Genomic DNA, 53771 nt, shown 5'->3' with positions numbered 1-53771 from the left:
TCTAATTTTTTTCATATAACTTATGTTCAAAATAGAGGTATCGCTTTTGGTGTCTTTCAAGGAAAAATAAATGCTATTAGTATAGCCACTACAATAGCAATTATCGGGATTATTATATATTTCTTTAAAAATTTTAAAAAGATAGAAGTTATAGAGAGAATAGCTTATATGGTTATTATCTCTGGAGCTATCGGAAATATGATAGATAGAATTTTTAGAGGATATGTTGTAGATATGCTAGATTTTAGAGGAATTTGGCAATATGTTTTTAATTTAGCAGATGTATATATAAATATAGGAGTAGCACTTATATTCTTAGACATCTTATTAAAACTAAAAAATAAAGAATCTCAAAATTAAAATTTAAAATAAATTGGAGGAAGAAAAAATGACATTTCAAGAGATAATAACAACTCTTCAAAGATATTGGGGGTCTAAAGGGTGCGTTTTGGGAAATCCTTATGATATAGAAACAGGAGCAGGAACATTCAATCCAAACACATTCTTAATGGCATTAGGACCTGAACCTTGGAAAACTGCTTATGTAGAACCATCAAGAAGACCAAAAGATGGAAGATATGGAGAAAACCCAAATAGAGTTTACCAACATCACCAATTCCAAGTAATAATGAAACCATCTCCAGATAATATCCAAGAGTTATACTTAGAAAGTTTAAGACTTTTAGGAATTATACCAGAAGAACACGATATAAGATTCGTTGAAGACGACTGGGAATCACCAACATTAGGAGCTTGGGGACTTGGTTGGGAAGTATGGCTAGATGGAATGGAAATCACTCAATTTACATATTTCCAACAAGTTGGAGGATTAGAACTTGACATAGTTCCAGTAGAAATCACTTACGGACTTGAAAGAATCGCTCTATATATCCAAAATAAATCAAATGTTTATGATTTAGACTGGACAGACGAAGTTAAATACGGAGATATGAGATACCAATATGAATATGAAAACTCAAAATATTCATTTGAATTAGCTGACTTAGAATCTCACTTCAAATGGTTTGATGAATATGAAGCTGAAGCTAAAAAAATATTAGAAGCAGGACTTGTATTACCAGCATATGACTATGTTTTAAAATGTTCTCACACATTCAACGTCCTAGATTCAAGAGGGGCTATCTCTACAACTGAGAGAATGGCTTATATTTTAAGAGTTAGAGAATTAGCTAAAAAATGTGCTGAAATCTATGTAGAAAATAGAAAGAACTTAGGATATCCATTACTTAAAAAAAATATATAGTTTAAGATAAATATTTTTTAAGATGGAATTAAAAATTTGTGAAGAAGGAGATAGAAATATGAAGTTGTTATTTGAAATAGGAATGGAAGAAAACCCAGCAAGATTCCTAGTTAATGCTTTAAATGATTTAAAAAATAACCTAGCAAAAAAATTAAAAGATGAAAGAATAGATTATCAAGATATAAAAACTTTCGGAACTCCAAGAAGATTAGTTATCTTAGTTGAAGGATTAGCTGAAAGACAAAATGACCTTAATGAATTAAATATGGGACCAGCAAAAAAAGTTGCTTATGGACAAGATGGAATGCTTTCTAAAGCAGGACTTGGATTTGCTAAATCTCAAGGAGTAGAAGCTAAAGATTTAGAAATAGTTTCTACACCAAAAGGTGAATATATAGCTGTTAGAAAATTCTCTGAAGGGGTTGAAACAAAATCTTTACTTTCTGATATATTAAAAAATCTTGTATTAGAACTTGAATTCCCTAAATCAATGAAATGGGCTGACAGAAAATTCAGATTTGCAAGACCTATCCAATGGTTTTTAGCAATAGTTGACAATGAACTTGTAAAATTTGAAATTGAAGGAATTGAAAGTGGACTTGAGTCAAGAGGACACAGATTCTTCGGTGGAAGATTTACAGTTGCAAATGTTGATGAATATTTCACAAAAATAAGAGAAAATAATGTAATAATTGATATAGCTGAAAGAAAACAAATGATAAGAGATTTAATTGTTAAAAATTGTACTGGAGAAGATGAAGTAGTATTAATTCACGAAAATCTTTTAAACGAAGTTACAAACTTAGTTGAATATCCTTATCCAATCGTTGGAACATTCAATCAAGATTTCTTAGAAGTTCCACAAGAAGTATTAATTATATCTATGGAAGTTCACCAAAGATACTTCCCAATCTTAGATAAAAATGGAAAATTACTTCCAAAATTCGTAGTTGTAAGAAACGGTATCGAATATTCTGATAAAGTAAAAGCTGGAAATGAAAAAGTTTTATCAGCTAGACTTGCAGATGCTAGATTCTTCTATCAAGAAGACTTAAAACAACCATTAATCGAAAATGTTAAAAAATTAGAAACAGTAGTATTCCAAAAAGATTTAGGAACTATCGCTGCTAAAATGAGAAGAGTATCAAAAGTTGCCGATGCTTTAATCGATAAATTAGGATATGAAGATATAAGAGAAGATATCCAAAGAACAATTACTTTATGTAAAGCTGACCTTGTAACAAATATGATAAATGAAAAAGAATTTACTGAATTACAAGGACTTATGGGAGCAGATTATGCTTTAAAATCTGGAGAAAAAGAAACAGTATCTTTAGGAATCCAAGAACACTACTTCCCAAGATTTAAAGGGGATAAATTACCAACTACTAAAGAGGGAATCGTTGCAGGAATCTGTGACAGAATTGATACTTTAGTTGGTTGTTTAGGTGTTGGAATCCAAGTTACAGGTTCTAAAGACCCATTTGCATTAAGAAGAGCAGCACTTGGAATTGTAAACGTTATACTAAATTCTAACTTAAATGTTTCATTAGAAGCTTTAGTTGATAAAAGTATAGAAGTTTTAGAAGCTGACGGAGTATTAAAGAAAGATAAAGTTGCTTTAAAGAAAGAAGTATTAGAATTCTTAAAACAAAGAGTTATCAACGTATTTACAGATATGGGATACAGAAGAGATATAATCTCTGCTGTAGTTGAAAAATCTTGGGATAACGTTGTGGAAACTAGAACTATGATAGAAGTTTTAGGTGAAGCAGTTCAAGAAGAAAACTTCAAAAAATTAATAGGAATAGTAAAAAGAGTTGGAAACATTGTAAAAGCTCATAAAACACAAGATGTTAACCAAGAATTATTCAGAGAAGAAGCTGAAAAAACTTTATATTCTTATGTAGAAACTCTAGACAAAACAACTTGCGAACTTTTATCAGCAAAAGATTATAAAGGATATTTAGAAGCTATCGTTTCTGGAGAAGAAGTTATAAATAACTACTTTGATTCAGTAATGATAAATGATAAAGATGAAGCTATAAAAAATAATAGACTTTCTCAAATGAGAAGATTAAACTCTATCTATGAAAAAATGGCTGACTTAAACTTCATTGAAGGATAATAACTTTTAAATAAATTGCACCTAGAATCTTGAGAGATTGAGATTTTAGGTGTTTTTTTTATTTTTTGAAAAAATTTTTCAATATTTATATCTGTTTTGAATAAAATAATACCTCTTAAAATTATTTTATCCTTGACAATAAAGGAAAAAAAAGATATCATCTATATGTAGAGAGTGATTTTTACAAAAGAAAAAATTGAAAAAATACAAAAATATGTAAAAATATAATAAAAAAAAATTGTAAATTGCATATTTTAATCCAAAAAATAAAAAAGAGTTGCTTTATGGACTGAGTATAATTTTTTTATTGACAAAATTTTTAAAAAATATTATAATTAAACGTTAATGGAAAAATAGATTTGAAAAAAAACTTATGTTAAAGGAGATAAAATATGGGAAGATTAGTAGGAACTATTTCAAGAGGACTTCGTGCACCAATCATACACAGTGGTGACGATATAATTACTTTCACAGTAGATGCAGTTTTAGCAGCTACAAAAAGTGAAAATATAGCTTTAAGAGATAAAGATGTTGTTGCAATAACAGAATCAATCGTAGCTAGAGCACAAGGAAACTATGCTACTATAGACGATGTAGCTGCTGACGTAAAGGCTAAATATGGAGATAATACAATAGGAGTTATTTTCCCAATTCTAAGCCGTAATAGATTTTCTGTATGTTTAAAAGGAATCGCTAGAGGAGCTAAAAAAATAGTTTTAATGTTTAGCTATCCATCAGACGAAGTAGGAAATCACTTTATAGACTATGATTTACTAGATGAAAAAGGTGTAAATCCTTGGACAGATGTTTTAACAGAAAAAGAGTTTACTGAAAAATTTGGAAATCCTATCCACGTATTTACAGGAGTAAACTACATCGAATATTATTCAGAATTAATAAGAGAGCAAGGGGCAGAAGTAGAAGTAATATTTGCTAACAACCCAACTGCTATTTTAAAATATACAGACTGCGTATTAAACTGCGATATTCACACTCGTATGAGAACTAAAAAATTATTAAAAAATGCTGGAGCTAAAATAGTTTACGGAATGGATGAAATCTTAACTGCGTCAGTAAATGGAAGTGGATTTAATGAAGCTTACGGATTATTAGGATCTAACAAAGCTACTGAAGATTCAGTAAAATTATTCCCTCGTAACTGTAAAGAAATCGTTGTAAAAATCCAAGCTATGTTAAAAGAAGCTACTGGAAAAAATATCGAAGTTATGGTTTACGGAGACGGAGCTTTCAAAGACCCAGTTGGAAAAATTTGGGAACTTGCTGACCCAGTAGTATCTCCAGGATATACAGATGGATTAGAAGGAACACCAAACGAAATAAAATTAAAATACTTAGCAGACAATGATTTAGCTGGACTTAAAGGAGAAGAATTAAATAAAGCTGTTGCTGAAGCAATCAAAGGAAAAGATTCTGACCTTAAAGGACAAATGATAACTCAAGGAACTACTCCAAGAAGACTTACTGACCTTATTGGATCACTATGTGACTTAACTTCAGGAAGTGGAGATAAAGGAACACCAATTATCTTAATTCAAGGATATTTTGATAACTATATAGATGACTAATAAAAAATAGAGGATAGTTTTTAGGCTATCCTCTATAAATTTTATGTCTTTTATATTTTTCAATCAGCTTCGACGTCTAGTATTACACCTTTTATAAAAAGGCTAAGAAAGTTAGAGCTGATTTTTATATTTTTCAAATTTTTTAAATATTCAGGAATAAACACTTTTACTCCTTGGACTTCTTCAATGTTATATTTAAAATTTTTGCCTTCTATTTGAGAGTTATCTTTAACTAATTCACCCTGAATTACATCACGACAACCAGCTCAGCCAAAGCTTAAAGACTCTCTCTTTAAGACAATTCCGATTAGGTTATTTTTTTTGATATGTTCTTCAACTTTTTTACTAATCTTTATTACCATAAAAAACCTCCTTTCGTTTTTTTACATTATAACATATAATAAAAAATTATAGAAATATTATATTGTTTTAGCTATTGAATATTTTCTATCTTTAATATATAATTATACTAAAAGAAAAATTAGGAGGTAAGATGTACAAAGCAATAATAAGTGATTTAGATGGAACTTTGTTAAATTCACATCATATGATATCAGAATATACTAAAAATGTTATCAAAAAAATAATAAAAGAGAAAGATGTAAAATTTATAATCGCTACTGGAAGACATTATATTGATGCTTCTTGTTTTATGAAGCAGTTAGGGGCAAAATCTTATTTAATATCTTCTAACGGAGCTAATGCTCACACAAGTGATGGAGAACTTTTAATTGAGCATTTAATGGATAAAAAAGATGTTGAAAGAGTTTTAAATATTCAAGCTGATAAAGACGTAATAGTTAATACTTATACAAGTGATGGTTGGGACGTAGATAGAATGTTACCAGACTTTAATGCTTATCATAAAGAATCTGGATTTGCTCCAAATATTGTAGATTTTAAAAACTATGATAAAGAGAATATTTTAAAATTTTGCTATATAGGTGAAAAAGAAAAAATAGAGGAACTTGAAAATAAAATAAGAGAAAATAAAAAACTTGTGGAAGATATAACTTTGACAGCATCTTTGGATATTTGTTTAGAAATAATGAAAAAAGATGTGTCAAAGGGAAAAACTTTAAAAGAGATTTTAGATAGAGAGGGAATAAAACTTTCTGAAGCTATCGCTTTTGGAGATGGACTTAATGATGAAGAGATGTTAAGTATCGTAGGAAAAGGGCTTATTATGGGAAATGCCAGCGAAAAATTAAAGAAAGCTCAACCTAATTTAGAAGTGATAGGAACAAATGATGAAGATGCAGAGGCAAAATATTTAGAAAAAATTTTCTTGGAGGCATAATGATAGACCATATTGCTATTTGGGTAGAAGATTTAGAAAAGATGAGAGAGTTCTATTGTAAATATTTTGACGGAGTATCTAATCAAAAATATGAAAACAAAATAAAAGGATTTGAATCATATTTTATATCTTTTGATGGTGCTACAAGAATAGAACTTATGAAAAGAAAAGATATAGAAGAGAGAATATATAAAGAGATTTTAGGTTTGGCTCACCTAGCTTTTAAAGTGGGAAGTAAAGAAAAAGTAAATGAGCTAACAGAAATTTTTAGAAAAGATGGGTATAAAATAATAGGAGAACCAAGAACCACAGGAGATGGATATTACGAAAGTGTAATACTTGATCCTGAGGGAAATAGAATAGAACTAGTTGGATAAAAATTTTGATTTTGTAGTGGAAAGGGAGAGAAATTATGGAATTAAAAATTTTTTATGAGGAGACTGACGAGACTAAAAACATTTTAGGAAAACTTTTAGAAGATAAATTTATAAAAGAGGCAATTTTAGCTGATAGACATAATAGAAGGGTAGCTCTTTTAAAAATTGATGGAGAGGAATATGTATTAAAAAGAGAAAAAACTTTTAATTTCTTTGGGTTAAATAATAATATAAGATTGATGTACAATAATATAAAAGCACTTAATTCAAAGGGATTTTTTAATACATATAATGTAAAGTTTATCATTGAAAAAAAGATAGATTTTTTCCATTCAGAACTGATTTATATGACTAATTTTGTAAGAGGAGAAAGCCCAAAAACAAAAGAGGATTATGATGAGATGATGAAACTTTTAGTGAAACTACATTCATTAAAACATTATCATGGAGATTGTAAGCCAGAAAACTTTATAAAAACTTGTAAAGGAATGATTATGATAGACAGTAAGTTTAGAAGAGCTTTCTTTAATAAGTTGGGAATTTATAAAGATGTTTTAAGATTACAAAGATTTACAAAGGAATCTTTAGACTTAAATAAATATTTTAAAAATTATAAGAAACATTTCTTGTATTATGTGGCTATTTTACTTATTTATAGAAGAGATATCTTCAGAGGCAATAAAAGTTTTTGGAAAGAAGTTTTATAAAAAAATAAGAGTTACTATACTTTATTTAGTATAGTAGCTCTTTTTTCTTTTAGAGAATATTTTTGTAAATTTTAATTATTTTATTTTTAAATCCTTAAATCCTTTTCCAAGAACCTCTGCCACATCAGTGATATATACAAAAGCATCTTCATCAACTGAACGGATAATTCTTTTTATAGCAGTTACTTCATAACGATTCACAATACAAGAAAGCATATTTTTTTCTTTTCCCTCAAAGCCCCCTTGAGCTTTTATAATTGTAGTCCCTCTTTTAGCCTCTTTCATAATGATATCTTTTATAATAAGAGATTTATCAGAAATAATAGTTATAGCCTTAGAGCTATCAAATCCATCTTGAATCATATCTATAACTTTTGTACAAGAGAAAACTCCAACTAAAGTATACATAAATATTTCTTTACCAAAAAGAAATCCAGAGATACTAAGAACTGTAAAGTCCATAATAAAAAATGCTTTACCAACAGGTATTTCAAAATATTTATTTAAAATCTTTACTAAAATATCTGTACCACCACTAGATCCACCAGCAGCAAACATAGAACCAAGCCCAAGTCCTACCAAAATCCCACCGAATATACAAGCCATCAATTTATCTTGTAGAGGAGCTGTTGGAACTCTTGATAAAATTTCAAAGGCAACTGATGTCATAACTGTTCCGTAGAAAGTCTTTAAAATAAATTTGCCCCCTATTAATTTATATCCTATAATTATCAAAGGAATATTTAAAAGAGCATAGGTAGTCCCTATATCAAATTTAAATAGATAAAATAAAATAAGGCAAATCCCTGTTATTCCGCTACTTCCTAGAGAGTTGGCTCTATAAAAATAATGAATACCAAAAGCTATTAAAAATGCTCCAATAGTTATAAGAAGAATGTCCCTAAAAAGATATTTTTTCAATTGCCCCTCCTTAATCTAAGTTTTGACTAGTTACCATAAGAACAGGAACTACTTGTTTTTTTCTTGAGATTATTCCGTTTAACCAGACAATATTATTTTCTAATTTTACATCAAAGGCTTTTTCTAATAAGTTTTGTTTGTCTCCAATAGCCAAGAAATATGAACCAGATTTAATAATATCTGTGATTATTAAAATTGATAGTGAATAATCGTGGATTTCGTTGTTGATATTCATTATATCTTCAAAGTCTTTTTTCTTTTCAAGAACTCCTTGAATGTCAACAGTGTTGATTTGAGAGATAGAGATTTTAACTCCATTCATTGTAAACTCTTTCATATCTATAGAAAGTATCTCTTGAGAAGTCATATTTTTTAGTGATGTACCAGCAATAAGCATTTTCATTCCAAAAGATTCAAAATCCTCTTCACCACAAAGTTTTGAAAGTTCTCTTACAGCCTCAATGTCCTTTTCTGTACAAGTAGGAGATTTAAAAAGTAAAGTATCAGAAAGTATAGCACTCATCATAATACCAGCTATTTCCTTACTAGGCACAACTCTTGCAGCTTTGTAAAGGTCATAAATAATAGTTGATGTACAACCTACAATCTCAGCATTTATCTTAACAGGCTCATCAGTTATAAAATTACCAAATTTATGATGGTCAACAACTTGTAAAATCTTTGCATCTTGTAATCCGTCAACAGATTGTTCCTTTTCGTTATGGTCAACAAGGATAACTTTTTTTCTAGTAAAGTTAATCAGGTTTTTAGTTCTGATTGTACCATAAACTGTCCCATCTTTTTTAGTAACTGGGAAGTTTGTTTGTGTAGCCTCTTTCATAATATCTTTGATGTCGTGTAAAAATTCATCTATCTTAAATGAGTAAAATTTTTCTTTAGGAATTATAGATGAAACTGAAAGCGATTGGCTAATAAGACTTATTATTTTAAATAAGTTTGAGTGAACTCTCATTATAGCACATTCAGATGTTACACGAGGAGATATAAAATCCTCTTCTGAGCAAGAAACTATTATGACTTTTGCTCCAGCTTTTATAGAACGGTCGATACCGTCAGCAAGATAAGTTGTAACAACAATATCCCCTTTGCTAACCTCGTCAAGCTCTGATATAGATTTTAAATTTCCTGTTATTATTCCACTAGGATAAACTCCACTTACAATATCTCCCTTTAAAACATTCATAAGATTTTCAAAGGTAGTTGTATATTTTGTAAATAAATCACAGTGGTCAAGGTTTAAATAAGTGTTAGCAATGTCAGATACGTGTAACATTCCTTTTAATTGTCTATTTTCATCTATTACAGGAAGACTGGAGAAATTTTCCTCAGTCATAGTGTCCAAAGCTCCCTTTAATGAGTCGTTGACAGATAATACTTTTTTTTCAACACGAGTTAGGTCGGAAATCTGAGCACTAACAGTTTTTAAAAACTTAGGAGTATCAATTTTAAAATAATCTAAAACAAATCTTGTTTCGTTGTTAATCTCTCCAAGACGACAAGGGATTGCCTCTTCTCCAAGCTCTTTTTTTAAATTTGCCAAAGCAATAGAAGAACAGATAGAATCTGTGTCTGGGTGTCTGTGTCCAAAAATTAGAATAGGGTCCATAAATCCTCCTTAAAAAAAATAAATTCGTATATTATCATTATAGCTTATATTTTTTAAATGAGCAAATTATTTTATAAAAATAATAAAAATAAGAGTTTAAATTGAAGTAAAAAAATTTGTGATAATATTTAAAATATGTTATACTAAAGAATGGAAGGTGAAAAATGAAGGAGAATATAGCATTAATAGGCTTTATGGGTAGTGGTAAGACAACAGTTGGAAAAGCACTAGCAAGAGCCCTTGAGATGAAATTTGTAGATATAGACAAAGAGATTGTAAAGCTTGAAAAAAGAAGTGTGACAGAAATCTTTGAGCAAGATGGAGAGCAGTATTTTAGAGAGTTAGAAAGAAAAATAATAGACAAGGAATCAAAGGATAATAATATTGTAATCTCTACTGGTGGGGGAGTAATTATTGACAATGCCAATATAAAAAAACTTAAGGAATCATCTTTTGTGGTATATCTTAACTGTGATATAGATTGTATCTATGATAGAGTTAAGAATAAAAAGCACAGACCTCTTTTAAATGTAGATGAACCTTATAAAAAACTTGTGGAGCTTTATAACAAGAGAGAGATTTTGTATAAAATATCTTGTGATTACAGTGTGGATATAAATAGAGAAAGTTATTTGTACGACACTGTGGAAAAGATAAAAAATAAATATATCAATGGCTAGGAGGGATATTATGAACAGATTAAAAGGAAAAATAGTTTTGATAACAGGAGCTACTGCAGGGATAGGTAAAAGTTGTGCTATGCAATTTGCTGAAATGGGTTCTCGTCTAATACTTATGATAAGAAATGAGGAAAAAGGAAAAAAACTAATACAAGAAATCAATGAAAAATATCCTGATACTGAGATAACACTTCTTGTGGGAGATGTAAGAGATGGTAAGGATTGTGAAGAACTTATAAACTCTTTACCAGAAGATTTAAAAAGTATAGATGTTTTGGTAAATAATGCTGGTCTTGCTAAAGGACTTGATAAAGTTTATGAAGTTAGTATAGAAGATATAAATACAATGATAGATACTAATATAAAAGGACTTTTATTTGTTACAAGAGCTGTTGTGCCATTAATGTTAAAATACAATAAAGGGCATATAATAAATCTAGGTTCTGTGGCTGGAGCCTTATCTTATGCTAATGGTGGGGTTTATTGTGCTACAAAAGCAGCAGTTAGATTTATAACTGACGCTCTAAGAATAGAGCTTTTGGAAACTCCATTAAAAGTAACAAATATTCAACCAGGGCTTGTGGAAACTGATTTTAGTTTAACAAGATTTAGTGGAGATGTTGAAAGAGCTAAAAATGTTTACAAAGGTATTGAGGCATTAACTCCAGATGATATAGCTGATATTATAGTTTCAACAGCTAATCAACCAGATAGAGTACAAGTATCTGAAGTTACAATAGTAGCTCAAACTCAAGCTGACAGTAGAACAATTTATAAAAAATAATTATTAAAATAAAAGGAGCTATTATATTTTTATTTATAAAGTATAACAGCTCCATATTTTTTTATAATTTTATTCTAATATATTCTAATCTATTCTAACAAAATAGCAAATTAGAATAAGTTTATTTAGTTATTTTTTAAGATTTCTAAAGTTTCTGAGAAAACTTTGGAGAAGTTATCCCTTATAACAAGAGTGGCGATATGGTCTTGAGATGTAGGAGTTTCATTTATAATCACAAGATTTTTTCCTCTAAAGTAATTGATATAATAAGCAGCAGGATAAACTGTAAGGCTAGTACCGATAATAATTAAGGTATCAGCTTTTTTTATCTCAGATATAGCAGCATCAGTAACTTTTTCATCAAGCATTTCTCCATAAAGAGTAACACGAGGTCTAACAACTCCTCCACATTCACAATCAAATCTTCTGTTAGCTCTTTTACCACATTTTAGACAATACCAATCTTTTAAAGTACCGTGAAGTTCAAGGACTTTTTTACTTCCTCCCTCTTGATGAAGATTATCTATATTTTGAGTGATAACCGCTTTAACTTTTCCCATTTTTTCAAGCTCAGCTAAAGCTTTATGTCCAGGGTTTGGCTTGATATCGTTAATCATCATCTTTTCTTCAATATATTTATTAAAAATATCAGTGTGACTAAGGAAAAAGTCAATACTTAAAATCTCTTCAGGCTCATATCCCATATAGTTTTTTTCTTTATATAAACCATTTTTTCCTCTAAAATCTTTTATTCCAGAGTCAGTTGAAACTAATGCCTTTACCCTGTTTTTTGGGAAATAAAATAAGTTTATCAAAATAAACTTTAATTAAAAATGATATTTACTTTTAATGGCTTTTTGCTTACAACAGTTATTTCTTTTATTAATAACCTTAATAACTTTCTAGTTTCAACAACATCATCTTCTGAATAATTTTCAATTATATATTTTAATTTTTCAAAATTTTCAACATTATCTTTTGAAGATTCTTTTTTATCTTCTTCTTCATAGTGCTTTTGACTTTCTTTAAGTTTTTTCTTTCTAGCTGTTATATCATTGAATTTACTTTCAAGTTCATCTTCATTTATAAATTCTTTTTGGAATAGCTTTATAATTCTTTCTCTTTCTGTTTCCAAAGCTAGAAGTTCTTTCTCTATAAGTTTTAATTTATTTTTTATAGATTCATTTTCATTGTATTCGATGCCGTTTAATTCTAATAACTCTTTAGAATTTTTAATTTTTTCTATTATAGCATTATCTAATTTTCTAGCAGCAATAGAATGTTTTTTTCCTGTTAATTTATTTGTACAAAGATAAACATAATATGGATATTTTTCTCCAGCTTTATTTGTGTGATATCTTCTAGTCTGAAACATTTTTTTACCACAAGTACAAACAACTAAACCACTAAATAAAAGGATAGGTTTCCCTTTTTCTCTGCTTTCTCTTATCTTGATATTGAGTTTTCTAATTTCTTGACAAAGGTTAAAAAGTTCTAGAGGCACAATAGGCTCATGTAGTCCTTTGTACCATATTCTATTATTTTTGGTCTTGATTCTATGCTTTGAATCAACAGGATCTTTTACATATTTTTTATATACAACTTCTCCAATATAAATTCTATTATCAATTATTTCTGTTATATCACTTCTAGTTTTTCCAAAAATTCTACCTGTTTCACTAAGATTCCAATTCTCAGCAAAAGTTTCAAATATCTTTAAAATTAAAGGAGCTTTTTCAGGATCAGGAACAATCATTTTATTTTTTCCTCTTATATATCCAGTAGCAGGATTTCCGTGAACAAAATACCCTGCCTTTGTTTTTTCTAAAAGATTTGATTTGATTCTTAAAGACATTTGCTTTAAATCCTCAGTTCCCCAAGCTAAGAAAATAGATAAACTCATAAAATCTTTTAAATATGGTTGAGAAACACTTTCAAAGCTAACTCCATATTTTTCTAAATCTTCAAAGAATTTCATACCAGTAGATATTTTACGAGCAATTCTTGATACTTCCCAAAATATAACTTTTGTATATATTTTTTTGGGGATAGTATTTTGTAAATCATTAAACCCTTTTCTGTCGTCATTCCCACCAGATTCAACATCACTATAAACTTTTAATACTTCATATTTTTTTTCTTCACAATAATCTGTACATTTTTTTAATTGAATAGCAAGGGAACTATCTGTTCCCTTGTTTTTTGCTTGTTCTTTTTTAGATACCCTTATGTAAATCGCTACTCTTTCCATTATTATTTCCTTTATTTTTATTTTTTATAGAATTGTACAGATTATTTATAATATTCACAGCTTCTATTTTATTATCCATATTTTCCTCCTAATTTTAAAATATTTCTAAATTTTTCAAATTAATACCATAATCTTTTAACTTTTTTAAAATCTCATCGAAGGACCTTTTATCTAATCCCTCGATAAGAAATAAATCATTTACATTTGCTTTCTTTAACTTTTCTAATGTTGTATATCCAGCTTTCTTTAAACAAGAATATGATTTTGGAGAAAGGTTTAAATCTTTTATTTTCATCTTTGTTTCTCCTATGCTATTTCTTCAGTATATAACTCTTCAATATAACCTATAATTGTTCTTATAGGTTTTTCTATTCTTGTAAGAGAACTTTTTATCATAGTTCTCAATTTCTTATCTTCAGTTTCAAAGCCTTTATTTAAAGAATAGATAACATCAATATGTTCTCTAGCATATTTTATTCTTAGAAGAACCATATTAATAAAAGCAATTTCTCTATCTATTTCATCTTCCTCTCTTTGATATTCCCATAACTCCACATTAGAAATATAATTTTCTACTTCTCTTGAAAGAACAGGAATACTTTCTTCTTTTACTCTACCAACATAATACTTGAGTATTGTTTTTAAAGATGTCGTTAACCAACGAAGTCCATCACTAGCTTTATGATAAATCTCTTGATTAAAAATGGGTTCATATCCTAATATTTTTTCAATATCTCTGTAAGTTGATTGAAACTCTTCTCTATTTTCCACTACTTGTTCTAAATATTTTTTTTAATCCATTTTCAAGATTAAAATACAGACAGCACATATCGTAAAGCAAATAAAGATTTACATAGTATTTGTATTTTTCTTCTACTTTTAAAAGAAGATAAGTTTTATCAATTGTTTGTTTAGCTCTTTCTGTAATAAAATTTAATTTTTTAGTAGGAAGATTTTTAACTTTATCAGCTAATCTCTCATTTCCTAACCAGGACATATAGAATTCATCATCTACTGTATTTTTAACTTTTTTATAGTTTCTTAAATTTCCAGCTTTTCTCATAATCACTCCTTACATTTTTATCATTACTACTCTTTTAATTTTTCTTATTTTATTATCTTCGTTAAAATTATCTATAATTTGTTTTGCAGTATCAAAAGTATCTACTACTCTTATAACCTTTCTATTCATTCTATCTAGGATCCCATATCTATAATTCATAAGTACCTCCTAAAAATATTAATATAAAAAATCCCCAGTAAATAATACTGAGGATTTAATAATTTAATCTTTTTTTTCTATATTAGGAATTGAAATATCTACTGTTGGTATTTTTATATCTTCTATTTTGGGAATTTCAATTTCTACCTCTGGAATTTCAACTTTTATTAGAGGTATCTTTATTTTTTCCATATTATAAGATATCTAATTGAGTTATATTCTCAGCTTTTAATTTATAAGGCTCTAACCAATATAGAAGATAAGGCATAATAGATAAATAATCTTTACTCTTCAATTCTAATAAATCGTTAATACCGAATCTTGAGAAAACATCTTTTTTTATCTCTTTTTTCAATTTTAACTTAAAACTTCTATCAGAGATATTTAAAGTTTTCATTCTTCTAGTAGCAGTTTCATTTATTTGGTCTTTTACAAGTTCAAGTTGTACCCAAGACATAGGCACTTGCTCAAGTTCATTTTCTAACTTTTTAATTTTTGAAAGTAATTCTTTGTTAAGGGAAAATTCTTGTTGATAGATTATTTTTTCCATTTCATCAAACTTATTAATGTAGGCAACATTTAATTCAAAAGCTCTTTCTACTGCACTAGAGTAACCACCGACTAATTGAGCAATTCCTTTTTTAGTTATTAGATAATTTCTGTAAGTTCTGTTTCTGTTATCCTTATAATTACTTGGGATATAGAAATCTGCAGAAAGTTTTGCAGATTGAAATTTCTTAACATAATCATCAATTTTAGATACTAAACTTCTATGTTGTACCCCTAATTCTTCAGCTACTCTATTGCTAGTTGTTACTAATACTCCATTAATTTCATCAACCTTAACATTTATCATTTCCATTATTTGTTTCCTCCTAGTTTCCAAGCTATTTTCATAGCATCTGCCCAAGAAGAAGTAACAATTTTTTCATCAAGACCTTTGATTTTAATAGAATACTTACCATTTTTTAAATTATGAATTACCATAATTCTACCTCCTAAAAATATTTGAATTTTTGGAGTGAATATAGTACAATATACTTGCGAGGGTGTATTGTACTACACTTGCTCCTGTGTGTTCTCGGACATATGGGAGCTTTTTTTATTTCTTTTTTTTTATAATGATTTCTTGGGTATCTTCATTCACAATTACTTCTACTTCTCTTTCTTCTTGATTAACATTTATTTTATCAAGAAAAGATTTTGGTAGGTTTAATTTTGGAGAAATACTTCCTGAACCACTTTTAAAAAAAGAAACTTTTAAAATTCTTTTTTCCATTTTGCTCTCCTCTGTCGTTCTGTTATAATCTTAACACAAGACAGAACGATTGTCAATATATTTTTTATTGTACTCTATCCACTCCAAAATATATTTTTAGGATTTCCTCAGTATTATTTAATTTCCAATGTCCATTTCAGTTATTTAAAATTTACACAACTTATTATTTAATTTTGATAAATATTTCCCACTTTCTTTAGCTGGAATGGGTAGAACTCATATAGGTCGTGTAGTACAGCATTTTCATCATTCTGTAATAAGAATTTTCCTTCCTCATATGTAACTGTGTATAAAGGTCTTTCTGAATCGATTCTTACTAAATCACCCTCGTAAATATACTGCTCTCTTTCATCTTTACACAAAGAACACATACTTATTAAATATCTATCTACGCATTCTCCAGGAGTTAAATAAGTCCAATCAGATGTTCCTTGATAAAACTCTATTAAATCTCCATCTTTATCTAATACTATATTGTCTGCGAATTTTCTTTTTACTTTATCCCAAACTCTATATTTCATTGTTTCCCCTTTCGTTCTTATAATTGCTTAAATCTTGTTCTTCAATAAAGTCGATTCTGTGTATTTTTATATCTTTGATTTTGTTTTGTTCTTCTATTATCCATTTCATAATGCATAAATCAACTACAACAGAATCATTATCAAGCTCTAAAAATTGACTATCCTCTATTTCTTTTCCAGCTTTCTTTGCTTTATAAAAAACATTTAAAATCATTAATCTACCTCTATTCCAGGAATATTTTCATAAGTATTTCCAATAATTTCACATTGAGCTATTTCATTTACTAAGCGAATAGCATCATCTTTAAACCCTATCCAAAAGGCACATAAATCAAAGAATACTTTTCCTATTTTATCGTCATACTCTTCTAATCCAGGAGATAAAGAATAAAGTTTTACTAAATCCCCTTCATAGATTTCTTTTCCGTTTTTATCTTTTATTCCTGTGTATTGTCCAATCGATTTTTCGTCTATTGTTGTACACACTTTTATATCATTTGACATCCACCAATCTGAAAATCCGTCAAATGCTATCAAGTGCTTTGTATGTTCCTTATAGAATTTATCAGCTTCTTCTTCAGAAGAAAACATACAAGGTGTTACTGTGAGATGTTTAATATAATTTCCGTAAATCCAGCTCTTACTGTCTAGGTCATATCCTCTAAATTTTATCTCTCTCATTACTTTAACTCTCCTATAGTTTTTTCATAAGATCTCTTTATAATTTCTAATCTTCTTTTTAAAGCCTCTTTTAATTTTTCTTTATCTTTTCTAAAGATATACCATTCTTTTGAATAAAGAGATTGTCTTTCAACTAAAAATCCTGTAGGGATTCTCATTTTAAAAGAATTTTCTTTAGCATAAATCATTTTTTGAGTTTCTTTTTCTATATCATATTCATAAATTTTATCTTCCCATATCCCAAATCCATTTAATTTTACAAAATATAGTTTATTCATTATTTCTCCTTTTTACTTTGTTCTATATATTTAATTAATTCTCTTTTCCTCTTCCATTTTTTTAAAATCAAACAGATTGGAAGAGGAAATTTATTAGAAAAGTATCTTACTTTATTTTTCATATGCACAGAAGTTAATGTCATATTGATTTCCACTTAGGTTTTGTGTAGTGCTTCGGTCTTTTCTTTTTATTCCAAGCTCTCATTATTTCTCCTCCACCCAATCGGCTATATCCCTTATATCTCTAGAAGAATAATCACCACAGTTATTGCATTCATAAGTTATTGATTTTGAGTATTGCGGCTTCGTATCAATAAATTCTTCAATTTCTACATTGCCTTTTTTATTAAGCTTTCCTTGTCTTCTGATTTCCTCTGTAACTTCTATTATAAAATCTGTACTTCCGCATTCTTTACACTGCCACATTTTTACCCCTCTTTAAATATTGTATTTCTTTGTTGAGTCTCCATCTTTTTCTGTCATAGTTGTAGTGATTGTAAATTCTGATTCTATTCCCATTTCTTCTTGAACATCTTATATATATATTCCTAAGAAAAATTGATAATTTTTTAGTGAGCCAATCAATAAATCTGTCATCCTAAGTCTTTCAGCGTATATTTTTTCCTTTTTAGCTTTATCAACTAATTCCATAGCTAACTTACCTAATGAGTTTATTCTATTTTCTATAAATTCCATTTCAATTCTTAATGATGTTAATTCTTCTAATTGTTTTTCTGTTAAAGTTATTTTTTTCATATCAATCTCCTTGCTATTTTTCTTATTCCTGGAAGAATTCCTTTCTCCATTTTTTCACTTGACGGTCAACCTTTCTGACCAATCTCTCCTCTGTTTTATCGAGGAATGTTTTTTCTTGCTTGTAACTAACAAAAGGATTTTGTACTGTACAACTTAGTTCTTTTTTATTAACTTGGTTTATTTTAAGCTCTAGTTCATATACTCCGAAAATATATTTTTTTATCATTGCTACTCCTTTAGATCCAGGAGAGGACTAAGCCTCTCCAGTTATTGCTATTTCTTTTAATTCTTTATATTGCTTCATTGATAGTCTTCCTAAATCAGATATTCCATATTTTTCTCTTGAAATTTTTGTAATATCTAATTTATTTCCATCAGCTATAGATATTAAAGTTTTTATATCTTCGTTACTTGGTTTTTCTTCTATAACTTCAGGTTCTCCAATAACAACATTTTCATCTCCTGTATTATCTGAGAAGTTTCCAACTAAAGTTCCATCTTCTTCTACCTTATCTATTGTCATTCCATCAACTTGAAGAGCTTTTTGAACTTCCACTGATAATGCCCCAAACTTAGAAAGATTTAGTTTAAGAACTGTTTTAAGAGCCATTGCTTCAAAGTTCTTTGACCAGTTTGACATTGTATAGCCTTTTCTTAAGTCATACTGATATGCTTGGCTATATTTTTTAGCGTGATTCTCAATTTGACCAGTAGTCATAAATAAAGTATTTCTGAATCCATTGTTAAATTCTATGTAAGAAGCATAACCTATAGTTTTAGTATCTAATCTCTTGTCTAAATCTTTTATGAAATCAAGCTCTAGCTCTCCTGTAAGTAGGTTGTATCCTTTAAGTTCTCCTTCTTTAACTTCCACTGCATTTATGAATTTATATTCTCCACTTCTAAGAGCCAATTGGATATATCCTTTATATCCAAGTTGGAATTGTGCAAGGTTTCCTTTGTCCTTATCTTTGTATGGTACGATATATGAGAAACCTAAGTTTTTTTCAATTGGAAGATTTAGAACTGCTGAAGCTATAGCTGCATTTATTACTGATTGAGGGTCACAGCTTTGTAACTGTGGTGTTCCCTCAACCACTTGAACTATCGCCATCATAAAGTGTCCAGCTCTATCTTTTAGTAAAGATTTGATTTGTCTTTTTACAACTTCTGTTGCTAATACACTCTTAAGAGCTGGAACTCCTGTTGTAATTGTTTCTTTTGCTATTAAATTATTCTTTGCTGTTGCCATTAATTTTTCCTCCTATGCTATTTTTATTTTTTGATTTTCTTTAAGTTCTTTTAATGCAAATCTTTTTGCTCCTCTAGCGTCTATCTTCCAAGTTGCTAGATAGCTTCCATTGATTACTAAGTTTTCAGTTTCAAGGTCTAACATTTTATTTTGTATTACACAAATTAATGTTTTCATATCTTTTTCAATCTCTTTAGTTTCTTTTGAGATTTCCCTTTTAGTTTGTTCAAGATCTAAATAATATTGTAGGTCCTTTTCATTAATATCCATTCCAGGAATATTTTCATATTTATTTCCAAATCCCTGAAACTCTTGTTTTAGATATTCGCATTCAGCCTCACAACCATTGAGCTCAGGCTCAATGTTGTTATCTAGGCAATATTGAAATTGTCTTGTGATTTCGTAGGCTTGAGAAATTAACTTGTCATTTCTTTCGATTTCGTATAATCTAGTAAATCTGTTATCTACAAAACCAATAAGGAATCCTTTTTCTTTCCCAAGAACTGCTAGTTGCTGTTGCACCTGAGCATAATATTTATTCGGAACTTCTTCTCGTTCCCATTCGTAAGCTGTATAACTATTTCCAGTTTTTAGCTCTACTGGATACCATTCACCTTCTATTTTTACCCAGCTATCAGGGGTACAACTCCATAGAGGGTATTTTTTGTTCGCTACTACCTGATTTCCTTTTCTAGTAGCTTGTACTTTTATTCCAAATTCTTTTTCAAATAATACTGGAAGATGAGCAATTATAAAGTCCTCAGCAAAGTGTCCAAACTCCATTGCTACTTGTGAAGTAAAAGAAATTTCTCTTTTATATCTTCCTTTTCTTTCTTCATACATCAAGAACGGACTTGTATATTTGTCTGGTCTATCTAGTAACCTGTTTCTATATGCGTTATCGCAAATTAATACTGCTGTATCTGTTGCTCCTATTCTTCTATGTTCTAGCCATTCTCCATCGCCTGAACATTCTCCAGCAAATAATACTTCGCTATTATGAAGAGTGTTCTCTTCAATAAATTTTTCTAATTCAACTTTTTTTAATTTCCAAAATCCTCTAAGTCCCATTGACTTAGCCTTTTGTTGTAACTCTTTTAATGTCATAAGACTTCACCTCGCTTAAGTTTTTGATATGACCCTCAATTTTGAGGGCTGTATTAAAAACTTAATTTAGTCTTTCCATATTTTTGCTCTGAAATATCCACTCTCTCTATCTATTTGTATTTCTCCACCAAAACAATCTAATCCATCACAGAGAATTGATATTTGACTAGCTGTTAAGTTTCTATATTTCTCTTTTAAAGTTCCAGAGTGAATATCACTTAAACTTCCTCTTTCAAAATATTTATTCTGAAAAAATTCCTCTAAAGGAGTTTTTTTAGTTTCCATATAAAATTGAACATCCTCTTCCTCAGGATACATCGCTAAACAAGGTACACCTAATTTTTCCATTTTTTCCTCCTCAGTTTATATAAATAACTTGAAAATTTTTAAAAAGTTTTCACCAAAATATTTTTCTATGAATTCATACAATTTTTTATTTTCTTTTTCATCGTTTCCATTTTCTAAATCTGCTGTAATCCAATAGCAGACAGTAGCAAAAATTACAATTCCAACTAAAACTCCCATTCTCCATACTATAATTTCTTCCATAGTTTTACTCCTTTAACAATTTATAAAAATTAATCCTAGTATCATTATTATCAAAGCCACACAAGATATTTTTATCTCCAAAGTTATTTGTTTTGAAAAATCTTTTTCAAAATCCTCATCACTCATTTTTTTCATTCTTCCTCCTCTTCCTCTATCAAATCAGGCACTTTAATTTTCAACTTAGGAACCTCTACTTCTATTTGAGGAACCTCAATTTCCATTTCAGTAATTTTTATTTCTTCCATTTTTCCTCCCTTGACAGTTCAAGGGAAAACTTGTATAATTCTGTTGTGAGATGTTAAGTTTCCCAAGAACTTTTCATCTTTGGAGTAGTGTTGCGAGCACTGCTCCTTTTTTATTTATAAAATTTCTAATCCACTATCTAGGGTGTAAGAAATTTTTATTTCTAAAATACTTTCAATGTATTTCTTGGTAGTTCTAAAACCTCTTCCGAACTGCTTACCTTTGACATATTGCTTTAGGTAATAACCACCACTTAGTTTTATAATTTCCCATTCCTTAAAATCGTTATATCTATCTTTTATTCTGATACTTTCCATAAACTAGTCCTCCACTTTTAATTTAATGATGTCCAGTCTTTGTCCCAATCTCCATTGGATACCAACTATCATTTTGTAATCTATTTCATCTCCGAAAGTGCATTTTTCTATAATCTCGCTATATCTTACAAAGCCTCTTTCTTCTATCTGCTTTCTAAAATAAGCAACTGTATTTTTTATATATTTTTCTCTTTGTTCCATATTCATTATCATTGTCACTCCTCTTATTTTTTGCGTAAACGCAATTTATAATTTAAAAAAATATATAACTTTATGACTGATATATCTTATTTTCTAAAAAAATTATAGCATATTATTTGCGAAAAAGCAATAGTTTTTTTTGCGATTTCACAAAATAAATATTATAATATATTATAAAGGAGGAGCTTATGGATAAAAACAAAATGATAGGAAAAATGTTAAAAGAAAAAAGAAAAGAAAATGGATATAGCTTAGAAGATATAAGTTATATTTTGAAAAATAGATATAAAGTTGAATTGGATAATAGTAATATTTCAAGATATGAATCAGGTACAGTAAAAAATATGAATCCTATTTATCTAAAAGCTCTTTGTAAAGCAAATGCTATAGATTACATAAAAGTTTTTGAAGAGCTTGGATTTATAGATGAGTTTCCTAAAGAGAAATCTAACTTAATTATGTCGGATGAGGAATTAATTCTTATTCCAGTAATGGCAAAAGCAAGTGCTGGAAATGGATATATTAATTTTAGCAACGAACCTCTTTATAATAAACTTATAAGAAAAAATGGTTTTAATGAAAAATGTTATCTAATTGAGGTTGTTGGAGATAGTATGGAACCTCTTATTCAAGATGGATCTTATGTTGTCATAGATCCTTACCAAACTGACTATATAGAAAATAAAATTTATGTAGTTAAGTATGATGAAGAGATGTATATAAAAAGAGTTATTGTTGATATTGAATCAAATCTAATGATTTTAAAAAGTGTAAATCCTGAGTATAAAGATATATATATTTCTGCTGAGAAAGGAGATATGGTTCAAATACTTGGTAGAGCTGTAAAATATATATTTGAGGGAAATTTGTAGGAGAAGGAAATATGTGGTTAAGAAATGGTATTTTAAGCGACAAACAGTTTATGAAACACTTGGGGATAGATATTTTTATATACCCTTTTAATGAAAATAATTTAAAAGGTTCAAGCTATAACTTGACAGCAAGTAGAGTAGCGTACTATCAAGATGAAAATAAAAATTTGATATCTGCATTAGTTTCTAAGGATAAAATTATAATTCCACCACAAAAATTAGTTTTTATTCAAACAGAAGAATCAATTTATACTACTAGAAGAATATGTGGAACTTATCATACAAAAGTTAAATGGGTTAGTGCTGGACTATCTTCTATCAGTACAACTTTAGATCCTTGCTATTTTGGAACTTCTCTTATTGCTGTTCGTAATTTTTCTGATAAAAATATAGAGCTAGATGTGGGAGAAACTTTTTGTACTTTAATTTTTCATAAAATTTCTAGTGGACATAAAGATTTTCACGATAATGTACCTTTTAGAAAAGATGTTTCTTCTGGTAAAATCTATAATTTTGATAATGTTTATGAAATAGAAAAATTAAAAAATGAAAATGAACTTGAGGAACTATCTGATATAAAAAATGGTATTGTCGGTAGAGAAAAAGAATTAAAAGATAAAATAAGAAAACAAAAAATAGATTTAAAAATATTAGAATATAAAAATTATTTAGAAGAATGGTTTGAGCAAGATTTTAGAAGAAATAGGCAAAGTTTAATAGAAATAGTAAAAAAAGAAGTAAAAATGAGAAACAGAGAAAAATTAGATAGAAATATTTCTTTTATGTTAATAATAATTTATGGTATAATAGCAGTATATCTTTTTTATAGATTTGCAAATATTATTAATTCCCAGAGAAAAGTAAACTATGATGTGGCGACTTTGATTGCCGCATTTATTGGAGGGTGTACTTTTCTTCATGATAAATTTGTAAGATTTATTAGAGAATTTTGGGAGTTTTTTAAATATATAAGATATAAAGCAATAGATTTTTAAAAATAAAAGGAGTGGTTTTAATGGAATTAAAAATTTTAAAATTAAACGAAGATGCCATTATTCCTAATTATGCTCACAAAGATGATTCAGGAATGGATTTATATTCAGTAACAGAAGTTTTAATTAAAAGTGGAGAACATAAATTAGTAAAAACTGGAATTTCAATAGAACTGCCAGAAAATACAGAGGCACAAATTAGACCTAGAAGTGGATTAGCTTTAAAAAATGGAATAACAGTTTTAAATACTCCTGGAACAATAGATGAGGGATATAGAGGAGAAATTGGAATTATTCTTATAAATCATTCTAAAGAAGATTTTAATGTAACTAAGGGAATGAAAATAGCTCAAATGGTTATTATGCCAGTATTGAAACCAAGTATAAAAGTTGTAGATACTCTTTCTGAAACAGAGAGAGGAAATGGTGGATTTGGTTCTACTGGAGTGTAGTTATGAGAGAAATATTATTAAATAAAACTTATAAACATTTTAAAGGGAAATTGTATAAAGTTCTTTACATAGCAACTCATACAGAAACAAAAGAAAAACTTGTAATCTACCAAGCTCTTTATGGAGATTTTGGAATTTTTGCAAGACCTTATGAAATGTTTGCCTCAGAAGTTGATAGAATCAAATACCCAGAAGTTACACAAAAGTATAGATTTGAATTAGTTGAATCATAATATAAATAAAAAAAGAGAGCTTAAACTCTCTTTTTTTATTTATTATTTTGATAAAAGTTACATAATTCAAGAATAGCTCTTGAAGTTGTTTTATATTTTCCTTTGAGTTCTTCCAAAGTATTATTTATTAGCTCATATTCCTCTGGAGTATATTTATATCCTAATATTTTTTCAGATTTATTAATACCAAAAGGTCTACCAACCTTTTTTTTAGTTTCCATTTTAGACCTCCCTTGACTTTTTTGTGAAAATAGAGTATAATCTAGTTAAGAAAATAAGAACTGAGACATTAAAGAAGATAGACATTCCTAGAGAGTGTCTATTTTCTTTTTATCCATTTGTTATATACTTTTACTGCAATTTCAATAGCAATACAACCTACTGCCAAATATAATAAAATATTACTAAAATTCATTTTTTCCTCCTTAGGTTTGTCTCATTCCCCATAGGGGAGGGGGCTTATTTCCCCCTATGGTTTTTACTATACCATTTGTAAAATTTTCTAATCTCTCTAAAGATGATTATCAAATTTACAAGGTCTTGTAAGAACTGAGACATTTTATCACCCCCTTACGAAAATATTATATCATATCTACAAATTAAAGTCAAGACTTTTAATGAAGAAATGATATTTTTATTGCATTTTCGCAAAGAAACTGTTATAATAAAAAAGGAGGAAGAAGATGGAAATTAAAATTAAGACTTATAGAGATTTAAAAGCATTTGCTTGTTTAAAAGGAATAAAACTAGAAAAAGAACTCCCAAATATGTTGGGATACAAAAGCCGTTGGGGATTAAGAATGGCAATGGAAAATCCAAATACAAGAGAAAAAATTTTAAAAAAGATTAAAGAAATATTTTAATCTCAATTTTTTTGCTTTTTTAATTGCGAATATGCAAAAATAAATCTCACATCTCGAAGAAGTGAAAATGATATTAGTTTATTAGGATATAGACCTTGTCGTACTTCTCAATGCTGTAGCCAATGATAAGCTTTATAAAAATATAGCCTACTTAAAGGAGCTGAAATGGAAAAAATTGTTAAAAAAGTAGAAATTGTACAAGTAGTAAAAATCGAATATAAAATTATTGATGAAAAATCTCCAATGTCTGAAAGAGAAATAACTGAGTTTCAGACATTGGAGGGGGAAGTAATAGGAAGAATAGATCCTTTAGAAAAATATAGAGTATTTTTCGAGCCATATAAATATGAAAAATAGGCGAGTTATTTTTTAGGGATACTGTCAGCATCTAAATATATTAATTCATAATTAATGTAAGAGTATAGAGCTTTTATAAAATTTTTCATATCTTTATAATCTCTATCTTGGTGTTTTTTTATGTAATGAGTTTCATCATTACCCAACCAATAAGTTTTAGTCGCTAAAGTTCTTATACGAGTATCATCTATTTCATTGATAGCTTTTTGTAAGCTCATATCAGAAATTTTATCAGTATCAGAATTTTTAATTTTTATTAAAAAATCTTTTATTAAAAATTCTATTGATTTTCTAAAACCAAGACCAATCAAATCTGTAAGACCATATGATTCTGCAGTTAAAGCTTGACAGTAAATACTATAAAATTTAGGAAAAAGAATTTTTATTTTTTCAGGAACGTCTTCATCAATTACTGTATTTGATTTATAACCTATAGGAGTAGTTGTAGTTCCTACATTATAATAAGTTTCTACAAAATGTTCATTACAAATTGGACATAAAAAAATTACAGTAAAAAATTTAGAAGAATTTTTACAAGTAATTTCTGAATTTCCAATAACACTAGGGAGTATTCCCTTATGACAATGTGGACAAAGATTTGGTAAATCTATATCCAAAAAATAAGAATTTCTAGAAAAATCATCCAAAAAATGAATTTCTTTTTTAGACATAATAACCTCCAAATTGTTTTTATTTATATTATAACCTTTTGGAGAAAAGAAATCAAATATGATATAGACCTCATTGCACCTGGACCATAATGAGGTCGACTTATGGAAGTATAGCCTAGTAGGTAGGGCAACAGTTTGCTAAACTGTCGAGTTAATAGCTCTCGTGGGTTCGAATCCCTCTACTTCCGCCAATATGGGAAAGGCAAGTAGCTCTGTTGTGCCAGAACAGAATTAGTGCAAGTCTAATCTTTCCTAGATTTTTGAAGTTTTTTTCCGATCAAGGTTTTGGGAGTTCCTTACAAAAACTCCTATCAGATGAGAACGTGTCTGAGGTAGCAATGGTGGTGGGATTCTTAATTGAAACCACTATATCATAAGCAAGTTCGATTCTTGCCGTTCTCTAAAAAATTATAAAGGAGAAAAGAATGGGGACAAAAGAATTTTTAAAATGGTGTGAAAGAGAGATTGTCAATTATTATAACTCAAGAGTAGATAAGACAGACAATAAACAACTTACAAAAGAAGATGTTTATGTAGTTTGGTCTTGTAAAACACTTCAAAACCACAAAGCATTATTAAGTACAACTGTTAGTGACGGGATGTATTACGAATGTACTTACAACGGAGATAAAGAAGAAATGTACCTCGATGCATATAAAAAATGGGAAAACATTCTTATTAAAAAATAATATTAAGGCTTGGGAGTGCCTAAAACTCCCAACTGTCAACCGTTAGTTGACAGTTCAGCATATTACCGACGCCAGCAAAATGGTTAGGTGTGGTTAGCTAATGGTTATGTAAGGGAACGATTAAAGAACGATTATTTTTTTATAACTTATTATATTTATTTTTATTAAGTTATATCTTTAAATTTTAAAGGAACGATTAAGGAATGATAATGATAAGACAAATTTTATTTGAATTGTTTATTATTTTTATATGTGCAGTTTTGGCTTATATCTTAGTTAAAATCTCCGATTAAAATTAAAAAGAGAGAACTGCAATTCTCTCCTTTTGATAAGTGGTATTAAATCCCCTGATTTAAGTTGTTGTGTAAAAATTTGAAAAGAGTTAACTATTTGTCAACCCAAAATTTAAAAGCTTTTTTGCCGTAGTCTTTAGCAAAATAAGTTATTCCATTTTTAGTGTAACTAGCTCTAAAAATGTAATGACCTTTTTTAGAATTTTTATTCATATACACCCCCTTTCTTCAGGGGATATTAATACTAAAGTACATTATACCATTTTTTATAAAGAAAAAATACTTTTATATTTTAGTTGTGTGTATCAAGATTATTTTCCACAAGTCGATAATCTTGGTGCATACAAATAAACTATAAAACAAACAGGGACTTGTGGAAAAGCTCCTGTATGAGGAGGAAAAATGAGTAGTAGTGTAAAAGATGGAAATTATCTGGTAATTCAAAGTTTTATGATTAAAGAACTTGGATTAAAGGGCAACGAGCTTTTGATATACGCAATTATATATGGATTTTCTCAGGCTGAGGGAACTACTTTTAATGGAAGTCTTCAGTATCTCGCTGATTGGACTAATTCTAGTAGACAAACTGTAATCAGCATCTTAAAGACTTTAAAGGAAAAAGGTCTCATTGAAAGAGTAGGAGAAGATGTTGTAAAAAAAACTTATATCTATAGAGCAAAAAAAGAGATAGTCAAAAAAATTGACCAGTCAAAAAATTTGACTAGTGATAGTCAAAAAACTTTACTAGAGGGGTCAAAAAATTTGACTAGTGATAGTCAAAAAACTTTACCCAATAATATAGATATAATAAATAATAATATAAATAATACTACTACTAGCGAATCGGAAAATTTATCTCAAGAAACAACTGCAAAAGATAATTCAAGTGAAGAAAGTAGTAGTAGTTTTTCTTCTGAAAAAGATTTAGTAAAAGATATTCTATATCAGCATGGGCTAGATAAGCCTACAGTTGACAATATCCTAAAATTAGAAAAAGTAACTCTTGCAAGAGCTAAGATAGTTCTAAACTACGCTACAGCACAAAAATGGAATGCTGGAGCTATTTATTTAGCATTCAAGGAGAATTGGAACTGTGACAATTTTTCTTCAAGTAAAATGACTGTAGAGACTGCTCTTACAGAGACAGAAGCTCGTAAAAAAATAAAAGAGAGAGCTAATTACTGGTTAGATTACTACGAAATGACAGGTAATTATCAGTATTGTAAATTAAGTTTTTCTAATGATTTGAAGAAATACACTGGATTTGAGAATATATGCCAGGAGTATTTACAAAAATTTGAGAACTTTTGCAAAAATAACTAAGAGAAGGAGAAATATTATGGACAATTACTGCAATAATGAAAAGTGTAATGGAAGATACAACTGCCCAATATTCAAGTATTTGGATAGTAAACTTACTCACGATTTTTTTATAGACAACAGGAATCCTAATACTTGTGGATATTATAAAAAGAGAGTTGGGAACGGTGAGAAATAATGAGAGGAGCAAAAAGAGATTTCTTAAGACCAACGATTCAATTTATAAAAGAAGAATATCAGTATGAAGAGGGATTAGGACCTTTGGATTCAAATGAGCAATGTAAAAATGCCCTAATAAAATTATATAGGGTAATCCTGGAGCAAAAAGAAAGTCAGGAAAAAGAGGAACTTTATACTCAAAAACAAGAGCTCACTCATAAAGTTCATAGCTTGGAGATGGAACTTGACAAATATAAACGTAAAAAAGAAAAATACTCTAAGGAGTTTGAAGACTTGAAAAAAACTCACTCAGATTCCTTAAAAAATATTATTCTCCTTACAAATAAAATCGAAGAGATGAAAAACACAATCATCACTCAAAAAGATGATATTATCTCTCTGCAAAAAGATAATCTTGAATTAAAAGATAAACTTTCAAACTCAAAAGAAGAAATTGAAAAATTAGATAATCTTATAAAAGATTTAAAAGAGGATAACCAAAGATTAGAAAATCTTTCTGATGATCTTATAAAATCAAAAGAGAAATTAGAACTTGAAAATCAAGAATTAGAAAGTAAACTTGAAAACAAAAAGAATTTATTTGAAAAAATGTTAGAAAAAATTTTTAGTTAAAAAAGGGTATTAGAATGAAAGAAAATTTTGAATTTTTTTTAATAATATTGATAGGTATTTTAATTATACTATTTTTCAAGGTATTAGCATTATTTATAAGAATAACACTTATTAAAATATTTTTAAATTTATAAATTTTAAGGAGGGCAACTGTGAAAATAAATATTAAGACTTGTGAATTTTGTAGATATTGCACAAATGTGGCTTTTGATGACGCAGGAATAAATTATTGGTGTAGAAATATAAATATTCCTTTGTTAAAGAGAGAAAAAACTGTTTGTGATAAATACCAGCAAGTAAAAAAATTTAATGGTGGTAATAGTTATAATTTTAGAGAGGTAGAAGAAGATGAGTAGTAATATAATAGATTTCATAATACTAACCTTCATAGGATTAGCAGTAGCAATATTAGGAATTATTGGAGAACATATGGCTGATAATTTTAGAAAAAAGATAAATAAAAAGGAGAAGTAATGGAACTGAAAAAACCAGAAAGTTATGAGGAACTGCTAGAACTACAGAAAATATTAAATAAACATATTCCTTTTTTAAAAACAACTCTTGATGTGATATTAGCTCTTGATGATGAGTTCCAAGAATGGTTAAAGGAGTTACCTCAGGAATACAACTTCAAAAACTGGAAGAAAAAAGAATACAGTAGAGAAAAAGAACTTGAGGAACTGGCAGATATTTTATTTTTTATACTACAATTAGCAAATCGCCTACAAGGTCTAAATTTGTTTTATAGGAGTGCCTTTAAGCTTTGGGACAACATAAAAGAAAAGATAGATTTTAGCAACGAAGAATTAAGAGGTAGTTTAATTAAGAATATGAAGTACTCTTTATACGGAACTGATGATAGAGATATTTCAAGTATTATGTATGACTACGTTATAATCTGTCATTCAAGAAAATTCACTAAAAAGGAAATAATGGATAAATATTGGGAGAAATGGCAAAAAGATATGAAAAGACCAAGTGAAGATTGGAACTTAAAGGAGAGATAAAAATAATGGGAAAACATTTTGATGAACTAGTAAAAGAGAAAAATGAACTCGTAGAGAAAGTGAAAAAACTTCAAACTTTTCTAAATGACAATCTATAGTTCCTCAAGGAATGAGAAGAATAGACAACATTCAATTTACTTTAATAGCAAGTCAATTAGAAACGATGAGAGAATACTTAAGTATTTTGAATAAAAGAATTAAATATGACAGGGAGAAGAAAGAAAAATGATATTCATTAAAGGGAATGTTCCTAGCTCTAAAAATAGCAAACAAATTTTTAAAAATCAGAAAACAGGAAAAATGTTTATTACTTCCTCTAAGACTGTAAAAGCTTATTTAAGCAATTTTGAATATCAATATGATATATTTGCCAAAGAATTTAAAGAACAGCTTAAATCAAAGGCTAAGCCCTATAAAATTGGATTTTATTTCGTGAGGGACAGTAGAAGAAAGTTCGATTATATAAATATCAATCAAATAGTCCAGGACCTTATGGTGCAACATGGATGGATTGACGATGATAATTGTGAGGAATTAATACCAGTATTCCTTGGGTATGAGGTTGACAGAAATAATCCAGGAGTAAGAATAGAAGTTTTATAGCGATGAGGGAATAAAATCCCTCTTTTAATTTATGGGAGGTACAGTGAACTTTAAAGATTTTTTAAACAACAAATGCGAATCAGTATTCTCTCATAGAGATGAAAGCGAACTGATGGAAGCTAAGAAAAAAATAAAAAATTATTTTATGAAAAATATTCTTGATTTTTGTTTAACACCTAAAGAAAAGCAAATTTACTTAATGAAAAATAGAGAAAAATTGAACCATAAAGAAATATCAAAACTTTTAGGGATAACTAAAAAAACTAGCCGTAATATTTTATATAAGGCAAATAAAAAAATTAATAGAATTTCAAGACAATTCCAGGAGGGAGAATAAATGAAAAGTCCAAAGCTTACTGATGAGGAGAAAATAAAAATAATTTACAATTCTCTTGATGATGAAGAGAGAATACATTTCAAAGGAACAAAAGATAAAATAAGATTTAATAGATATTTAGCATATTTAAATTTCTTAGAAAGTTTAGGATATATAAAAGTGTATATTAGAGATGATTTTACTTACAATAAAAGAACTATCATTGTAAGAAGAGTAGTAAAAAGAAAATAATTCACTTAAAATGTTATAATAAAAAGTTTTAGAACTACTGAAAATCGGTAGTTTTTTTATTTTTTATAAAAAAAATCATTGATTTTATATACCTTATGTGGTATAATAATTATGTAAAGAGGAGGTGAAAGGAAAAAATAAAAACAAAAGGGGGTGCAAAAGTGAAGAAAAAAAAGAGGAATATAAAAAAAGCCTTAGAGATAACTTTAATACTTGTTCAGCTGTTGGTCGCAGTGCTAGAACTTATAAAGATATTCTACTAAGACTTACAAGGGGGAGTAAAATCCCCCAACCTCTTAATATAATTATATCACAAAAAAGATGAAAAGAAAAGATATTATAATTTTAATGAATACTATATTAATCGCTATCAATATGGTGGCTAAATCACAAATAATAAGTTTAGTAGTTTTAATAAGCTCGCTATATTTATTATATGGAATATTCAAGGGGGAATAGCTATGGCACTAACAGAGGCACAAAAAAGAGCTAAAGAAAAATATAACGAAAAGAACAGAGAAAAAACAAGATATTATTCATATAAAGCAACAGCAAAGAGTTTTATAAGAAATAACGCAACATTGGAAGATTTAAAAGAACTTGAAATTTTAATAAAAGAAATAAAAGAAGAAAAATTTGAAAATTAATATTTTGATAGGAATAAAAAAGTCATTATATTTTAAAAATTTATTGAAAAAAATAGTGGTTGTCAGCTAAAAATTGACAGCCACTTTTTTTATTTTTTGGCCACTTTTTTAAAAAAAATAAAAAAATTTTTTTATTAGTAAATATAAGGAGTTATAAAAAAAAGTGTCCCACAAAAAGAGGGACATTTTTGTATTAGTGAGAGGATAAATAAAAAAATGGAGGTGTAGGAAGTGAAAGAAGTAAAAGAATTAAAAGCAACTCTTGAGGACTTAGACAAGTTAATTCCATATGAAAATAATGCCAAAGAGCATCCTCAATGGCAAATAGAGCAAATTATGAGAAGTATTCAAGAATTTGGATTTTTAGATCCTATTGGAATAAATAAAGAGATGCATATTATAGAAGGACATGGAAGATATTTAGCTTGTAAAGAACTTGGAATAAAGAAAGTTCCTTGTTTGGTCCTGGATGGAATGACTGAAGAACAAGAGAGAGCATATATAATAGCTCATAATAAATTGTCTCTAAATACAGGATTTGATATAGAGAAATTAAGATATGAATTAAATGCTCTTAAAGTTCAAGGAATAGATTTATGCATTACAGGATTTGAAAATATAGAATTAGAAAATATTTTATCAGAAGAAACAGAAAAAGAGCTGTTAGAAATAGAGGATAGTTTTGATGATGAAGAAGAGAGAGGATCTGAAGGACTGGTTTGTCCTCACTGTGGGCATAAAGCTAAAAAGAAAGAATTTTTAGAGTGTGATATAGATGGCTAAGAGATATCAAGATAAATATTATACACCTACTTCAGTAGTGAAAGCAGTTCTTAAAGTAATTGAAAAAGATATAATGCCACTTGAAAAATTTACAAGAATTATAGAACCAAGTGCTGGAAATGGAGCTTTTTTGAAACTATTACCTAAAGGAAGTATAGGATATGATATTGCACCTGAATATGATGGAATTATAGAGGGTGATTATCTTAAACAGAATATTCCTTATATAAAAAATAGTATAGTTATAGGAAATCCACCTTTTGGAAGAAGTGGAGGACTAGCTAAAGATTTTATAAAGAAAAGTATGGAACATTCAGATTGGGTAGCTTTTATTATTCCTGGAGATAACTATAACAGAAAAAGTTCTATAAAAGGAATTAAATTATATAAAAGCTATATGTTGCCAGAGGTTAAATATAGTGGAGTATCTCTAAAATGTTGTTTTAATATCTATTGTAGAGGGGAAGAAATCCTAAAAAAAATAAAAGATGTAGAAATAACAGAATTTTCAAGAACTAAAGATACTACTGAATTAGAAGAAGAGAACTATTTAAAAAAAGAGTGTGATTACAGACTTATAACTTTTGGAACTGTAAGACTTATAGAAAAATATGAAAAGACAAGAGTTCAGGAGCTAAAGATAACTTTTAAAAATAAAAAGAATTTCAAACCTGTTATAGAGAATTATTTGAAGAAAAAATCAGAAACTAGTGTTTCAGCAACAGGAGTATCAAAGCAAGATATTATAGATTTGATTTATGATACTTATCCTGAGTTAAGAGCAAATTAAGGAGATGGTGATATGAGTAATCCTACTAGAGCTCCAACCAGGGAAGAGGTTAGAAAATATTATGAACAGAACAAGGTATCTTTAAGTGAATGTGCTAATCATTTTAGAATTTCTGAAAATACAGTAAAAAGTTGGAAGAAGAGGGACAAAGCTAAGGGCGACGACTGGGTGCACCTAGTAGATTTTTCAGGTGCACCCACAGGTGCAAGTGCAAAAAGCAAAAAACAACTAATAAATAAAGCAAAATCAATAGTTATTAGTGGTGGAACAATTAAAGAAGCAAGTGACCAAACAGGACTATCTGAAACTTCTTTAAAAAATTACTCAGCAAAAGGAAGATGGCTTGACCAGCAGGAAGAGTTTCTTAAATTTATATATGGGAGACTTCAAGAAGAAGAGGGAGAAAAACATATACAGAGAAGAAAAGAAACTATTGAATATCTGAATTATATTCAAAAAAAAGCAATGTCAAAATTAACCAAAGGTGACTTAGGCAAGGACTATGCAACAATATTAAATACTGTTGTGAATATAGTGCAAAAGACTATAGAGGGACAAGCTCAACTTTTAGGTATTCCTGAAATGAGAATGAATATTAAAAAAGACGAGGAACCAAAAGAGTTAAATACAAAAGACAGAACTGTAACAATAAAGGTGGTTAAAAATGGAAGAAACAACAATTGAATTTAGTGAGCATTTTGCAAATATCTTCCAAGAAAACGATTTTGATATTCTTCTTATGATTGGAGGATATGGATCAGGAAAAAGCTTTACTGGATTTTTAAAAGTTGCATTACTTGGAGCACTACAGAAAAGAAGAATGTTGATAGTTAGAAAAGTATATTCAACTTTAAAAGATAGCTGTTTCGAGGACCTAAAAGATGCCATTTATACTCTAGATATGTCAGAGGAGTGGAAATACATCAAATCTCCTTATGAGTTTGAAAATAAAGTAAGTGGAACGCAGATTATTTTTAAAGGTATGGATGATTGGAGAAAATTAAAATCCATTAAAAATATAGACCTTATTCTTATAGAAGAAGCTGATGAATTAACACTCGATGATATAAAAGAACTTAAAAAAAGATTGAGGACTAATAATATCAGAAGTCAGATGATATTTATGTGCAATCCTGTATCTCGGCTATCATCTATTTATAAAATGTTCTTTACAGAAGAGGGATATAACATAGATGAAAATTTATTATATAAGAAAAAGCAGATAAAGTTTATAGATGAAATTAAATTAGAAGATGAAACAGTATTGCAACAAACGATAATTGTTCATCATTCAACTTATAAAGACAATCCATTTCTTCCAGCAAATTTTGTGTATGAACTAGAATCAGAAAAGGATCCTCGGATTAGAAGAATAGCAAGAGATGGAAAGTTTGGAGCTGATGGAGACTTAGTTCTATATAATGCAGTATTTGAAGAAGATGTATATGAAAGATATGTAAAGGATAAAATTGACAACAGAAACAAATACAAGGGTATTGACTGGGGATTTTCTATATCATACACTTGTGGACTTAAAATGGCTGTCAATCCTATATTGAATGAACTATATGTCTATTGGGAATATTACGAAAAAGGAAAAACTACGCAAGAACTTATTCAAGGACTTCAACCATTGAAAGAGGATAACAGAACTACTATTTATGCAGATAGTGCCTCATCTCAAACAATAGCTGATTTTTATGACGCTGGATTTAATATTGACGGAGCTACAAAAGGAAAGGGATCTGTTGAATATCACGAACAATTATTAAGAAGTTTTTCAAGGATAGTAATTGATATTAATAGATGTCCTAATACAAAGGCTGTAGCAGAAGAGTGCGTTTTCCAAAAGGATAAGAATGGAGAAATACAATCAGGAAAATATAATCTTGACCCACATCCACTTGATGCAATGAGTTATGGATTAGAAGAATATGAGTATATTCCTCTCAAAGAGAGAATTAGAAAGAAAAAATATGTTGGAGTATAGAGGAGGTGAGAAAGATAGCAACTAAAAAAATAAATAAAGAACTTATCAAGTCGGCTGTAATTAAAATGTTTGAAGAGACATATTCTGATACTGACATTGTAACCTCTGAAGTGATTGATAAATTGTTATTAGATATTGATATCAGTTCAGCACTAAATAAAATTGAAAGGGAAACAGCTGGAAGAATACTGAGTGTTGTAGCTGAAAGTCCTGAAAATGATGAGTTAGCACAAGAAATTAATAAAAGGTTTTCAAGTATTAAGTTCAATAGAATTATAAATCATTTAATAACGGCTAGATATTATGGCTATAGCTGTTTTGAGATTGTATATAATGAAGATTTTACTATTAATTCTTTAATTCCTATCCCTTATAAATATCTAACTTACAAAGATAAAGATAAAAAATGGATATTAAGAATAGGAACAAAAGAAATAGAACTTAATAGAGAGAAATTTTTATTGTGTATTCATAGATGGAATCCTGCAAATCCTACTGGAAAAACAATATTTAATACTTGTCAACAAGCATTTTTGGATAAAGAAATGTATTTAAGACAGTTAAGGGGACTAGCTCAAAAGTATGGCGATGTAATAGTTGTATATCCATATAATGAAAATCTTGATGAAAAAGAAGCAAGAGCTATAGGAGAAACTGTATTAAAAGCTAAAGGAAAAAGTGCAATAGGAGTTCCTGTTGACAGAACACATAGTTTAAAAGATAGTTTTGAGTTTATAAAATTATCTGATTTAGACCCTGAGATTTATACAAAACTATATGCAGGAGAAAAAGAGAAACTTATACAAAATTTATTAGGATCTACATTAACTCTAGAAGCAAGTAGCAGAGAGGGTAAAGGAACTAATGCACTTGGAGAAGTACACCAAGAAGGATTTGAACAAGTTATACAAGAAGTATGTAATTTCTGTGCAGATAGTTTATATCAATTAATTCAATTAGACAGTATCTATTATGGGTATGATCCAACACTCTTTATATGGAAACTTGAAAAAGTAGTAACTCAAGAGGAACAGGCAGAAATAGAGAAAAAACAGCAGGAGTTTATGGGGATTAAGTTAGATAACATTAATAAACTAGCAACAGCAGGATATGAGTTCGATGATAAATATCTTGGAGAGTATTTAGGGGTTGATTATAAGAACATTTTAAAAAAAAAGACAATAGCACCAGTGATAGAGTTCTCGGAAGACGAGGATAAAAAGTTATTTAATACCTTTGAAAGTGCAACTTTATTCAATGAATATATTATAAAAAGAATTGATGAGTTTATAAAGAATATTCATAATCAAATATTAGAGCAAATTTCTAAAATTAAAGAGGGAACGGATTTCTCATTAAACCTAGATTTATCAATGTTGGAAGATGATTTAATAATATCTTTTATAAAAGGATTTACAAATAATAAATCTATAACATATGGAGAGGTAATAAATGAATTTAACCCTTTTAAGATGAAATTTGATGAAGCCATTAAATCTTTCTTGGATAAAACACCTATCCTTTATGATGAGATAGAAGAGATAACTCAACAAGTAAGAAGTAATTTTGTATGGCTGAAAAAATCAACAGATTTAGAAGCTACTACAAGATTATTTGACAATATGAAGAAATCTTTAGAAGAGGGAACTACATTCAAGCAATGGTTAAAAGATTGTGAAGAAACTATCAATAAATTAGGTCTTGGAGAACAAGGCTATTATTTAGAGAATGTTTATAGAACTAATATGATGACAGAATATAGTATTGGTAACTACAAACAACAAATGGAGTGCATAGAAGATTATCCATATTGGGAGTATTGTGCTATTGAGGATAATAGAACATCTACTTTATGTAAAAACTTAGATGGTGTGGTTAAAAGGTTTGATGACCCTTTCTGGAGTGCTTATTATCCACCTAACCACTATCAATGCCGTTCATCTGTAATTTCAAGAAGTAAAGAAGAAATTAAAAAGTTTAATCTTAAGATATCGAAAAAAGAGATTGACATTGATGTGAAATCTTTTAAAGGAAATCCTGCCGAAATTTACTGGAGTAATATAAAAAATAATGCTCAAACTAAACAAGGAAGTTTCAAATGGGAGTAAAAATAAAAGACAGTAATCTTAAAAAGAAACTAAAAGAGATTGTCAAAAGAGCCAATAATTTAAAAGAGCCAATGAAAAAAATTTCTGTTGATATGAAAAGTGAAGTTCGAAGAAATATAGATGAAGAACATTCTTATGATGGAAAGCCTTGGAAAAAATCAAAGAGAGCTAAAGAACAAAACGGAGAAACATTGAAAGATAATGGAAGATTGTATGGACATTTTAGATGTTCGTCAGGAAGTAATTTTGCTAGAGTTGGTACAAATGTTATATATGCTAAAACAATGAATTATGGAGCTAAGCAAGGTAGTCTATGGAAAGGCACATATACAGTAAAAGCACATTATAGAAAAGTGAGATATAAGACTAAAAAAGGTCAATGGGCGAAAAATAGAAAAAGAATAAGAGTTAAATCACATACTAGAAGAGGACAAGCACCTTGGGGAGATATACCTGAAAGAAGATTTATGGGTATATCTTATGAACAAAAACAAAATTATTTAGAAATATTAACAGATTACATTATAAAAGGAAGGTAAATAGATGAAAATTACAGACATAAAATTTAGAACACCAAAAAATCAAGGAAATTTAAAAGCATATGTAGATATCACTTTTGATGAATGCTTTATAGTTCACAATGCAAAAATCATTAAAGGAAAAACTGGTTTAATTATTGCTATGCCAGCGGAAAAAAGAAATAAAAAATTTGTTGATAAAGTACATCCAATTACAACTGAATTTAGAAAATATCTTACTGAAGAAGTTGTAACAAAATATACAGAATTAAATAAATAAACGAAAGGAGGAATGACAATGCCTAAAATTTTTAAAGCAGGAGACTACGGAAGAAAAGGGACCTACTCAGTAGATAAATTAAAAAGCTGGGTAGGAAAAGAGTTTAACATCACAGCAGGACATGTTGGAGATTGGACAAAAAATGGTTACCCAGTAACAGCAATTCCTATTGCAGGAACTTGTAAAGTTACCGAGGTAGATGACCAAGGATATCTAATCGGAGAATTTGCATATAACTCATTAGGAGAGAGTATAAAGGACCAATATCCTAACTTATCTATCGGTATTGGAGAAGATGGAACTCCAAATCATCTTGCGATACTTGGCTATGCTCCACCACATTTAAAAGATTTAGATCAGTCTTTTAGTGAATTTTCTCAGGACCTAACAGCTATTGAGAAAGCTGAGATAATAGAATTTGCAGAAGAAGATGCACAAGGGAAAATTGATGAGTTTGCAGCTTATCTAAAAGGAGTAGATGCTTCTAAAATAAAACTTCAATCTTTATTTGATGTGATGTGGGATAAGGATAACGAGCAAAATTCAATAACTAGACTTAAAGCAGCAGGTTATACAGTAGAAAAAACAGCAGAATTTTCCCAAGAAACATTAAAAACTATTGCAGATAATCTTGGATTTGTAATTACTAATAAACCTGTAAATACTTTAACACCAGAAGAAATTTATTCAAGAGCAAAAGCAGAATTTACAAGAGAAGCAGAGAGAGAGGAAACAAAGAAAAATATAATTTCTAAATTTCCACCTGTAATGCACAAAATATTAGAATTTGCTATTGATAAAGCTTATGAAGAAACAGAATATACGAATATCATTGAGTTTTCAGAAGAAGAAAAAATGTCAATGGCAGATAAGTTAAAAGAATTTTCACAGGGAGAAAGTCCTTTTAAAGAACTTTTTAAAAACATTACAGGAACAATGGAATTTAATAGAGAAAATATTGAAGAAACACCACAAGAAAAAGCTAAAAGAGTAGCTAGTTTATATTAATTAAGGAGGAAGAATAATGGGTAGCTTTAAAAGAGAAGTAATAAAACCAAATAGAACTAATTTTAAAAGATTACAACCTGATATAAGAGTTGAAATGGGTAGTGGAGAAATCAAATATTTACAACCAGTCGCTCAAGATGATACAGACGGATTATTTTATGCTTATGTCAAAGATGATCCTAAAAAAGGTGTTATAGCTGGTCTATACACTGGAGAGGATGCAACTTTAGAAGCCAATGATTTAGGACCAGTAACTACTTATGTGATAGTTGCTAAAGAATCTATTCAAGGTGTTGACTGGGACACAGACAAAGCTCTTATATCTAAATTAAAAGCAGCAGGAATTATATTAACAAGCGAATTAAAAGCAACAGAGGAGGTTTAATAGATGAATAAAAGAATGATATATTTAATTTCTTTAATAGCTGAAATGGGGCAAAAATTAACAATCCCTCAAATATATTCAAAGAAATTTGAATCAAGTGGAAATGAATATTTATCACCAACAGAAAAAATTAGAATAGAGGATATGACAGATTTCTTCGTTACAGCAGGAATAGTAGGAAGAACAGAAGTTTTACCTATTATAGGAAAAGATGGTGGAAGAGCTATTGAATTAGAACCTGATGTAATAGGGGGACAATATCCTTATTCAGCTAGTGATTTAATAGAAGTAAAAGCAGGTGTTCCAACATTTACTCAAACAGGTAGTGAAATTCCTAGCATTGAACAATTAGAAGCTAAAGGAGCAAGAATTATTGCCGCAGCATTAAGAAATAGATTTGAAAAACAATGTGTAGATGTATTTTTCAAAGGAACTTATAAAGATAAAGATGGAAAAGTTTTAGAAGTTGGAACAAAATCAGATAAAACATTAAATTGGAACGGTAAAACAAAAATTGCTGATGAAATATTTGCTTTAGCTTTGGAATATCAAACAAAACATCAGGAGTTTCCAAAAATAGAAGTTGGATCTACTATATTCAATGCTTTAAAAAATGAAGCTCTTGTAGTAAATCAAAACTTAAATGGTGTTAGATTTGTTTATGGAGATAATCCATATATTGAATTAAATGGTGGTTTAAGAATAGATTTATTAGTTGGTGCTAAAGGAACTGATGATAAATTAGTAGACCCTAAAGATTTAATGGTATTCTACTCATTAAAAACTTTAGCTGTTGGTTATGGTTGCTTGATGTATGGAGATGTTAAATCAAATACATCTCATTTAGTTAAAGCAAAAACTATATCAGGAGATTTAAGAGTTGAAGAAATGACAGGTAGTGCAGGACTTTGGGGTAAATCAGCTCCAATGCCTTTAATTTTATCTGTTGATAAGTTTAGAAGATATAAAGTTACTATATCTGAGTAATATGAGGGGTAAATCCCCTCTCCTTTAAGGAGGAACAATGGATTTTATACCACAAATTACAATAGATTATTTTGAAGATGTGTATATAGAACACGTTTGTGATGTTCATCGATGGACAGAAGATGAATTTACAAAAAAATTAGAAGATGTATCTTCTACATCATTAAATAGAAAAGCTGATAGATTTATTACAACTTATCTCAAAAATAGAACTGAAAAATTGACCGAAGAAAACTGGATTTCAGCAAAAGAACTATATATTCAATGGAAATTGTTTGAAGGGATAGAACGAGAAAGAGAAAGTGAAGATAAAAAAGCAACTCTATTAGAATTATTAGAACTATTTAGAGATGAAGTAATAGAACTAGAAGAAGACAATATTGATTCTCAAAAAAAAATAGCAAAAATAATTGTTGTAGGTGAATCAAGATGATAAGAAAAAGACTTGAATATTTTAAAAGGTATTTTGAAGAAAATAATCCTCGTTGGAGAGTTTTTTACAAAGAAGATCTACCTGAAAATATATCTCCTAAAACTATTTATTTTGTTATCACAGGAGAAGAATATATAAAAAAACAAAAATTTATAGATTTTTCTATATTTTATATCTCATCAAGAGAGAAAGATGGACTTTTAGAGTTTAGAGAAGAGGTTCAAAAGTTTATAAAAAAAGATTTATTTAATGAATTTGAAACATCTAATTTCTTTCAAACTACAGGATATAAGATTAAATATTCGATAGATGATGAAAGAGAAACAATAAGAATCGCTGAAATTCAATGTACTTATGATTGTACAAGAGAGATTTTAGATGAAGAAAAGTTTTTAAATATAGAAAGATTAAATGATAAATATATTTTAAATGAGTAAAGAAGGAGGAAAAATGGCAGCATTAAATAAAAAATGTAAATTTCAATTGGAATTTATAGAGAGAGCCGCTGTTGTAATTTCAGGAAGTGTAAGAGGAGTTCTTGGTGTTATCATGTTTGATACAACTAAGGAAGATTTTACAAAAAAAGAATATTACTCAGCTGTTGAAATAGATGAAAAGGATTGGACTGCTGATAATTATAAGGCTTTAAAAGCTATGGCTTTTAGAGGTAATCCTTTTAAAGTAGTAGTATATAAAGCTACGAAAGAGAATTTTCAAGATGTTTTAAAACAGATAGCTATAGAAGAGCCAAATTATTTAGTGTGTCCTTTCACAATTGGAGAGGATAAACCTGAAACAACAGTAAGTGATTTAGAAACTTGGATAAATTCTATAAGAAATATAGAAACAGTTAAATTAGGTAATAATACATCTACAATAAAACTTATTGTAGCGTCTTCATCAAAACCAGATAAACCTTGGATAATTGACTATGATACTAGACAAACAGCACATACAATAGTTGATTTTGAAGAAAAAGCTTATACAGCACAAGAATATACTTTATGTATTGGTTCTTTATGTGCAGGAGCTCCTTTAAATGCTTCTATAACTAATATGGAGCAACCTTGGTTAAAAGCATTTACAACAACAGTAGATGATGAAAATACAGCTATTGGAGAAGGTAAATTACTTACATCTTATGATGGAAGTAAATATGTAATTCTTAGAGGAGTAACATCATTTACAACGGCAACAGATAGTATGAACAGAAGTTTTACTAAGATTAGAAAAATGGAGATTATGGACTTGCATCAAAAAGATATTAGAAATACTTTCATAAACTCTTACAGAGGAAAGTATCAAAATATCTATTCAAATAAATTATTATTCCTTGGAGCTGTAAATGCTTATCTTGCAACATTCCAAAAATCAGGACAATTAGACCCTGCAAATGAAAACAGAATGAAAATAGATACAGAAGCTGTTAAAAATTACATAATCTCTAAAGGAACATATAAAGGTAAACCTATTACAGAAGAAGAGGCTAAGAAATTAACTGAATATGATTTATGTAGAGCTAATACTGATGATATTGTGTTTGCATATATCCCAGATTATAAGCCTACTGATGTAATGGAAGATTTCAAAGGAGAAGCATATTTATAAAAGGAGGAGCAGTAAATGGCAGATTTTTTATTTAGAGAAAAAGACGTTGTGTCAGGAAGCTTCGGAAAATGCTATATAGGTGGAAGACACTGGGCAGAGGTTTCAGAATTTGAAGCTAAATTAAAACTTGATAGTAAAGATGTCTTATTAGCAGGTGGAGAAAAAGGAAAGAAAAACACTTCATCATCAATAGAAATAAAATTAAAGTTACAAAAAGTATTTTCTCCAGAGTTGGAGTTGTTAAAGTCTGTAACTTCAGGAACTTTAAATCCTATGACAACTATAAATATTCAATTAGATGACCCGGAGGCAAGAGGGGCAGAAGCATTAGCTTTTAACGATTGTATGTTTACTGGAGATATCGATTTAGGTTCATTTAAAAGTGGAGAACTTACAGAAAGAGAATTAACATTATCTTGTGTACCATCAAGAGTTGAAATCCTTGAAAGTATAGCAGATGTATAAGAAATAAATTAAAAATTTGAACATTGGAAATTGAATATTATCTGAGGAAAAAATATATCATTTCTTCAAAAAGTCCTTGACTTTTTGATATGGATAAGTTATAATATATACATAGGGAGGAGGTGAAATATCGTGCTTGAGAAACTAAACACTCTTCTCGGCATTGTAGCCAATGCCATTGTTATTTATATCTTTATTAAAGAAAAAATAGATAACAATAAGAAATAACAGCTGGGAGGTAGCTCCTCCCACTCCCTATAACTTAATTAAAAAGGAGATGAATATTTATGGAATATTTAAAAATAATTCAAGCAATAACAAGTATTGTAGTTATAATTTTAGGAGTGCAATATATCAGAAAAAATAGAAAAAAATAAAAGAACTAACCAAAAATGATTAGTCCTTTTAACATCGTGCTTGAGTTTTGTTTGTAATAAGATTATAACTTATTTTTATCAAAAAGTCAAGGGGGAACTATGGTAAGACCTATTGGAATAACCAAAACAAAAAGAATGTTTGGATATAAATATACACCAGAAGAGTATGAAGAGATGACAAAAGCTTTAGAAAAATTTAAGGCTGAAAATAACTGTACCACTTCAAAAGCTCTATATATTTTGATAACACAAAAAAATAAATAAAAAATGAAACCTCAGAGTAAAATCTGGGGTTTTTTATTTAAAAAAATAAAAAAAATCTTATGATGTAATGGAAATGAAAAGGGAGTAAATAATCTTTACACCCTTGTAGAAAGAATTTTAAAAAACCTCTTGACTTATTCGCTACAAAAGTATATAATATTTTTGTAGCGTAAAAGTGAGGTGATGAAATGGAAGCTACTAAAAAGAAAATGGGAAGACCTATTATCGGAAAGCCTAAAACAGTTGAAATTAGAACTAGAGTAGATGAAGACTTAAGTGATAAAATTAATTCCTACTGTGAAAAGAAAAAAATTACAAGAAGTGATTTTTTAAGAAAGGGAATAGAAATGGTCTTACAAGACGATAAATAAAAAGAGATAGATTGCAGTTTCTCAGGCTCACAAATCTATCTCCACACCAAAGCGAACTTTGATAAATCCATTATATCATAAGTTCTCTTGGTTGACAATATTAATAATCAGGAGGAAAAGAGATGTTAGAAAATAAAGAAGTATCTACATTAAGAGTTTTAGATTTACTTTTTAAAACTGCTGAAGAAATTAACGAAGACCCAAAAGAAGTTTTTGAAAAAGTTTGTAAAAAATGTAGCTTCACTATTCCAAAAATAACTGTAATAAAACTTATCTCTGAAAAAGATTTTGGAGGAATAAAAAAGGGAAATGAATTAATTTTTGATGTCTTTAAAAGAAAACTAGAAAATAATAAAATTTATGTTTTTACATATAAACGTGAAAATATTTATTATGAAGATTATGGGAGATATAATTCAGAAGATAATTCTCTAATAGTAGATAACGAAGTTAAATTTAAACTAAATGGGTACTTTAACATTTTAGGACAATTAACAGAAATTAGTGGTAATTTATAAGGAGATGATACAATGGATAATTTACAAATAATAGATGAAAGAAAATTATTTGGAAAAGATTTTAAAATATATGGAGATATAGAAAATCCATTATTTTTAGCAAAAGATGTAGCAAATTGGATAGAACATAATCAAGTAGCTAGAATGATGGAAATGGTAGATGAGAATGAAAAGCTGATGTGCTCAATAAGCACCTCAGGTCAAAACAGAGAAATGTGGTTCTTAACAGAAGATGGACTTTACGAAGTATTAATGCAATCGAGAAAACCTATTGCAAAACAATTTAAAAAAGAAGTTAAGAAAATCTTAAAATCTATCAGAATGAATGGTATGTATGCCACTGATAAATTATTAGATAATCCTGATTTGGCTATTCAAGCATTTACAAAATTAAAAGAAGAGAGAGAAAAAAGAAAAGCATTAGAAATTAAGATAGAAGAACAAAAACCAAAAGTTATATTTGCTGAAGCTGTTGAAACTTCAAAAACTTCAATTCTTATTGGAGATTTAGCAAAGCTTATAAAACAAAATGGAACTGATATGGGACAAAAAAGAATGTTTACTTGGCTTAGAGATAATGGGTACTTGATAAAAAGACAAGGTAGTGATTATAATATGCCTACTCAAAAAGCTATGGAACGTGGACTATTCGAGATAAAAGAAACAGCAGTAACTCATTCAGACGGACATATTACAGTAAATAAAACACCAAAAGTAACAGGAAAAGGACAGATATATTTTATAAATAAATTTAAAAAAGTTAGTTGATTTCTAAAATAAAGACAGAAAGAATTGAAATTCCTGATATAAAAGTACCTAATATAAAAGTCGAAGTTCCAAAAATAAATGTTGAGATACCAAAAATTCTTGATGTTGAAGAAAAAGAAAATAAATAGTTTTTTAAATCCTCAGATGATATTCATTTGGGGATTTTTTATTTGCAAAAATTTAGGAGGAAAAATGAATATAAAACAACTTATAGAAAATGCAGAGAGAATAAAAAATAAAAAGGATATAAAAAGAACTAGAAAAACAGTTCTTATTCAAAGATTTAAAAAAATGGGACTTGAAGAGCCTTTTGTTATTTTAGAAAAGCCTACAACAATTCAAATGTTAGGTATTTAAGAAAGAAAATCAGAGGCTTATGGAATTGCTGAGTGTATGATAACTCCTGACTTAAATGATAGAGAACTACAAAAAACATTTGGAGTAAATAATAAAGAAGCTTTGCTTAAAAAGATGTTCACAGAAGAAGAATTGCAGGATTTATCAGCTATTGTTGGAGAAATGATTGTTACTAAATCACAAGCTCAAATTGTCGACGATATAAAAAACTTATAAAAACAGATTCTGATTTATTCAGGATTTGTATTTGGAGTTTAAAAGGGCATAGAGTTTTTAATAAGCCTTTATTAAAATTAAATCTCATAGAAAGACTGTTTTTAGATGCTTGTTTTAAACTTGAAATTGAAATGAAAGGAGGTAAAACTTAATGGCAGAAAGAGAATATATTGAAATTATTACCTCCGTAAAAGGTCAAGAAGAGGTATCAAAACTCAAGACAGAAGTTGATAAGTTAGGAAAAGAATCACAAGAAACTGGAGAACAGGTAGAAAAATTTGATGATAGTATAACTAATGCAACAAATAAATCTAAAACCTTAACCCAAAGATTAAAAGAGTTAGCTCACCAATTTAGAGCAACAGGTCAAGAGAGTAATAAATCATCTACAACTATATTAGGAGCTGTTAAGAAATATGTTGCTGTGGGAACAGCAATAGCAGGGTTAAAAAAAGCAACAAATATTTTTACAGCTTTTGATGACGAGATGAGAAAAGTACAAGCAACAGCAGGAGCGACAACAAAAGAATTTGAAGCATTAAGAAATCAAGCTAAAGATTTAGGGTCAACAACATCTTGGAGTGCTAGCGAGGCAGCACAAGCTCAATTTGAGTTTGCAAAGGCAGGATTTACAGCTAATGAAATATTAAAAGCAACACCAAGTATATTAAATACAGCAATAGCAGGTCAATTAGATTTAGCTGAAGCTACTTCAATTACAGCAGGGGCTTTAAGAATGTTTAAATTAGATGCTCTTGAAAGTGAAAGAGTTGGAGATGCTTTAGCAATGACAGCCAATACTACTACAACAGATATTAGAGGACTTGGAGAATCTTTAAAATATGCAGGACTTGGAGCTACAGATTTTGGATTATCTTTGGAACAAACTTTAGCACTTCTTGGAACTTTAGGAAATAATAAAATAGATAGTTCAATGGCTGGAACAGGTTTAAGGAGTGTATTTTCAGCTTTGAAAGATAAGAATAAAATAAAATTATTAAATAGTGTTGATATTCAACTTACAGAAGATGGAAAATATAGAAATTTTCTTAAAATTTTAGATGATATAAAACTAAAAACTAAAGGTATGGCAGAAGCTCAAAAACAAGCTTTTATGAAAGATGTTTTTGGAGAGCAAGGAGAACTTGTAATAAGTGCTTTGTTAAAAACAGATAGTGATAAAATTAATGACCTGATATATAAACTAGACCACGCAAAAGGATATAGCCAAAAACTAGCTGAAACTTTTGAAAAAGGATTAGGTGGAAGTTTTAGGGGACTTAACTCAGCTATTGAGGGGCTAGCAATATCTTTTATTGATAACTTTGCACCAGCTATATCTGTTACTGTCAATTCTATATCTAGTGCTGTAAATAGTTTATCATTATTCTTTGATTGGTTAAACAATGGAAGTTTAGGAGCTAGAATTTTATCAGGTGCTGTTATAGGATTAACAGCTATTTATACAGCTCATATAATTAAACTAAAAGCTGTAGCCACTTGGACAGCTATAAATAATTGGTATAAACAAGAGGGAATAATACAAACAATTATATCTACTGGAGTTCATTATGGATTAGCAACAGCTCAGGGTGTTGTAACTATTTCTACTAAAGTTTTATCAGGGGCAATAGCAATGTTAAATGGAGCTTTAGGATTATTAACAGCACCAGTTCTTTTAGTAATAGCTGTAGGAGTTGGCTTAGGAGCTATATTCTATGATTTATATAAACGTTCTGAGAAATTTAGAAATGGTGTTAACTCTTTAATAGAAAAAATAAAAGAATTATGGGGTTGGATAAAAAAATTCACTGGAGTAGGTGTCCTTATAGATGTTGGAAAAGGCGTTGTAAATGGTGTTAAAGATTTATTAGGATTTGGCCAAAAAAATAAAACAGTTATTCAAGGATCTGAAGAAGAAAATAAAAAGAAGATTACAAATACAGTTGAAACTGAAACTAAAAATATTGATAATTCAAAAGGAAAAGGTGTTAATACAGATTATTTATTACTGGGAGATAATACTCAAGGAAATTCTAGCAATAAAAAATATATTCATAATGGATATTATTTAAAAGGCACTAAAAATCTTAGCAGTACCTCAGTAAATAGTGCAATTACTAACAATAAAAATATTGTTGATGCATCAAAATTTGAAGATAAAAAAAGAAATGAAGAAAATGATTTTTCAACTTCAAACAATGTTTATAACTCCTATTCTACTTCTCAAAACAAAGTTATAGAAAAATCTCCTGAAGAAAAAATTGTTGAATTATTAACAAATATAAAAGATTTGTTAAGTTCTAAAAAATCAAGTGATTCAAAAGTTCAAATTAATGTAACAAAAGAATCTAGTGAGGATATTCTATCTCAAGTTGTAGAAGATTTAACAATAGCTCTTGGAAATATATAGGAGGTAAGAACAATGATTAATGAGGCATTAGAAAGATTGAAAAAGACAAGTCCTTTGGCTAAAATTGATACTAAAACACAATTATCAGAGTGGGCAACTCAAAAAATAACAGGTGGAGTTGCTAGTAATATTAATTCATTATTAGGAAAAACTAACTTATTAGATAAAGTTTATGCTTTTTCAAAAGTTATGAGAAATATTAATATTTCTATTGTAGAAGAGAGAAATGGAGTAGAATTATCTATTTTTAAATTTCCTTTAGTTCCTGCAAAAATTAATTTCACAGCCAATAATATTGAAGAATCTGTTGATACAATAGCTGGAAAAATAAACTATTTAAAAGACACAGATTTTCATAAAATAAGTTTTAGTTCTTTTTTTCCTGCTGTTTATTATCCATTTTCATCTAACTATGAAATGTTTGGAATGACTTGTGTTGAAACTTTGGAAGAAATGAAATTAAAAAAAACTCCTTTAAAATTAGTTATAACAGGAATCGGAATAGTTCAAAAGGTATATATTACTAAATTTGAATACAATACGACTTCAGAAAGTGATATTGAATATACTATTGAGTTCAAGGAAGCTAAAGATCCAAGTATTTATGAAAATATTTCTAAAAGTTATTCATTCAAACCATCGGCTTTTGATTTAAGCAAGTAGGTGAAATAAATGATTAGAACTTATTGTATAAAGAATAGTGAAAATAGAACTATTGATATAACTAATGTAGTTAAAAATGAAGCTAAACTTAAAAAAAATATAAATGAATTTGCTTGGGTATTAGATTTTAACATAACAAGAAATAATATTTTTAACAATATAGAAGTTGGAGATATTATTGTTCTTAAACTTGATAATAAAGAAATATTTTCAGGAATTGTTATTACTGGAGATATTACAAATTTGACATTTAAAGCAGTAGATTATGCTTGGTATTTCAATAAGAACGAAGAAATATATCAGTTTGAAGATGTTGAAAGTTCTATTGTAGTAAGAAAGTTAATTGAAACTTTTGGTGGAAAAACAGGAAATATTGAAACTACAAATACAGTGGTGGATAAATTTTATTTTGGTAAAAGTTTAGGATCTATTATAAAAGAGATTATAAAAAATATAAAAGATTTAGAAAATCAAGAATTTAGATTTTTTTACAGAGATACTAAATTTCATTTTGAAAGAAGTAAAAAAAATAAATATTTAAGAAATCAATATCTACCGATAAACTCGTTAAAAGCTGTTTTAAATGATTATTCATTTAATGCCTTGAATTATATCAAAGAACCTAAACGAAAGCTGTCTATTGAGGGAATGCACAATGCAATTAAAGTTTATAAAACCTCTGGAAAAGAATATATTCAAATAAGTGGAGCAAGAGATAAAAACAATATAGACAAATATGGATTAATGCAGAAACTTGTATCTTATAAAGATAACGATCTTAATGGTGGGAATGTTACAGCAGACAGCATCTTATCACAAGAAAACAAAGTTAAGGAAATAATATCTCTTGAAATTCCAACATTGAGTGAATTTATTTATGATGGAGAATTATTAAATCTTAATTATGAAAAGTATGGAATAAAAGGGGTATATGAAGTTAGAGGAATAACATATATATTCACAAATCATAAAGATATATTTTTAGCAACAATTGAGCTAGAAAGGGTGTAATGATGAAAAAAGATGAAAAGTACTATAAAAATATAAATACTCTAGCTCAAATCATAAAAGCTAGAGATAATCCTAAATGGTTAGGTGCTATCACTGGAGAAGTTGTAAAAGCTCCTCCTGAATTAGAAGTTAAACTTGAAAATGGAGTTATTATAAAAAATCATAAAATTATGATTAGTATAGAAAAAATTATAGGTTATAAAAGAACATTTTCTATTGTAGGAAATATAACTGATGAAAATATGACTGTTCAATCAAGTAGTATGACAAAAGCTGGACAAGGACCTCACGAACATACATTAAAAAGTTTTCAAGCTAATGGAGATTATAAATCTACAGGAAGTATCGAATGGACAGACACTTTAAAAGTAGGAGATAAAGTTCTTATGTTGCCTACAAATAAAGAGGAATATTTTTATTTGATTGATAGGGTGGTGAGGTTATGACATTGCCTGTAAGTTATTTGAAAATTACTGATAGTATAAATGAAATTGAGATAGAAAAAGAAATTCAAACCAAAGAAATTATAAAAGAAAAAGATGTTGTTTTTGATTTTGAAAAAGGAGAATTTGTATATAACGGATTAGAACCTGAAAGAATATTTGATAGAGTTGAAATTATTAAGCAATGGATAAAAAAGCTGTTCTATACTGAAAGAGATAGATGGAACTGTTATATAAAAGATAGTGGTTATCCTTTTGGTATAAATCTATATAAATATAGAGGGCAACAATTATATCCAAATATGGATTTGATAGAACTTATAAAAGATGATATTTATAATTCACTCTTAAATCACAGGGATATAAAAGAAGTTCATTGTTTGCAACTTATTCAAGTTGATGACAAGATGTACTGTGGTTTTATTATAGAGTTAGAAGAAGAGAGTTTTGAAATGGAGGAGGTGTTGAATGTTAAATGACAGAAAATGAAGAGAGAATTTTGAAAAAAATTGAAGATATGGCAGAAAGTATATCTTATAACACCTCAAAAGGAAGCTTTGCAAGAGATATAATTTCATCTGTAGCTATTGAAATGGTAAAAGAAGAAGATGACTATTCGAAGCAATTAGATAAAAGACTTATTGATACAGCTACTGGAATAGACTTAGATGTTACTTGTGCAGACAAAGCTCTTAAAAGAAGAGAAGCGATAAAAGCAACAGGAGAAGTAAAAATTACAGGAGTAAATGGTAGCATAATAAAAAAAGGATATATCGTTGTTAACTCATCTACTGCAACAGAATATGAAATTATGGAAGAAAAGACTATTGAAAATATATCAACAATAGTAAAAATTCAATGTAATAAAGCTGGAGTAATAGGAAATTGTGAAGTAGGACAAATTAATAAATTTGGAGAAGAATATATAGGTTTATCAAAAGTAGAAAATTTAAAAAATATTACTAATGGTAAAAATATTGAAACAGATGAAGAATTTAGGATAAGAGCATTAGACTATATAAGAAAACCTCGTATTTCTTGGAATCAATATGTTTTTGAGGATAAAGCAAAAGAAGTAGAAAAGGTAGAACATACTCATTGTATTCCTCGGTTTAATGGGGCAGGAAGTGTAAAACTTGTTATAACTGAAAAAGATTCAGAAACTGTGTCAGAAGAATTAAAAAAGAAAGTAAAAGATTATATCGATTTAGAAATTATTTCTGATATAAATCTTGTTGTTGAAGGAGTACAGATTAATAAAGTTGATATAGTTATCAAAGGAACTATTAGCTCTGATTTTAATGATGAGGCAGCAAAAACAAAATTAATTGAAGTTCTTAATAATTTCTTTTTTGAGAATCTTTTTAAACAAAAAATATATTATTTCGATATCGTTGAAGTTATTCAACATTCAGGTTGTATAACAAAAATAGGAGATGTTACAGTTGCTGGAAATAGAAATGATATAGCTTTAAATGAAAATAAATTATGCAAAGTAAATAACATTATAATAAATAAATTATAGAAAGAGGGAAAGTGAATATGGCAGGACTTACACACATAGGAGAAAATTTAATTATAAATGATTTTTTTAGAAAAAAAAATTTTTATTTAGGACTATTAAAAGCAGACCCTACTGATAATGCTTCAAATATTCAGGAAGTTGAAGGAGCTTCTTATAAAAGACAACAAATAACATTTGAAGAACCTATTAATGGAGAAACTTATAATAGTAATGATATTAATTTTCCAGTTGCAACAGAAAACTGGGGTTGGATTACTCATGTTGGATTGTTTGATAGTTCTTCTGGTGGGAAATTAGTAGCTTATTCAGGGCTTGATTATAAAAAAGAAATAAGGGCAGCCGATATTTATAAAATTCCAAAAGCTTTTTTTATTTTTAAAGTTGATTAGAGGTTGATTATATGTCAAAAATAGCATTAAAAAAATATGTTGAAGAACAATTAAATTTTAAAATAGAAAACTATCTAGATGATATTGTTCACGATTTTGCATTTAATACACAAGATAATTTAATATTCAAATCAAAAATAACGGCTAAACAATTTATAACTATAAAAAAAGATTTGTTGGAGTTAAAGGCTAAGACTATTATTACAGTTTTAGGTGTAGCAGTATCTAAAGATTTTATTGAGAGAATTTTAAATAATTTACCTATCTACGAAAGAAAAGAACCTTTGATAGTTGAATTAGCAAGAGCTATCTCAAGAGAATTACAAAGAATTGAATTAAAAAAAAGTGAATATATCTCAAGTTTATCAGTAACTACAGCAACAGCAGTTAGTTTAAAAAGACTTGAAAAAATATATGGTATCAATCCAAATTATGAATTAGGTGTAAAACTAAGACAAAACATATTAATTGCTAGAGAAATCACTAGATACAGCACCTTTAATTTTGCTTATATTTTAAAAATGTGCGAATTATTTCTCATTGAAAAAATTGATGATATTATTGATCTGTACCCTGTCAAGTACTCAATTTAATTATCAACATTTTTTTCTTTAAATTTCCTATATTCTATTTGATCTGTACCCTGTCAAGTACTCAATTTAATTATCAACATTTTTTTCTTTAAATTTCCTATATTCTATTGGACTTCTA

Annotated in this window: 84 protein-coding genes and 1 tRNA gene (1 of these 85 running past the window's edge); 57 read left to right on the top strand and 28 right to left on the bottom strand. The window is 28.5% G+C overall.

Annotated features, from left to right (window positions below; genetic code table 11):
* The 7 genes from lspA to I6E15_RS02235 all read left to right on the top strand — a co-directional run.
* On the top strand, positions 1-360 hold the 3' portion of the coding sequence (gene lspA, locus I6E15_RS02265) for a signal peptidase II (RefSeq protein ID WP_177161256.1). The gene continues 105 nt to the left of window position 1, outside the view; the window shows 360 of its 465 coding nt (coding positions 106-465); the start codon falls outside the window, past its left edge; it ends in the stop codon at positions 358-360.
* A gap of 28 nt (positions 361-388) precedes the next feature.
* Complete coding sequence (gene glyQ, locus I6E15_RS02260; RefSeq protein WP_177161255.1) at positions 389-1264, top strand: glycine--tRNA ligase subunit alpha; 876 nt, start codon at positions 389-391, stop codon at positions 1262-1264.
* Positions 1265-1322: 58 nt separating this feature from the next.
* A complete protein-coding gene (glyS, locus tag I6E15_RS02255; protein ID WP_235243881.1) occupies positions 1323-3392 on the top strand; it encodes a glycine--tRNA ligase subunit beta in 2070 nt (689 codons plus the stop codon).
* Positions 3393-3784: 392 nt separating this feature from the next.
* A complete protein-coding gene (locus I6E15_RS02250; RefSeq protein WP_235243879.1) occupies positions 3785-4978 on the top strand; it encodes a coenzyme F420-0:L-glutamate ligase in 1194 nt (397 codons plus the stop codon).
* A gap of 493 nt (positions 4979-5471) precedes the next feature.
* Positions 5472-6278 carry a Cof-type HAD-IIB family hydrolase gene (locus I6E15_RS02245; RefSeq protein ID WP_235243877.1) on the top strand — a complete coding sequence of 269 codons (807 nt, stop codon included), beginning with the start codon at positions 5472-5474 and terminating at the stop codon, positions 6276-6278.
* Complete coding sequence (locus tag I6E15_RS02240; protein WP_177161266.1) at positions 6275-6655, top strand: VOC family protein; 381 nt, start codon at positions 6275-6277, stop codon at positions 6653-6655. Before I6E15_RS02245 ends, I6E15_RS02240 begins: the two co-directional genes overlap by 4 nt.
* A gap of 35 nt (positions 6656-6690) precedes the next feature.
* On the top strand, positions 6691-7362 hold the full coding sequence (locus I6E15_RS02235; protein WP_235243876.1) for a hypothetical protein: 672 nt from the start codon (positions 6691-6693) through the stop codon (positions 7360-7362).
* A 75-nt stretch (positions 7363-7437) separates the two neighbouring features.
* Here I6E15_RS02235 and I6E15_RS02230 read toward each other — a convergent pair whose 3' ends face one another.
* Positions 7438-8283, bottom strand: coding sequence for a YitT family protein (locus I6E15_RS02230; protein ID WP_235243875.1), 846 nt, complete (start codon positions 8281-8283; stop codon positions 7438-7440).
* 10 nt (positions 8284-8293) lie between these two features.
* The gene (locus tag I6E15_RS02225; RefSeq protein WP_235243874.1) at positions 8294-9910 is read right to left on the bottom strand and encodes a putative manganese-dependent inorganic diphosphatase; all 1617 of its coding nucleotides are present in this window, start codon (positions 9908-9910) and stop codon (positions 8294-8296) included.
* A gap of 164 nt (positions 9911-10074) precedes the next feature.
* Here I6E15_RS02225 and I6E15_RS02220 point away from each other — a divergent pair, with 164 nt between their 5' ends.
* Together I6E15_RS02220 and I6E15_RS02215 are read left to right on the top strand one after the other, a co-directional pair.
* Complete coding sequence (locus tag I6E15_RS02220) at positions 10075-10590, top strand: shikimate kinase (RefSeq protein WP_235243873.1); 516 nt, start codon at positions 10075-10077, stop codon at positions 10588-10590.
* A 10-nt stretch (positions 10591-10600) separates the two neighbouring features.
* Positions 10601-11374, top strand: a complete 774-nt coding sequence (locus I6E15_RS02215; protein ID WP_235243871.1) for an SDR family NAD(P)-dependent oxidoreductase — start codon at positions 10601-10603, stop codon at positions 11372-11374.
* A 125-nt stretch (positions 11375-11499) separates the two neighbouring features.
* Here the strand turns inward: I6E15_RS02215 and I6E15_RS02210 are convergent, their stop codons facing one another.
* The 24 genes from I6E15_RS02210 to I6E15_RS02110 form a co-directional block, all read right to left on the bottom strand.
* Positions 11500-12189, bottom strand: a complete 690-nt coding sequence (locus tag I6E15_RS02210) for an NAD-dependent protein deacylase (protein ID WP_235243869.1) — start codon at positions 12187-12189, stop codon at positions 11500-11502.
* Positions 12190-12197: 8 nt separating this feature from the next.
* Positions 12198-13625 (bottom strand): recombinase family protein, encoded by a 1428-nt coding sequence (locus tag I6E15_RS02205; RefSeq protein WP_235243867.1) that lies wholly within the window; start codon positions 13623-13625, stop codon positions 12198-12200.
* 94 nt (positions 13626-13719) lie between these two features.
* Positions 13720-13920: a DNA-directed RNA polymerase subunit alpha C-terminal domain-containing protein gene (locus tag I6E15_RS02200; protein WP_235243865.1), complete on the bottom strand. Its 201-nt coding sequence runs from the start codon at positions 13918-13920 to the stop codon at positions 13720-13722.
* An 11-nt stretch (positions 13921-13931) separates the two neighbouring features.
* On the bottom strand, positions 13932-14396 hold the full coding sequence (locus I6E15_RS02195; RefSeq protein WP_235243863.1) for a hypothetical protein: 465 nt from the start codon (positions 14394-14396) through the stop codon (positions 13932-13934).
* Positions 14386-14688 carry a hypothetical protein gene (locus I6E15_RS02190; protein WP_235243861.1) on the bottom strand — a complete coding sequence of 101 codons (303 nt, stop codon included), beginning with the start codon at positions 14686-14688 and terminating at the stop codon, positions 14386-14388. Before I6E15_RS02190 ends, I6E15_RS02195 begins: the two co-directional genes overlap by 11 nt.
* Before the next feature lie 9 nt (positions 14689-14697).
* Positions 14698-14847: a hypothetical protein gene (locus I6E15_RS02185; protein ID WP_235243859.1), complete on the bottom strand. Its 150-nt coding sequence runs from the start codon at positions 14845-14847 to the stop codon at positions 14698-14700.
* 63 nt (positions 14848-14910) lie between these two features.
* The gene (locus tag I6E15_RS10170) at positions 14911-15039 is read right to left on the bottom strand and encodes a hypothetical protein (protein ID WP_268827907.1); all 129 of its coding nucleotides are present in this window, start codon (positions 15037-15039) and stop codon (positions 14911-14913) included.
* Between the two features lies 1 nt (position 15040).
* Complete coding sequence (locus I6E15_RS02180; RefSeq protein ID WP_235243857.1) at positions 15041-15709, bottom strand: Rha family transcriptional regulator; 669 nt, start codon at positions 15707-15709, stop codon at positions 15041-15043.
* Positions 15709-15834 carry a hypothetical protein gene (locus I6E15_RS10165; protein WP_268827906.1) on the bottom strand — a complete coding sequence of 42 codons (126 nt, stop codon included), beginning with the start codon at positions 15832-15834 and terminating at the stop codon, positions 15709-15711. Before I6E15_RS10165 ends, I6E15_RS02180 begins: the two co-directional genes overlap by 1 nt.
* A 115-nt stretch (positions 15835-15949) precedes the next feature.
* Positions 15950-16126 carry an AbrB/MazE/SpoVT family DNA-binding domain-containing protein gene (locus I6E15_RS02175; RefSeq protein ID WP_235243855.1) on the bottom strand — a complete coding sequence of 59 codons (177 nt, stop codon included), beginning with the start codon at positions 16124-16126 and terminating at the stop codon, positions 15950-15952.
* 167 nt (positions 16127-16293) lie between these two features.
* Positions 16294-16647 (bottom strand): YopX family protein, encoded by a 354-nt coding sequence (locus tag I6E15_RS02170; protein ID WP_235243854.1) that lies wholly within the window; start codon positions 16645-16647, stop codon positions 16294-16296.
* Complete coding sequence (locus I6E15_RS02165) at positions 16637-16861, bottom strand: hypothetical protein (protein ID WP_177160792.1); 225 nt, start codon at positions 16859-16861, stop codon at positions 16637-16639. Before I6E15_RS02165 ends, I6E15_RS02170 begins: the two co-directional genes overlap by 11 nt.
* Positions 16861-17328 carry a YopX family protein gene (locus I6E15_RS02160; protein WP_235243852.1) on the bottom strand — a complete coding sequence of 156 codons (468 nt, stop codon included), beginning with the start codon at positions 17326-17328 and terminating at the stop codon, positions 16861-16863. The genes I6E15_RS02165 and I6E15_RS02160 overlap by 1 nt, the downstream gene beginning before the upstream one ends.
* Entirely contained in the window at positions 17328-17606 is a 279-nt protein-coding gene (locus tag I6E15_RS02155) for a hypothetical protein (RefSeq protein ID WP_235243850.1), read from the bottom strand. The genes I6E15_RS02160 and I6E15_RS02155 overlap by 1 nt, the downstream gene beginning before the upstream one ends.
* Before the next feature lie 204 nt (positions 17607-17810).
* Positions 17811-18032 carry a hypothetical protein gene (locus I6E15_RS02150; protein ID WP_235243848.1) on the bottom strand — a complete coding sequence of 74 codons (222 nt, stop codon included), beginning with the start codon at positions 18030-18032 and terminating at the stop codon, positions 17811-17813.
* Between the two features lie 108 nt (positions 18033-18140).
* Positions 18141-18362, bottom strand: a complete 222-nt coding sequence (locus tag I6E15_RS02145; protein ID WP_235243846.1) for a hypothetical protein — start codon at positions 18360-18362, stop codon at positions 18141-18143.
* Between the two features lie 22 nt (positions 18363-18384).
* Positions 18385-18588 carry a hypothetical protein gene (locus I6E15_RS02140; protein WP_235243844.1) on the bottom strand — a complete coding sequence of 68 codons (204 nt, stop codon included), beginning with the start codon at positions 18586-18588 and terminating at the stop codon, positions 18385-18387.
* Between the two features lie 27 nt (positions 18589-18615).
* Positions 18616-19614 carry a recombinase RecT gene (locus I6E15_RS02135; RefSeq protein WP_235243842.1) on the bottom strand — a complete coding sequence of 333 codons (999 nt, stop codon included), beginning with the start codon at positions 19612-19614 and terminating at the stop codon, positions 18616-18618.
* A gap of 12 nt (positions 19615-19626) precedes the next feature.
* A complete protein-coding gene (locus I6E15_RS02130; protein WP_235243840.1) occupies positions 19627-20721 on the bottom strand; it encodes a YqaJ viral recombinase family protein in 1095 nt (364 codons plus the stop codon).
* 66 nt (positions 20722-20787) lie between these two features.
* Positions 20788-21069, bottom strand: coding sequence for a hypothetical protein (locus I6E15_RS02125; RefSeq protein ID WP_235243839.1), 282 nt, complete (start codon positions 21067-21069; stop codon positions 20788-20790).
* A gap of 15 nt (positions 21070-21084) precedes the next feature.
* Entirely contained in the window at positions 21085-21270 is a 186-nt protein-coding gene (locus I6E15_RS02120) for a hypothetical protein (RefSeq protein ID WP_235243837.1), read from the bottom strand.
* Positions 21271-21282: 12 nt separating this feature from the next.
* On the bottom strand, positions 21283-21405 hold the full coding sequence (locus I6E15_RS10160; RefSeq protein WP_268827905.1) for a hypothetical protein: 123 nt from the start codon (positions 21403-21405) through the stop codon (positions 21283-21285).
* A gap of 224 nt (positions 21406-21629) precedes the next feature.
* Positions 21630-21830, bottom strand: a complete 201-nt coding sequence (locus I6E15_RS02115) for a hypothetical protein (protein ID WP_235243835.1) — start codon at positions 21828-21830, stop codon at positions 21630-21632.
* 3 nt (positions 21831-21833) lie between these two features.
* Positions 21834-22043, bottom strand: a complete 210-nt coding sequence (locus I6E15_RS02110; RefSeq protein WP_235243832.1) for a hypothetical protein — start codon at positions 22041-22043, stop codon at positions 21834-21836.
* 176 nt (positions 22044-22219) lie between these two features.
* On the opposite strand from I6E15_RS02110, the gene I6E15_RS02105 reads away from it, so the two are divergent.
* From I6E15_RS02105 to I6E15_RS02090, 4 genes are read left to right on the top strand one after another with little or no spacing between them, the layout of a single operon-like run.
* Positions 22220-22903 (top strand): XRE family transcriptional regulator, encoded by a 684-nt coding sequence (locus I6E15_RS02105; protein ID WP_235243830.1) that lies wholly within the window; start codon positions 22220-22222, stop codon positions 22901-22903.
* 11 nt (positions 22904-22914) lie between these two features.
* Entirely contained in the window at positions 22915-23898 is a 984-nt protein-coding gene (locus tag I6E15_RS02100) for a dCTP deaminase domain-containing protein (protein ID WP_235243828.1), read from the top strand.
* A 20-nt stretch (positions 23899-23918) separates the two neighbouring features.
* A complete protein-coding gene (dut, locus tag I6E15_RS02095; RefSeq protein WP_235243826.1) occupies positions 23919-24347 on the top strand; it encodes a dUTP diphosphatase in 429 nt (142 codons plus the stop codon).
* A 2-nt stretch (positions 24348-24349) separates the two neighbouring features.
* Positions 24350-24580, top strand: coding sequence for a DUF1653 domain-containing protein (locus tag I6E15_RS02090; RefSeq protein WP_235243824.1), 231 nt, complete (start codon positions 24350-24352; stop codon positions 24578-24580).
* Between the two features lie 35 nt (positions 24581-24615).
* On the opposite strand, the gene I6E15_RS02085 is transcribed toward I6E15_RS02090, so the two are convergent.
* Positions 24616-24801: a hypothetical protein gene (locus I6E15_RS02085; protein ID WP_235243822.1), complete on the bottom strand. Its 186-nt coding sequence runs from the start codon at positions 24799-24801 to the stop codon at positions 24616-24618.
* A 462-nt stretch (positions 24802-25263) separates the two neighbouring features.
* Between I6E15_RS02085 and I6E15_RS02080 the strand changes: the two genes are divergently transcribed.
* A complete protein-coding gene (locus tag I6E15_RS02080) occupies positions 25264-25443 on the top strand; it encodes a hypothetical protein (protein ID WP_235243815.1) in 180 nt (59 codons plus the stop codon).
* 165 nt (positions 25444-25608) lie between these two features.
* Positions 25609-25800 (top strand): hypothetical protein, encoded by a 192-nt coding sequence (locus tag I6E15_RS02075; RefSeq protein ID WP_235243813.1) that lies wholly within the window; start codon positions 25609-25611, stop codon positions 25798-25800.
* Between the two features lie 5 nt (positions 25801-25805).
* Here the strand turns inward: I6E15_RS02075 and I6E15_RS02070 are convergent, their stop codons facing one another.
* Positions 25806-26471 carry a hypothetical protein gene (locus I6E15_RS02070; protein WP_235243811.1) on the bottom strand — a complete coding sequence of 222 codons (666 nt, stop codon included), beginning with the start codon at positions 26469-26471 and terminating at the stop codon, positions 25806-25808.
* Positions 26472-26575: 104 nt separating this feature from the next.
* Between I6E15_RS02070 and I6E15_RS02065 the strand changes: the two genes are divergently transcribed.
* The 42 genes from I6E15_RS02065 to I6E15_RS01875 all read left to right on the top strand — a co-directional run bounded on the left by I6E15_RS02065 (position 26576) and on the right by I6E15_RS01875 (position 53653).
* A tRNA-Ser gene (locus tag I6E15_RS02065) sits at positions 26576-26662 on the top strand.
* Positions 26663-26896: 234 nt separating this feature from the next.
* Positions 26897-27160, top strand: coding sequence for a DUF6275 family protein (locus I6E15_RS02060; protein ID WP_235243808.1), 264 nt, complete (start codon positions 26897-26899; stop codon positions 27158-27160).
* Positions 27161-27855: 695 nt separating this feature from the next.
* Positions 27856-28776 carry a helix-turn-helix domain-containing protein gene (locus I6E15_RS02055; protein WP_235243806.1) on the top strand — a complete coding sequence of 307 codons (921 nt, stop codon included), beginning with the start codon at positions 27856-27858 and terminating at the stop codon, positions 28774-28776.
* 16 nt (positions 28777-28792) lie between these two features.
* Positions 28793-28951, top strand: a complete 159-nt coding sequence (locus I6E15_RS02050; RefSeq protein WP_235243803.1) for a hypothetical protein — start codon at positions 28793-28795, stop codon at positions 28949-28951.
* A complete protein-coding gene (locus I6E15_RS02045) occupies positions 28951-29565 on the top strand; it encodes a coiled-coil domain-containing protein (RefSeq protein ID WP_235243798.1) in 615 nt (204 codons plus the stop codon). Before I6E15_RS02050 ends, I6E15_RS02045 begins: the two co-directional genes overlap by 1 nt.
* 152 nt (positions 29566-29717) lie before the next feature.
* The gene (locus I6E15_RS02040; RefSeq protein WP_235243795.1) at positions 29718-29921 is read left to right on the top strand and encodes a hypothetical protein; all 204 of its coding nucleotides are present in this window, start codon (positions 29718-29720) and stop codon (positions 29919-29921) included.
* Complete coding sequence (locus tag I6E15_RS10155) at positions 29914-30039, top strand: hypothetical protein (protein ID WP_268827904.1); 126 nt, start codon at positions 29914-29916, stop codon at positions 30037-30039. The genes I6E15_RS02040 and I6E15_RS10155 overlap by 8 nt, the downstream gene beginning before the upstream one ends.
* Entirely contained in the window at positions 30039-30572 is a 534-nt protein-coding gene (locus I6E15_RS02035; protein ID WP_235243793.1) for a dUTP diphosphatase, read from the top strand. Before I6E15_RS10155 ends, I6E15_RS02035 begins: the two co-directional genes overlap by 1 nt.
* Positions 30573-30681: 109 nt before the next feature.
* Positions 30682-30801, top strand: coding sequence for a crAss001_48 related protein (locus I6E15_RS10300; protein ID WP_419180944.1), 120 nt, complete (start codon positions 30682-30684; stop codon positions 30799-30801).
* Positions 30798-31175, top strand: coding sequence for a hypothetical protein (locus I6E15_RS02030; RefSeq protein ID WP_235243791.1), 378 nt, complete (start codon positions 30798-30800; stop codon positions 31173-31175). The genes I6E15_RS10300 and I6E15_RS02030 overlap by 4 nt, the downstream gene beginning before the upstream one ends.
* A 43-nt stretch (positions 31176-31218) precedes the next feature.
* Positions 31219-31512 (top strand): sigma factor-like helix-turn-helix DNA-binding protein, encoded by a 294-nt coding sequence (locus I6E15_RS02025; protein ID WP_235243788.1) that lies wholly within the window; start codon positions 31219-31221, stop codon positions 31510-31512.
* The gene (locus tag I6E15_RS02020; protein WP_235243785.1) at positions 31513-31743 is read left to right on the top strand and encodes a hypothetical protein; all 231 of its coding nucleotides are present in this window, start codon (positions 31513-31515) and stop codon (positions 31741-31743) included.
* A gap of 461 nt (positions 31744-32204) precedes the next feature.
* Positions 32205-32390, top strand: coding sequence for a hypothetical protein (locus I6E15_RS02015; protein WP_235243783.1), 186 nt, complete (start codon positions 32205-32207; stop codon positions 32388-32390).
* Positions 32391-32621: 231 nt separating this feature from the next.
* Positions 32622-33173, top strand: a complete 552-nt coding sequence (locus I6E15_RS02010; RefSeq protein WP_235243781.1) for a ParB/Srx family N-terminal domain-containing protein — start codon at positions 32622-32624, stop codon at positions 33171-33173.
* A complete protein-coding gene (locus I6E15_RS02005; RefSeq protein WP_235243779.1) occupies positions 33166-33963 on the top strand; it encodes a hypothetical protein in 798 nt (265 codons plus the stop codon). Before I6E15_RS02010 ends, I6E15_RS02005 begins: the two co-directional genes overlap by 8 nt.
* A gap of 12 nt (positions 33964-33975) precedes the next feature.
* The gene (locus tag I6E15_RS02000; RefSeq protein ID WP_235243777.1) at positions 33976-34647 is read left to right on the top strand and encodes a DUF1804 family protein; all 672 of its coding nucleotides are present in this window, start codon (positions 33976-33978) and stop codon (positions 34645-34647) included.
* Positions 34628-35953: a PBSX family phage terminase large subunit gene (locus I6E15_RS01995; RefSeq protein ID WP_235243775.1), complete on the top strand. Its 1326-nt coding sequence runs from the start codon at positions 34628-34630 to the stop codon at positions 35951-35953. Before I6E15_RS02000 ends, I6E15_RS01995 begins: the two co-directional genes overlap by 20 nt.
* Positions 35954-35958: 5 nt before the next feature.
* Positions 35959-38061, top strand: coding sequence for a phage portal protein family protein (locus I6E15_RS01990; protein WP_235243773.1), 2103 nt, complete (start codon positions 35959-35961; stop codon positions 38059-38061).
* Positions 38052-38600 carry a phage virion morphogenesis protein gene (locus I6E15_RS01985; RefSeq protein ID WP_235243771.1) on the top strand — a complete coding sequence of 183 codons (549 nt, stop codon included), beginning with the start codon at positions 38052-38054 and terminating at the stop codon, positions 38598-38600. The genes I6E15_RS01990 and I6E15_RS01985 overlap by 10 nt, the downstream gene beginning before the upstream one ends.
* A gap of 4 nt (positions 38601-38604) precedes the next feature.
* Positions 38605-38859: a SpoVG family protein gene (locus I6E15_RS01980; RefSeq protein ID WP_235243769.1), complete on the top strand. Its 255-nt coding sequence runs from the start codon at positions 38605-38607 to the stop codon at positions 38857-38859.
* Between the two features lie 18 nt (positions 38860-38877).
* A complete protein-coding gene (locus tag I6E15_RS01975) occupies positions 38878-39867 on the top strand; it encodes a hypothetical protein (RefSeq protein WP_235243767.1) in 990 nt (329 codons plus the stop codon).
* A gap of 16 nt (positions 39868-39883) precedes the next feature.
* Positions 39884-40252 (top strand): hypothetical protein, encoded by a 369-nt coding sequence (locus I6E15_RS01970; RefSeq protein ID WP_235243765.1) that lies wholly within the window; start codon positions 39884-39886, stop codon positions 40250-40252.
* Between the two features lie 3 nt (positions 40253-40255).
* Positions 40256-41239 carry a hypothetical protein gene (locus I6E15_RS01965; RefSeq protein WP_235243763.1) on the top strand — a complete coding sequence of 328 codons (984 nt, stop codon included), beginning with the start codon at positions 40256-40258 and terminating at the stop codon, positions 41237-41239.
* A 37-nt stretch (positions 41240-41276) separates the two neighbouring features.
* Complete coding sequence (locus tag I6E15_RS01960; RefSeq protein WP_235243761.1) at positions 41277-41672, top strand: hypothetical protein; 396 nt, start codon at positions 41277-41279, stop codon at positions 41670-41672.
* Positions 41669-42109: a hypothetical protein gene (locus I6E15_RS01955; RefSeq protein WP_235243759.1), complete on the top strand. Its 441-nt coding sequence runs from the start codon at positions 41669-41671 to the stop codon at positions 42107-42109. Before I6E15_RS01960 ends, I6E15_RS01955 begins: the two co-directional genes overlap by 4 nt.
* 13 nt (positions 42110-42122) lie before the next feature.
* On the top strand, positions 42123-43280 hold the full coding sequence (locus I6E15_RS01950; protein WP_235243758.1) for a phage tail sheath C-terminal domain-containing protein: 1158 nt from the start codon (positions 42123-42125) through the stop codon (positions 43278-43280).
* A gap of 15 nt (positions 43281-43295) precedes the next feature.
* Positions 43296-43745 carry a phage tail tube protein gene (locus I6E15_RS01945; protein WP_235243757.1) on the top strand — a complete coding sequence of 150 codons (450 nt, stop codon included), beginning with the start codon at positions 43296-43298 and terminating at the stop codon, positions 43743-43745.
* Between the two features lie 476 nt (positions 43746-44221).
* The gene (locus I6E15_RS01940; protein ID WP_235243756.1) at positions 44222-44386 is read left to right on the top strand and encodes a hypothetical protein; all 165 of its coding nucleotides are present in this window, start codon (positions 44222-44224) and stop codon (positions 44384-44386) included.
* Between the two features lie 188 nt (positions 44387-44574).
* On the top strand, positions 44575-44757 hold the full coding sequence (locus I6E15_RS01935) for a ribbon-helix-helix domain-containing protein (protein WP_235243755.1): 183 nt from the start codon (positions 44575-44577) through the stop codon (positions 44755-44757).
* Between the two features lie 122 nt (positions 44758-44879).
* Entirely contained in the window at positions 44880-45275 is a 396-nt protein-coding gene (locus I6E15_RS01930) for a hypothetical protein (RefSeq protein WP_235243754.1), read from the top strand.
* A gap of 12 nt (positions 45276-45287) precedes the next feature.
* Positions 45288-46043, top strand: a complete 756-nt coding sequence (locus I6E15_RS01925) for a phage antirepressor KilAC domain-containing protein (RefSeq protein ID WP_235243753.1) — start codon at positions 45288-45290, stop codon at positions 46041-46043.
* Positions 46040-46171 (top strand): hypothetical protein, encoded by a 132-nt coding sequence (locus I6E15_RS10150; RefSeq protein WP_268827903.1) that lies wholly within the window; start codon positions 46040-46042, stop codon positions 46169-46171. Before I6E15_RS01925 ends, I6E15_RS10150 begins: the two co-directional genes overlap by 4 nt.
* 64 nt (positions 46172-46235) lie before the next feature.
* Positions 46236-46400, top strand: coding sequence for a hypothetical protein (locus I6E15_RS01920; RefSeq protein ID WP_235243751.1), 165 nt, complete (start codon positions 46236-46238; stop codon positions 46398-46400).
* 36 nt (positions 46401-46436) lie between these two features.
* The gene (locus tag I6E15_RS01915; RefSeq protein ID WP_235243749.1) at positions 46437-46616 is read left to right on the top strand and encodes a phage tail assembly chaperone; all 180 of its coding nucleotides are present in this window, start codon (positions 46437-46439) and stop codon (positions 46614-46616) included.
* A gap of 151 nt (positions 46617-46767) precedes the next feature.
* Positions 46768-49029, top strand: a complete 2262-nt coding sequence (locus I6E15_RS01910) for a phage tail tape measure protein (RefSeq protein WP_235243746.1) — start codon at positions 46768-46770, stop codon at positions 49027-49029.
* Positions 49030-49041: 12 nt separating this feature from the next.
* A complete protein-coding gene (locus I6E15_RS01905; protein ID WP_235243744.1) occupies positions 49042-49692 on the top strand; it encodes a hypothetical protein in 651 nt (216 codons plus the stop codon).
* Positions 49693-49701: 9 nt separating this feature from the next.
* On the top strand, positions 49702-50703 hold the full coding sequence (locus tag I6E15_RS01900; protein WP_235243742.1) for an XkdQ/YqbQ family protein: 1002 nt from the start codon (positions 49702-49704) through the stop codon (positions 50701-50703).
* Between the two features lie 2 nt (positions 50704-50705).
* Entirely contained in the window at positions 50706-51149 is a 444-nt protein-coding gene (locus tag I6E15_RS01895) for a DUF2577 family protein (RefSeq protein ID WP_235243740.1), read from the top strand.
* Positions 51146-51625, top strand: coding sequence for a DUF2634 domain-containing protein (locus I6E15_RS01890; RefSeq protein ID WP_235243738.1), 480 nt, complete (start codon positions 51146-51148; stop codon positions 51623-51625). Before I6E15_RS01895 ends, I6E15_RS01890 begins: the two co-directional genes overlap by 4 nt.
* Positions 51622-52671: a baseplate J/gp47 family protein gene (locus I6E15_RS01885; protein WP_235243736.1), complete on the top strand. Its 1050-nt coding sequence runs from the start codon at positions 51622-51624 to the stop codon at positions 52669-52671. Before I6E15_RS01890 ends, I6E15_RS01885 begins: the two co-directional genes overlap by 4 nt.
* A 17-nt stretch (positions 52672-52688) precedes the next feature.
* Entirely contained in the window at positions 52689-53060 is a 372-nt protein-coding gene (locus I6E15_RS01880; protein ID WP_419180945.1) for a phage tail fiber protein, read from the top strand.
* Positions 53061-53071: 11 nt separating this feature from the next.
* Positions 53072-53653: a hypothetical protein gene (locus I6E15_RS01875; protein ID WP_235243732.1), complete on the top strand. Its 582-nt coding sequence runs from the start codon at positions 53072-53074 to the stop codon at positions 53651-53653.
* The last annotated feature ends 118 nt before the right edge of the window (positions 53654-53771 follow it).

Origin of the sequence: Fusobacterium perfoetens (assembly GCF_021531475.1) — a bacterium.
Classification (GTDB): domain Bacteria; phylum Fusobacteriota; class Fusobacteriia; order Fusobacteriales; family Fusobacteriaceae; genus Fusobacterium_B.
The sequence above is the reverse complement of the archived record's forward strand: the minus strand, read 5'-3'. Positions and strand labels throughout refer to the sequence as shown.

What these genes read in the sequence shown, in the direction of transcription:
- glyQ (WP_177161255.1), top strand. Translation starts at nt 389, where the DNA reads ATGACATTTCAAGAGATAATAACAACTCTTCAAAGATATTGGGGGTCT.
- glyS (WP_235243881.1), top strand. Translation starts at nt 1,323, where the DNA reads ATGAAGTTGTTATTTGAAATAGGAATGGAAGAAAACCCAGCAAGATTC.
- I6E15_RS02250 (WP_235243879.1), top strand. Translation starts at nt 3,785, where the DNA reads ATGGGAAGATTAGTAGGAACTATTTCAAGAGGACTTCGTGCACCAATC.
- I6E15_RS02245 (WP_235243877.1), top strand. Translation starts at nt 5,472, where the DNA reads ATGTACAAAGCAATAATAAGTGATTTAGATGGAACTTTGTTAAATTCA.
- I6E15_RS02235 (WP_235243876.1), top strand. Translation starts at nt 6,691, where the DNA reads ATGGAATTAAAAATTTTTTATGAGGAGACTGACGAGACTAAAAACATT.
- I6E15_RS02225 (WP_235243874.1), bottom strand. Translation starts at nt 9,910, where the DNA reads ATGGACCCTATTCTAATTTTTGGACACAGACACCCAGACACAGATTCT.
- I6E15_RS02220 (WP_235243873.1), top strand. Translation starts at nt 10,075, where the DNA reads ATGAAGGAGAATATAGCATTAATAGGCTTTATGGGTAGTGGTAAGACA.
- I6E15_RS02215 (WP_235243871.1), top strand. Translation starts at nt 10,601, where the DNA reads ATGAACAGATTAAAAGGAAAAATAGTTTTGATAACAGGAGCTACTGCA.
- I6E15_RS02205 (WP_235243867.1), bottom strand. Translation starts at nt 13,625, where the DNA reads ATGGAAAGAGTAGCGATTTACATAAGGGTATCTAAAAAAGAACAAGCA.
- I6E15_RS02200 (WP_235243865.1), bottom strand. Translation starts at nt 13,920, where the DNA reads ATGAAAATAAAAGATTTAAACCTTTCTCCAAAATCATATTCTTGTTTA.
- I6E15_RS02190 (WP_235243861.1), bottom strand. Translation starts at nt 14,688, where the DNA reads ATGAGAAAAGCTGGAAATTTAAGAAACTATAAAAAAGTTAAAAATACA.
- I6E15_RS02185 (WP_235243859.1), bottom strand. Translation starts at nt 14,847, where the DNA reads ATGAATTATAGATATGGGATCCTAGATAGAATGAATAGAAAGGTTATA.
- I6E15_RS10170 (WP_268827907.1), bottom strand. Translation starts at nt 15,039, where the DNA reads ATGGAAAAAATAAAGATACCTCTAATAAAAGTTGAAATTCCAGAGGTA.
- I6E15_RS02180 (WP_235243857.1), bottom strand. Translation starts at nt 15,709, where the DNA reads ATGGAAATGATAAATGTTAAGGTTGATGAAATTAATGGAGTATTAGTA.
- I6E15_RS10165 (WP_268827906.1), bottom strand. Translation starts at nt 15,834, where the DNA reads ATGGTAATTCATAATTTAAAAAATGGTAAGTATTCTATTAAAATCAAA.
- I6E15_RS02175 (WP_235243855.1), bottom strand. Translation starts at nt 16,126, where the DNA reads ATGGAAAAAAGAATTTTAAAAGTTTCTTTTTTTAAAAGTGGTTCAGGA.
- I6E15_RS02170 (WP_235243854.1), bottom strand. Translation starts at nt 16,647, where the DNA reads ATGAAATATAGAGTTTGGGATAAAGTAAAAAGAAAATTCGCAGACAAT.
- I6E15_RS02165 (WP_177160792.1), bottom strand. Translation starts at nt 16,861, where the DNA reads ATGATTTTAAATGTTTTTTATAAAGCAAAGAAAGCTGGAAAAGAAATA.
- I6E15_RS02160 (WP_235243852.1), bottom strand. Translation starts at nt 17,328, where the DNA reads ATGAGAGAGATAAAATTTAGAGGATATGACCTAGACAGTAAGAGCTGG.
- I6E15_RS02155 (WP_235243850.1), bottom strand. Translation starts at nt 17,606, where the DNA reads ATGAATAAACTATATTTTGTAAAATTAAATGGATTTGGGATATGGGAA.
- I6E15_RS02150 (WP_235243848.1), bottom strand. Translation starts at nt 18,032, where the DNA reads ATGTGGCAGTGTAAAGAATGCGGAAGTACAGATTTTATAATAGAAGTT.
- I6E15_RS02145 (WP_235243846.1), bottom strand. Translation starts at nt 18,362, where the DNA reads ATGAAAAAAATAACTTTAACAGAAAAACAATTAGAAGAATTAACATCA.
- I6E15_RS02140 (WP_235243844.1), bottom strand. Translation starts at nt 18,588, where the DNA reads ATGATAAAAAAATATATTTTCGGAGTATATGAACTAGAGCTTAAAATA.
- I6E15_RS02135 (WP_235243842.1), bottom strand. Translation starts at nt 19,614, where the DNA reads ATGGCAACAGCAAAGAATAATTTAATAGCAAAAGAAACAATTACAACA.
- I6E15_RS02130 (WP_235243840.1), bottom strand. Translation starts at nt 20,721, where the DNA reads ATGACATTAAAAGAGTTACAACAAAAGGCTAAGTCAATGGGACTTAGA.
- I6E15_RS02125 (WP_235243839.1), bottom strand. Translation starts at nt 21,069, where the DNA reads ATGGAAAAATTAGGTGTACCTTGTTTAGCGATGTATCCTGAGGAAGAG.
- I6E15_RS02120 (WP_235243837.1), bottom strand. Translation starts at nt 21,270, where the DNA reads ATGGAAGAAATTATAGTATGGAGAATGGGAGTTTTAGTTGGAATTGTA.
- I6E15_RS10160 (WP_268827905.1), bottom strand. Translation starts at nt 21,405, where the DNA reads ATGAAAAAAATGAGTGATGAGGATTTTGAAAAAGATTTTTCAAAACAA.
- I6E15_RS02115 (WP_235243835.1), bottom strand. Translation starts at nt 21,830, where the DNA reads ATGGAAAGTATCAGAATAAAAGATAGATATAACGATTTTAAGGAATGG.
- I6E15_RS02110 (WP_235243832.1), bottom strand. Translation starts at nt 22,043, where the DNA reads ATGATAATGAATATGGAACAAAGAGAAAAATATATAAAAAATACAGTT.
- I6E15_RS02105 (WP_235243830.1), top strand. Translation starts at nt 22,220, where the DNA reads ATGGATAAAAACAAAATGATAGGAAAAATGTTAAAAGAAAAAAGAAAA.
- I6E15_RS02100 (WP_235243828.1), top strand. Translation starts at nt 22,915, where the DNA reads ATGTGGTTAAGAAATGGTATTTTAAGCGACAAACAGTTTATGAAACAC.
- dut (WP_235243826.1), top strand. Translation starts at nt 23,919, where the DNA reads ATGGAATTAAAAATTTTAAAATTAAACGAAGATGCCATTATTCCTAAT.
- I6E15_RS02090 (WP_235243824.1), top strand. Translation starts at nt 24,350, where the DNA reads ATGAGAGAAATATTATTAAATAAAACTTATAAACATTTTAAAGGGAAA.
- I6E15_RS02085 (WP_235243822.1), bottom strand. Translation starts at nt 24,801, where the DNA reads ATGGAAACTAAAAAAAAGGTTGGTAGACCTTTTGGTATTAATAAATCT.
- I6E15_RS02080 (WP_235243815.1), top strand. Translation starts at nt 25,264, where the DNA reads ATGGAAATTAAAATTAAGACTTATAGAGATTTAAAAGCATTTGCTTGT.
- I6E15_RS02075 (WP_235243813.1), top strand. Translation starts at nt 25,609, where the DNA reads ATGGAAAAAATTGTTAAAAAAGTAGAAATTGTACAAGTAGTAAAAATC.
- I6E15_RS02070 (WP_235243811.1), bottom strand. Translation starts at nt 26,471, where the DNA reads ATGTCTAAAAAAGAAATTCATTTTTTGGATGATTTTTCTAGAAATTCT.
- I6E15_RS02060 (WP_235243808.1), top strand. Translation starts at nt 26,897, where the DNA reads ATGGGGACAAAAGAATTTTTAAAATGGTGTGAAAGAGAGATTGTCAAT.
- I6E15_RS02055 (WP_235243806.1), top strand. Translation starts at nt 27,856, where the DNA reads ATGAGTAGTAGTGTAAAAGATGGAAATTATCTGGTAATTCAAAGTTTT.
- I6E15_RS02050 (WP_235243803.1), top strand. Translation starts at nt 28,793, where the DNA reads ATGGACAATTACTGCAATAATGAAAAGTGTAATGGAAGATACAACTGC.
- I6E15_RS02045 (WP_235243798.1), top strand. Translation starts at nt 28,951, where the DNA reads ATGAGAGGAGCAAAAAGAGATTTCTTAAGACCAACGATTCAATTTATA.
- I6E15_RS10155 (WP_268827904.1), top strand. Translation starts at nt 29,914, where the DNA reads ATGAGTAGTAATATAATAGATTTCATAATACTAACCTTCATAGGATTA.
- I6E15_RS02035 (WP_235243793.1), top strand. Translation starts at nt 30,039, where the DNA reads ATGGAACTGAAAAAACCAGAAAGTTATGAGGAACTGCTAGAACTACAG.
- I6E15_RS10300 (WP_419180944.1), top strand. Translation starts at nt 30,682, where the DNA reads ATGAGAAGAATAGACAACATTCAATTTACTTTAATAGCAAGTCAATTA.
- I6E15_RS02030 (WP_235243791.1), top strand. Translation starts at nt 30,798, where the DNA reads ATGATATTCATTAAAGGGAATGTTCCTAGCTCTAAAAATAGCAAACAA.
- I6E15_RS02020 (WP_235243785.1), top strand. Translation starts at nt 31,513, where the DNA reads ATGAAAAGTCCAAAGCTTACTGATGAGGAGAAAATAAAAATAATTTAC.
- I6E15_RS02015 (WP_235243783.1), top strand. Translation starts at nt 32,205, where the DNA reads ATGGCACTAACAGAGGCACAAAAAAGAGCTAAAGAAAAATATAACGAA.
- I6E15_RS02005 (WP_235243779.1), top strand. Translation starts at nt 33,166, where the DNA reads ATGGCTAAGAGATATCAAGATAAATATTATACACCTACTTCAGTAGTG.
- I6E15_RS02000 (WP_235243777.1), top strand. Translation starts at nt 33,976, where the DNA reads ATGAGTAATCCTACTAGAGCTCCAACCAGGGAAGAGGTTAGAAAATAT.
- I6E15_RS01995 (WP_235243775.1), top strand. Translation starts at nt 34,628, where the DNA reads ATGGAAGAAACAACAATTGAATTTAGTGAGCATTTTGCAAATATCTTC.
- I6E15_RS01985 (WP_235243771.1), top strand. Translation starts at nt 38,052, where the DNA reads ATGGGAGTAAAAATAAAAGACAGTAATCTTAAAAAGAAACTAAAAGAG.
- I6E15_RS01980 (WP_235243769.1), top strand. Translation starts at nt 38,605, where the DNA reads ATGAAAATTACAGACATAAAATTTAGAACACCAAAAAATCAAGGAAAT.
- I6E15_RS01975 (WP_235243767.1), top strand. Translation starts at nt 38,878, where the DNA reads ATGCCTAAAATTTTTAAAGCAGGAGACTACGGAAGAAAAGGGACCTAC.
- I6E15_RS01970 (WP_235243765.1), top strand. Translation starts at nt 39,884, where the DNA reads ATGGGTAGCTTTAAAAGAGAAGTAATAAAACCAAATAGAACTAATTTT.
- I6E15_RS01965 (WP_235243763.1), top strand. Translation starts at nt 40,256, where the DNA reads ATGAATAAAAGAATGATATATTTAATTTCTTTAATAGCTGAAATGGGG.
- I6E15_RS01960 (WP_235243761.1), top strand. Translation starts at nt 41,277, where the DNA reads ATGGATTTTATACCACAAATTACAATAGATTATTTTGAAGATGTGTAT.
- I6E15_RS01955 (WP_235243759.1), top strand. Translation starts at nt 41,669, where the DNA reads ATGATAAGAAAAAGACTTGAATATTTTAAAAGGTATTTTGAAGAAAAT.
- I6E15_RS01950 (WP_235243758.1), top strand. Translation starts at nt 42,123, where the DNA reads ATGGCAGCATTAAATAAAAAATGTAAATTTCAATTGGAATTTATAGAG.
- I6E15_RS01945 (WP_235243757.1), top strand. Translation starts at nt 43,296, where the DNA reads ATGGCAGATTTTTTATTTAGAGAAAAAGACGTTGTGTCAGGAAGCTTC.
- I6E15_RS01940 (WP_235243756.1), top strand. Translation starts at nt 44,222, where the DNA reads ATGGTAAGACCTATTGGAATAACCAAAACAAAAAGAATGTTTGGATAT.
- I6E15_RS01935 (WP_235243755.1), top strand. Translation starts at nt 44,575, where the DNA reads ATGGAAGCTACTAAAAAGAAAATGGGAAGACCTATTATCGGAAAGCCT.
- I6E15_RS01930 (WP_235243754.1), top strand. Translation starts at nt 44,880, where the DNA reads ATGTTAGAAAATAAAGAAGTATCTACATTAAGAGTTTTAGATTTACTT.
- I6E15_RS01925 (WP_235243753.1), top strand. Translation starts at nt 45,288, where the DNA reads ATGGATAATTTACAAATAATAGATGAAAGAAAATTATTTGGAAAAGAT.
- I6E15_RS01920 (WP_235243751.1), top strand. Translation starts at nt 46,236, where the DNA reads ATGAATATAAAACAACTTATAGAAAATGCAGAGAGAATAAAAAATAAA.
- I6E15_RS01915 (WP_235243749.1), top strand. Translation starts at nt 46,437, where the DNA reads ATGATAACTCCTGACTTAAATGATAGAGAACTACAAAAAACATTTGGA.
- I6E15_RS01910 (WP_235243746.1), top strand. Translation starts at nt 46,768, where the DNA reads ATGGCAGAAAGAGAATATATTGAAATTATTACCTCCGTAAAAGGTCAA.
- I6E15_RS01905 (WP_235243744.1), top strand. Translation starts at nt 49,042, where the DNA reads ATGATTAATGAGGCATTAGAAAGATTGAAAAAGACAAGTCCTTTGGCT.
- I6E15_RS01900 (WP_235243742.1), top strand. Translation starts at nt 49,702, where the DNA reads ATGATTAGAACTTATTGTATAAAGAATAGTGAAAATAGAACTATTGAT.
- I6E15_RS01895 (WP_235243740.1), top strand. Translation starts at nt 50,706, where the DNA reads ATGAAAAAAGATGAAAAGTACTATAAAAATATAAATACTCTAGCTCAA.
- I6E15_RS01890 (WP_235243738.1), top strand. Translation starts at nt 51,146, where the DNA reads ATGACATTGCCTGTAAGTTATTTGAAAATTACTGATAGTATAAATGAA.
- I6E15_RS01885 (WP_235243736.1), top strand. Translation starts at nt 51,622, where the DNA reads ATGACAGAAAATGAAGAGAGAATTTTGAAAAAAATTGAAGATATGGCA.
- I6E15_RS01880 (WP_419180945.1), top strand. Translation starts at nt 52,689, where the DNA reads ATGGCAGGACTTACACACATAGGAGAAAATTTAATTATAAATGATTTT.
- I6E15_RS01875 (WP_235243732.1), top strand. Translation starts at nt 53,072, where the DNA reads ATGTCAAAAATAGCATTAAAAAAATATGTTGAAGAACAATTAAATTTT.